Annotated in this window: 57 protein-coding genes (2 of these 57 cut by a window edge); 29 read left to right on the top strand and 28 right to left on the bottom strand. The window is 63.5% G+C overall.

Features of this window, described 5'->3' with window-relative positions; genetic code table 11:
- From NKH49_RS07560 to NKH49_RS07545, 4 genes are all read right to left on the bottom strand, one after another.
- On the bottom strand, nt 1-879 hold the 5' portion of the coding sequence (locus tag NKH49_RS07560) for a glycosyltransferase family 2 protein (RefSeq protein WP_502893753.1). 150 nt of this gene lie to the left of the window's left edge; 879 of the gene's 1,029 nt are visible here — the first part of the coding sequence; it begins with the start codon at nt 877-879; its stop codon lies off the left edge, out of view.
- A 6-nt stretch (nt 880-885) separates the two neighbouring features.
- Nucleotides 886-1,992 carry a glycosyltransferase family 2 protein gene (locus tag NKH49_RS07555; RefSeq protein WP_352925789.1) on the bottom strand — a complete coding sequence of 369 codons (1,107 nt, stop codon included), beginning with the start codon at nt 1,990-1,992 and terminating at the stop codon, nt 886-888.
- 2 nt (nt 1,993-1,994) lie between these two features.
- On the bottom strand, nt 1,995-3,191 hold the full coding sequence (locus NKH49_RS07550; RefSeq protein ID WP_352925788.1) for an acyltransferase family protein: 1,197 nt from the start codon (nt 3,189-3,191) through the stop codon (nt 1,995-1,997).
- Nucleotides 3,192-3,624: 433 nt separating this feature from the next.
- The gene (locus NKH49_RS07545) at nt 3,625-5,031 is read right to left on the bottom strand and encodes an MFS transporter (protein ID WP_352925786.1); all 1,407 of its coding nucleotides are present in this window, start codon (nt 5,029-5,031) and stop codon (nt 3,625-3,627) included.
- Nucleotides 5,032-5,235: 204 nt separating this feature from the next.
- Here NKH49_RS07545 and NKH49_RS07540 point away from each other — a divergent pair, with 204 nt between their 5' ends.
- The gene (locus NKH49_RS07540; protein ID WP_352925784.1) at nt 5,236-6,138 is read left to right on the top strand and encodes a sigma-70 family RNA polymerase sigma factor; all 903 of its coding nucleotides are present in this window, start codon (nt 5,236-5,238) and stop codon (nt 6,136-6,138) included.
- A 92-nt stretch (nt 6,139-6,230) separates the two neighbouring features.
- Here the strand turns inward: NKH49_RS07540 and NKH49_RS07535 are convergent, their stop codons facing one another.
- Nucleotides 6,231-7,433, bottom strand: coding sequence for an MFS transporter (locus NKH49_RS07535; protein WP_352451471.1), 1,203 nt, complete (start codon nt 7,431-7,433; stop codon nt 6,231-6,233).
- 216 nt (nt 7,434-7,649) lie between these two features.
- On the opposite strand from NKH49_RS07535, the gene NKH49_RS07530 reads away from it, so the two are divergent.
- Nucleotides 7,650-8,078: a VOC family protein gene (locus tag NKH49_RS07530; RefSeq protein ID WP_352473742.1), complete on the top strand. Its 429-nt coding sequence runs from the start codon at nt 7,650-7,652 to the stop codon at nt 8,076-8,078.
- Between the two features lie 92 nt (nt 8,079-8,170).
- Here NKH49_RS07530 and NKH49_RS07525 read toward each other — a convergent pair whose 3' ends face one another.
- The gene (locus tag NKH49_RS07525; protein WP_352925782.1) at nt 8,171-9,064 is read right to left on the bottom strand and encodes a LysR family transcriptional regulator; all 894 of its coding nucleotides are present in this window, start codon (nt 9,062-9,064) and stop codon (nt 8,171-8,173) included.
- A gap of 97 nt (nt 9,065-9,161) precedes the next feature.
- Between NKH49_RS07525 and NKH49_RS07520 the strand changes: the two genes are divergently transcribed.
- Nucleotides 9,162-9,911 carry an SDR family NAD(P)-dependent oxidoreductase gene (locus tag NKH49_RS07520; protein WP_352925780.1) on the top strand — a complete coding sequence of 250 codons (750 nt, stop codon included), beginning with the start codon at nt 9,162-9,164 and terminating at the stop codon, nt 9,909-9,911.
- A gap of 152 nt (nt 9,912-10,063) precedes the next feature.
- Entirely contained in the window at nt 10,064-10,447 is a 384-nt protein-coding gene (locus NKH49_RS07515; protein ID WP_023677276.1) for a YybH family protein, read from the top strand.
- A gap of 69 nt (nt 10,448-10,516) precedes the next feature.
- On the opposite strand, the gene NKH49_RS07510 is transcribed toward NKH49_RS07515, so the two are convergent.
- Nucleotides 10,517-10,978: an Lrp/AsnC family transcriptional regulator gene (locus tag NKH49_RS07510; protein WP_352925778.1), complete on the bottom strand. Its 462-nt coding sequence runs from the start codon at nt 10,976-10,978 to the stop codon at nt 10,517-10,519.
- Between the two features lie 155 nt (nt 10,979-11,133).
- Between NKH49_RS07510 and NKH49_RS07505 the strand changes: the two genes are divergently transcribed.
- Nucleotides 11,134-12,141, top strand: coding sequence for an ornithine cyclodeaminase family protein (locus NKH49_RS07505; RefSeq protein ID WP_352925776.1), 1,008 nt, complete (start codon nt 11,134-11,136; stop codon nt 12,139-12,141).
- A gap of 79 nt (nt 12,142-12,220) precedes the next feature.
- Here the strand turns inward: NKH49_RS07505 and NKH49_RS07500 are convergent, their stop codons facing one another.
- Nucleotides 12,221-13,153, bottom strand: coding sequence for a dimethylarginine dimethylaminohydrolase family protein (locus NKH49_RS07500; RefSeq protein ID WP_352925774.1), 933 nt, complete (start codon nt 13,151-13,153; stop codon nt 12,221-12,223).
- Between the two features lie 33 nt (nt 13,154-13,186).
- Nucleotides 13,187-14,779: a zinc-binding metallopeptidase family protein gene (locus tag NKH49_RS07495; protein ID WP_352925877.1), complete on the bottom strand. Its 1,593-nt coding sequence runs from the start codon at nt 14,777-14,779 to the stop codon at nt 13,187-13,189.
- A 75-nt stretch (nt 14,780-14,854) separates the two neighbouring features.
- Between NKH49_RS07495 and NKH49_RS07490 the strand changes: the two genes are divergently transcribed.
- From NKH49_RS07490 to NKH49_RS07465, 6 genes are all read left to right on the top strand, one after another.
- The gene (locus tag NKH49_RS07490; RefSeq protein WP_023677271.1) at nt 14,855-15,742 is read left to right on the top strand and encodes a LysR substrate-binding domain-containing protein; all 888 of its coding nucleotides are present in this window, start codon (nt 14,855-14,857) and stop codon (nt 15,740-15,742) included.
- 125 nt (nt 15,743-15,867) lie between these two features.
- On the top strand, nt 15,868-16,962 hold the full coding sequence (locus NKH49_RS07485; protein WP_352925772.1) for an ABC transporter ATP-binding protein: 1,095 nt from the start codon (nt 15,868-15,870) through the stop codon (nt 16,960-16,962).
- A gap of 67 nt (nt 16,963-17,029) precedes the next feature.
- Nucleotides 17,030-18,145 carry an ABC transporter substrate-binding protein gene (locus tag NKH49_RS07480; RefSeq protein ID WP_023677269.1) on the top strand — a complete coding sequence of 372 codons (1,116 nt, stop codon included), beginning with the start codon at nt 17,030-17,032 and terminating at the stop codon, nt 18,143-18,145.
- Between the two features lie 17 nt (nt 18,146-18,162).
- On the top strand, nt 18,163-18,996 hold the full coding sequence (locus NKH49_RS07475; protein ID WP_352925770.1) for an ABC transporter permease: 834 nt from the start codon (nt 18,163-18,165) through the stop codon (nt 18,994-18,996).
- 4 nt (nt 18,997-19,000) lie between these two features.
- On the top strand, nt 19,001-19,807 hold the full coding sequence (locus NKH49_RS07470; protein ID WP_352925768.1) for an ABC transporter permease: 807 nt from the start codon (nt 19,001-19,003) through the stop codon (nt 19,805-19,807).
- A gap of 89 nt (nt 19,808-19,896) precedes the next feature.
- Complete coding sequence (locus NKH49_RS07465; RefSeq protein ID WP_352451481.1) at nt 19,897-20,184, top strand: DUF982 domain-containing protein; 288 nt, start codon at nt 19,897-19,899, stop codon at nt 20,182-20,184.
- A 43-nt stretch (nt 20,185-20,227) separates the two neighbouring features.
- Here the strand turns inward: NKH49_RS07465 and NKH49_RS07460 are convergent, their stop codons facing one another.
- The 4 genes from NKH49_RS07460 to NKH49_RS07445 all read right to left on the bottom strand — a co-directional run bounded on the left by NKH49_RS07460 (nt 20,228) and on the right by NKH49_RS07445 (nt 23,514).
- Complete coding sequence (locus NKH49_RS07460) at nt 20,228-20,536, bottom strand: HigA family addiction module antitoxin (protein ID WP_352925766.1); 309 nt, start codon at nt 20,534-20,536, stop codon at nt 20,228-20,230.
- 115 nt (nt 20,537-20,651) lie between these two features.
- A complete protein-coding gene (locus NKH49_RS07455) occupies nt 20,652-21,710 on the bottom strand; it encodes a glycosyltransferase family 2 protein (protein ID WP_352925764.1) in 1,059 nt (352 codons plus the stop codon).
- 61 nt (nt 21,711-21,771) lie between these two features.
- Nucleotides 21,772-22,107, bottom strand: a complete 336-nt coding sequence (locus NKH49_RS07450) for a hypothetical protein (RefSeq protein ID WP_352925762.1) — start codon at nt 22,105-22,107, stop codon at nt 21,772-21,774.
- Between the two features lie 75 nt (nt 22,108-22,182).
- Complete coding sequence (locus NKH49_RS07445) at nt 22,183-23,514, bottom strand: dicarboxylate/amino acid:cation symporter (RefSeq protein WP_352685245.1); 1,332 nt, start codon at nt 23,512-23,514, stop codon at nt 22,183-22,185.
- A gap of 235 nt (nt 23,515-23,749) precedes the next feature.
- Between NKH49_RS07445 and NKH49_RS07440 the strand changes: the two genes are divergently transcribed.
- Complete coding sequence (locus tag NKH49_RS07440; RefSeq protein ID WP_352925760.1) at nt 23,750-25,609, top strand: sensor histidine kinase; 1,860 nt, start codon at nt 23,750-23,752, stop codon at nt 25,607-25,609.
- A 6-nt stretch (nt 25,610-25,615) separates the two neighbouring features.
- On the top strand, nt 25,616-26,971 hold the full coding sequence (locus NKH49_RS07435) for a sigma-54-dependent transcriptional regulator (protein ID WP_352925759.1): 1,356 nt from the start codon (nt 25,616-25,618) through the stop codon (nt 26,969-26,971).
- 30 nt (nt 26,972-27,001) lie between these two features.
- Here NKH49_RS07435 and NKH49_RS07430 read toward each other — a convergent pair whose 3' ends face one another.
- A complete protein-coding gene (locus NKH49_RS07430; RefSeq protein WP_352774355.1) occupies nt 27,002-27,745 on the bottom strand; it encodes a 2OG-Fe(II) oxygenase in 744 nt (247 codons plus the stop codon).
- Nucleotides 27,746-27,812: 67 nt separating this feature from the next.
- Between NKH49_RS07430 and NKH49_RS07425 the strand changes: the two genes are divergently transcribed.
- The 11 genes from NKH49_RS07425 (at nt 27,813) to NKH49_RS07375 (ending at nt 37,526) form a co-directional block, all read left to right on the top strand.
- Entirely contained in the window at nt 27,813-28,367 is a 555-nt protein-coding gene (locus NKH49_RS07425; RefSeq protein ID WP_352925757.1) for a tetratricopeptide repeat protein, read from the top strand.
- Nucleotides 28,291-30,177: a tetratricopeptide repeat protein gene (locus NKH49_RS07420; protein WP_352925755.1), complete on the top strand. Its 1,887-nt coding sequence runs from the start codon at nt 28,291-28,293 to the stop codon at nt 30,175-30,177. Before NKH49_RS07425 ends, NKH49_RS07420 begins: the two co-directional genes overlap by 77 nt.
- A 181-nt stretch (nt 30,178-30,358) precedes the next feature.
- Nucleotides 30,359-31,084, top strand: coding sequence for a 3-keto-5-aminohexanoate cleavage protein (locus NKH49_RS07415; RefSeq protein WP_352770458.1), 726 nt, complete (start codon nt 30,359-30,361; stop codon nt 31,082-31,084).
- A gap of 202 nt (nt 31,085-31,286) precedes the next feature.
- The gene (locus NKH49_RS07410; protein ID WP_352569108.1) at nt 31,287-32,330 is read left to right on the top strand and encodes an acyltransferase family protein; all 1,044 of its coding nucleotides are present in this window, start codon (nt 31,287-31,289) and stop codon (nt 32,328-32,330) included.
- Between the two features lie 107 nt (nt 32,331-32,437).
- Nucleotides 32,438-32,635 (top strand): hypothetical protein, encoded by a 198-nt coding sequence (locus NKH49_RS07405; RefSeq protein ID WP_352501293.1) that lies wholly within the window; start codon nt 32,438-32,440, stop codon nt 32,633-32,635.
- A gap of 12 nt (nt 32,636-32,647) precedes the next feature.
- Nucleotides 32,648-33,151, top strand: a complete 504-nt coding sequence (locus NKH49_RS07400) for an Lrp/AsnC family transcriptional regulator (RefSeq protein ID WP_023677254.1) — start codon at nt 32,648-32,650, stop codon at nt 33,149-33,151.
- Nucleotides 33,148-34,311, top strand: a complete 1,164-nt coding sequence (locus NKH49_RS07395) for a saccharopine dehydrogenase family protein (RefSeq protein ID WP_352925753.1) — start codon at nt 33,148-33,150, stop codon at nt 34,309-34,311. Before NKH49_RS07400 ends, NKH49_RS07395 begins: the two co-directional genes overlap by 4 nt.
- Nucleotides 34,312-34,421: 110 nt before the next feature.
- Entirely contained in the window at nt 34,422-35,210 is a 789-nt protein-coding gene (locus NKH49_RS07390) for an ABC transporter substrate-binding protein (RefSeq protein WP_352925751.1), read from the top strand.
- 204 nt (nt 35,211-35,414) lie between these two features.
- Nucleotides 35,415-36,086 carry an amino acid ABC transporter permease gene (locus NKH49_RS07385; RefSeq protein ID WP_352451492.1) on the top strand — a complete coding sequence of 224 codons (672 nt, stop codon included), beginning with the start codon at nt 35,415-35,417 and terminating at the stop codon, nt 36,084-36,086.
- Nucleotides 36,083-36,757, top strand: coding sequence for an amino acid ABC transporter permease (locus NKH49_RS07380; protein ID WP_023677250.1), 675 nt, complete (start codon nt 36,083-36,085; stop codon nt 36,755-36,757). The genes NKH49_RS07385 and NKH49_RS07380 overlap by 4 nt, the downstream gene beginning before the upstream one ends.
- A gap of 25 nt (nt 36,758-36,782) precedes the next feature.
- Nucleotides 36,783-37,526, top strand: a complete 744-nt coding sequence (locus tag NKH49_RS07375; RefSeq protein WP_352473770.1) for an amino acid ABC transporter ATP-binding protein — start codon at nt 36,783-36,785, stop codon at nt 37,524-37,526.
- An 86-nt stretch (nt 37,527-37,612) separates the two neighbouring features.
- Here the strand turns inward: NKH49_RS07375 and NKH49_RS07370 are convergent, their stop codons facing one another.
- The gene (locus tag NKH49_RS07370) at nt 37,613-37,756 is read right to left on the bottom strand and encodes a hypothetical protein (protein ID WP_352685236.1); all 144 of its coding nucleotides are present in this window, start codon (nt 37,754-37,756) and stop codon (nt 37,613-37,615) included.
- A gap of 178 nt (nt 37,757-37,934) precedes the next feature.
- On the opposite strand from NKH49_RS07370, the gene NKH49_RS07365 reads away from it, so the two are divergent.
- A complete protein-coding gene (locus NKH49_RS07365; protein ID WP_352473773.1) occupies nt 37,935-38,027 on the top strand; it encodes a LysR family transcriptional regulator in 93 nt (30 codons plus the stop codon).
- A 481-nt stretch (nt 38,028-38,508) separates the two neighbouring features.
- Here NKH49_RS07365 and NKH49_RS07360 read toward each other — a convergent pair whose 3' ends face one another.
- The 11 genes from NKH49_RS07360 to NKH49_RS07310 all read right to left on the bottom strand — a co-directional run bounded on the left by NKH49_RS07360 (nt 38,509) and on the right by NKH49_RS07310 (nt 49,726).
- Entirely contained in the window at nt 38,509-38,961 is a 453-nt protein-coding gene (locus tag NKH49_RS07360) for a nuclear transport factor 2 family protein (RefSeq protein WP_352925749.1), read from the bottom strand.
- Between the two features lie 39 nt (nt 38,962-39,000).
- Nucleotides 39,001-39,642 carry a hypothetical protein gene (locus tag NKH49_RS07355; RefSeq protein WP_352925747.1) on the bottom strand — a complete coding sequence of 214 codons (642 nt, stop codon included), beginning with the start codon at nt 39,640-39,642 and terminating at the stop codon, nt 39,001-39,003.
- A 129-nt stretch (nt 39,643-39,771) separates the two neighbouring features.
- A complete protein-coding gene (locus NKH49_RS07350; protein ID WP_352541235.1) occupies nt 39,772-39,981 on the bottom strand; it encodes a LuxR C-terminal-related transcriptional regulator in 210 nt (69 codons plus the stop codon).
- 230 nt (nt 39,982-40,211) lie between these two features.
- Nucleotides 40,212-40,739 (bottom strand): c-type cytochrome, encoded by a 528-nt coding sequence (locus NKH49_RS07345; protein ID WP_502893757.1) that lies wholly within the window; start codon nt 40,737-40,739, stop codon nt 40,212-40,214.
- A 725-nt stretch (nt 40,740-41,464) separates the two neighbouring features.
- Nucleotides 41,465-42,145 carry a hypothetical protein gene (locus tag NKH49_RS07340; protein ID WP_352501301.1) on the bottom strand — a complete coding sequence of 227 codons (681 nt, stop codon included), beginning with the start codon at nt 42,143-42,145 and terminating at the stop codon, nt 41,465-41,467.
- Nucleotides 42,146-42,353: 208 nt separating this feature from the next.
- Nucleotides 42,354-44,027, bottom strand: a complete 1,674-nt coding sequence (locus NKH49_RS07335; protein ID WP_352925745.1) for a LuxR C-terminal-related transcriptional regulator — start codon at nt 44,025-44,027, stop codon at nt 42,354-42,356.
- Nucleotides 44,028-44,220: 193 nt separating this feature from the next.
- Nucleotides 44,221-44,622, bottom strand: coding sequence for a GFA family protein (locus NKH49_RS07330; protein ID WP_352925743.1), 402 nt, complete (start codon nt 44,620-44,622; stop codon nt 44,221-44,223).
- 24 nt (nt 44,623-44,646) lie between these two features.
- On the bottom strand, nt 44,647-45,705 hold the full coding sequence (locus NKH49_RS07325) for a Gfo/Idh/MocA family protein (protein ID WP_352501304.1): 1,059 nt from the start codon (nt 45,703-45,705) through the stop codon (nt 44,647-44,649).
- 55 nt (nt 45,706-45,760) lie between these two features.
- Complete coding sequence (locus NKH49_RS07320; protein WP_352925741.1) at nt 45,761-46,546, bottom strand: ThuA domain-containing protein; 786 nt, start codon at nt 46,544-46,546, stop codon at nt 45,761-45,763.
- Between the two features lie 186 nt (nt 46,547-46,732).
- Entirely contained in the window at nt 46,733-48,262 is a 1,530-nt protein-coding gene (locus NKH49_RS07315) for a tlde1 domain-containing protein (protein ID WP_352925739.1), read from the bottom strand.
- Nucleotides 48,263-48,913: 651 nt separating this feature from the next.
- Entirely contained in the window at nt 48,914-49,726 is an 813-nt protein-coding gene (locus NKH49_RS07310) for a class I SAM-dependent methyltransferase (RefSeq protein WP_352925737.1), read from the bottom strand.
- A 191-nt stretch (nt 49,727-49,917) separates the two neighbouring features.
- Between NKH49_RS07310 and NKH49_RS07305 the strand changes: the two genes are divergently transcribed.
- Nucleotides 49,918-50,340, top strand: a complete 423-nt coding sequence (locus tag NKH49_RS07305; protein ID WP_352817350.1) for a hypothetical protein — start codon at nt 49,918-49,920, stop codon at nt 50,338-50,340.
- Between the two features lie 302 nt (nt 50,341-50,642).
- Here the strand turns inward: NKH49_RS07305 and NKH49_RS07300 are convergent, their stop codons facing one another.
- Both NKH49_RS07300 and NKH49_RS07295 read right to left on the bottom strand, forming a co-directional pair.
- Nucleotides 50,643-51,239, bottom strand: coding sequence for a cation efflux transmembrane domain-containing protein (locus tag NKH49_RS07300; protein ID WP_352452320.1), 597 nt, complete (start codon nt 51,237-51,239; stop codon nt 50,643-50,645).
- Nucleotides 51,240-51,270: 31 nt separating this feature from the next.
- Entirely contained in the window at nt 51,271-53,472 is a 2,202-nt protein-coding gene (locus tag NKH49_RS07295) for a heavy metal translocating P-type ATPase (RefSeq protein WP_352925735.1), read from the bottom strand.
- A 63-nt stretch (nt 53,473-53,535) separates the two neighbouring features.
- Here NKH49_RS07295 and NKH49_RS07290 point away from each other — a divergent pair, with 63 nt between their 5' ends.
- From NKH49_RS07290 to NKH49_RS07280, 3 genes are all read left to right on the top strand, one after another.
- Entirely contained in the window at nt 53,536-53,961 is a 426-nt protein-coding gene (locus NKH49_RS07290; RefSeq protein WP_352452322.1) for a MerR family transcriptional regulator, read from the top strand.
- A 99-nt stretch (nt 53,962-54,060) separates the two neighbouring features.
- Nucleotides 54,061-54,444 (top strand): hypothetical protein, encoded by a 384-nt coding sequence (locus NKH49_RS07285; RefSeq protein ID WP_352501311.1) that lies wholly within the window; start codon nt 54,061-54,063, stop codon nt 54,442-54,444.
- A gap of 125 nt (nt 54,445-54,569) precedes the next feature.
- Nucleotides 54,570-55,746, top strand: the 5' portion of a protein-coding gene (locus NKH49_RS07280) for a multicopper oxidase family protein (RefSeq protein ID WP_352925733.1). Its footprint extends 260 nt past the window's final position; 1,177 of the gene's 1,437 nt are visible here — the first part of the coding sequence; the start codon lies at nt 54,570-54,572; its stop codon lies off the right edge, out of view.

The following is a 55,746-nucleotide window of genomic DNA, read 5'->3' as shown; positions in this document are numbered from 1 at the left end:
CGGGCCTTTCCCCAGTTCGCGCAAGGCCGCCCTCATCGACCAGTAGAAATGCCGAAACAGCCACGGCGCGTGGCGGATATGCTTCAGGCAAAGCCCGCCATTGCCCATGCTGTAGTCGCGATGCAGCTTTTCGATGGCCTTGCGGTCGCGCCGGCCGTGATGGTGATAGATGGTCATGTCGGGCACGTATTCGACCGGAATCCCAAGCAGCACCGCCCGCACCAGATAGTCCGTATCCTCCGCCGATCGCAGCGGGCCGCCGGCGCCGAACCGTTCGTCGAACCGCCCGATACGGGCGGCGACATCGCGATGCATCGTCATGTTGCAGCCAAGCACGAAGCCGCCGGGATGGACATCCGGCGTAAGCCGCGCGCGCACCGGCGACCGCTTGATAGTGAACGGCAGGTCGCGGGGGTCGCCGATCTCGACGCGGCCGCCGCGGATGACCCGTTCGCCGGCCGCATAGTGCCGCTGCAGATCGCGCAAATAATCCTTGTGGACCGCGCAATCATCGTCGACGAAGACCAGCACGCGGCCCCGCGCCCGCTCCAGCCCGGCGTTGCGCGCGGCCGCCAATCCGGGTCGCGGCTCGCAAATGGCGGTGAACGGGATGTCCGACAGTTCGGCGATGCTGGCCAGCCGTTTGGCCGTGCTGTCGGTCGAGCCGTTGTCGACAACCACCAGCTCGGCGGCAAAGTCGGCATGGGCACGACACGCGGCCTGGATCGAGCTGATGCAGGGCTCGAGTACGGCGACACGGTCGCGTGTGCAGACAATGAAGCTGACCGCCGGCGCCGGTCCTTGCTGCGGCCGCGGCGACATGGCCGCCGGCACCGTCGAGCGGCCGCGCTGCTGGACCTGGTGCGATTTGACGAACATGCGTTGCTAGCTCAACTGGTTCGAAGGCAAAACCGCCGCGGCCGGCACGGACTGCAGATACCGCGACAGGGCATCCACCTGCCTGGTGACCGACATCGAGGCGAGACTGAAGCGCGGCGCGAAGGCACCGGTCCGAAACACGTACTGCTCGCGCCGCCGGATGAGGTTCCATTTCGCCGTCCGCGTCAGGAATTCGTGCATCAGCAGCGGCTGCCTTTCCCCCGATATCAGCTGGTAGAGGAAATAGAACAGGTTCAGCGTGCCGGCCTGGTAGCTCGGCCTCGTCTCGGCCGGCAGTGCCGAAATCCTTTCTTCCAGCGCAAGGATCCATTCGGCGGCACGGCGAACCGTGTCCATCGACAGGACCTCACCGATGTCGCGCAGGCCTTGCGTCTCTTGGGCGAGCCCTTCGCGCTCGAGGTTCTCGGCGACGATCTTCAAATGGGTCCTGCGCATTTCGCGCTTGTGCCTATTGGTCACGCTGTCGTCATGGATACGATAGGCGATCAGGCTTTCGGGGATCATGGCCGCCGGGTAGCGGTCGGTCAGCCGCCTGAACAGGTCGAAATCCTCGGCATGCTTGTAGCTTTCGTCATAAAATAGAACGCTCTCTTCGATGACCTTCCTGTTGTAGACGACCGTGGAATGCATGAAGATCGTGAAGAACATCGACAGTATTCGCAGGATATTGTCCTGGAATATCGGATCGGGCGAACCCCTGACGATGCGGTTGCCGAGCAAGGTATCGAAACCCGCGCCGCATAGAGCCAGGTCAGGCTGCTGGCTGAACAGCGCGACCTGCCGCGACAGGCGCTGGGGATAGGCGATGTCGTCGGCGTCCATCCTGGCGACCAGATCGCCGCGCGCCACGGCCAGGCCTTCGTTCAAAGTTGCGATCAGGCCACGGTTTTCGCGTGAGATGATCGAGATGCGATTGTCGGCCTGGCGGTATTTCTGCAGGATCTGCAGCGAGTTGTCGGTCGAGCCGTCATCGATGGCGATGACCTCCAGACGCTCGTAATCCTGGCGCAGGACGCTGCCCAGCGCAGCGGCGAGATAAGGTCCCGCATTGTAGATCGGCAGCAGAACGGAAACCAAGGGAGCAGCAGCCATGATCAGCTCCGATCGGTTCGGTGCAGCTTGCGCGGCAAGGGTGACGTGCCACCATCAAGCGGCCTGCCCGGATATGCTCCGGCCGCGAGCCATCCGGCATTGCCCACGTCCATGCCTGCCGAGATGGCGCCGCGGCCTTTTCCAGCAACATAGGGGAAGTGGCGCTTGAGGCTGTTGAGCGGCTTTTCGAAAAGCAGCCACGAAACCGAAGCCAGCATGAGCGTCGCAGTTCCCGCGACCAGGAACCGCCCCGGCCCTTGCTCCGAGACGTTGAGCGGAATCCAGGGCTGCGACTTGACAACCAGAGCCAGCACTATGGGATGGTAGAGATAGACGCCGTAGCTTATGCGGCCAAGGCCAAGCAGCGGCGGCAGTTCGAGAAGTTTTCCGACGCGACCGCCAATGCCCGTTGAACAGCTTGCAACGATGACCCCCAGAGGCGCGACAGGCAGGATCTGCAACAGCAGCCAGAGACCCCATTCCTGCACCGGATTTGCCGGCGCCGGCGCAAACCACTGCAGAACGAAAAACGCCGCGGCGAGCCCCGGCCAGCCAGCTCGAAGCCATTGCGGCAAGCCGGCTGTTCTTGACCGGTAGGCGGCGAGCAGCGCGCCTGACGCCAATGCATCCATCGACGCCGGCGGCAGCAGGTCGCGCGCCAAACCGGGCGTTCCCGCGATCGGCCAATAAAACCGGTAGGCCAGCGACAGCATGATCACGCCGATGCAGATCGCTTCGAGGCGCTGGCGCGGTGCCAGCAGGACGATCAGTGGCCAGGCGATATAGAACTGCTCCTCGATGCTCAGGCTCCAGAAATGGCAGAGCAGCCAGGGCGTCCATTCATTCTGCGCCGCGTACCAGAAATTCGACAGATAGAGGGCATGCCAGGCGAGCGATCCTCTGGACTGCTCCAGGTCCACCAGCCAGACGAAACCCAGCACGGCGAAATAGGGCGGGAATATTCGCAGCGCCCGCCTGATATAGAAGGATTTCAGCGCCGGTCCGGTTTCGAATTCGGCGGCCGCTCTGGCTTCCAGCAGTAGTCGCGTGATCAGAAAGCCGCTCAGCACGAAGAACAGGCGCACGCCGATATGGCCCCAGAACGAGGACCCTCCGGCCGCGAAGAAATGCGAGTACAGCACCATCGTCACGGCGATGGCCCTCAGCGCGTCCAATTGGGTGTCGCGCGCATTTCCCATTAGCGGCATACGCCGGCGGGACGGCGAAACTGCCAATCGGTCAATATAGCGGCGTCGTTCACGGCGCATTCCAATCGGAAGCGCCCCCCTTGCGCAGAATAGGACCACCATTGTGCAACGCAACACAAAAAGTTGACACATTTGAAACAGGAACGTGAGGCGCGACTAATAAAAGCCAAAAAACAGCAGGAAACAGCCTGAATTGTCCATTCTTGACGATTTTTTCGCACTGCCTTGGCCCGCCGATATCGGCGAGAGGGTGCTGCGATGCAGCATGTTCGCCGCCATCACGGGCGCAAGATCTGGGTCTGGACACAGATGCCCCGCCACAGGACCGGCCGGCAACCGACGCTCGGCGACCTTTTTGCTGCGCTGGCGCGGCTGCTGTTAGCGCGACAACAGTGGGAGCAAGCGCAAGCTTCCCGCCTTCGAGTTACGCCTCCTTGCTGGCATTCGCGAGCGCCACTGCGCGACGCTCCGGGAGCGCCAATCCGACGAGCGCGCCGGCGAGCGAGAGCAGAGCGGAGACGTCGATTGCCGAGGTGAAGCCATCGCTGAACGCGTCAGTGGACGAGAAGCTTCCAGTGCCGGCGAACACCGCACCGGCGATCGCGATCCCGGATACGCCACCGAGGAAGCGGAATGTGTTGAACGTGCCGGCAGCCTTGCCGACCTCCGGCCGGGCGACCGCATTGAGAACCGCGTTCTGCGCGGCAGGCATGGCCATCGACACGCCGGCACCGGTAATGATCAGCGGGGCGACTAGCTGAACGTAGGGCAGATCAGGTGCGGCGATCTGCGCCAGCCAGGCCATTCCAGCCGCTTGCAGGATCAGTCCGGCCACCACAAGCCAGCGCTCGCCGACGCGGTTGATCAAGCTGCCGGCGATCGGTGCGACCACGAAAAGCGTGGCGGTCCAAGGCAGCAATCCCATGCCGGCGCCGAGCGGCCCACGGCTCTGGGCAAACTGCAGAAACTGCGGCAACAGGAACACGAGGCCGTACATGGCCGCGCAGAGCAGGAAGTTCGCCCCTACGCCCGAGGAGAATGCGCGCGCCTGAAAGAACCGCAAAGGCAGCATGGGCTCACGGGTACGCAGCTGCCAAAGGACGAATGCGGTGGCGAAAAGCAGCCCGGCCGTCAGCGCCGTCAGCACTTCAGAGCCGCTCCAGCCCACGATGTTGCCGCGCATCAGACCCCAGACCAGACCAAATGCCGCCGCAGTTACCAGGACGACGCCGAGGACATCGATAGCCGTGCCCGGCCCGTAACTCTCCGGAATCCGACGCAGCACCAGCGGGATGAGGACGATGCCGACCGGGACATTGAGCCAGAAGATCCAGTGCCAGGAGAGGCCTTCGGAAATCGCACCGCCCGCCATCGGGCCGATGATCAGGGCCAGGCCGGTGATGCTGCTGAAGATACCCAGCGCCTTGCCTCGCTCCTCCGGGGGAAAAGCGACGCTCAGCAGCGCCATGGCCAGCGGCATGACCATTGCGGCACCTGCGCCCTGGACCGCACGGGCCGCAATCAGCAATCCGGCATTGCCAGCGAGCGCGCAGGCAACCGACGCTGCGACGAACAACGCCAATCCGGCAACGAGCGTACGCCGGCGGCCGAACCGGTCACCGAGCGCAGCCCCGGTCATGAGTAGGACGGCAAAACTCAAATTATAGGCGTTCATCGTCCATTGCAGCGTCTCCAGCGAGGCATCGAGCTCGACGCGCATTGTGCTCAATGCCGTCGCCACGACCATCGCATCGAGAACGACCATCAAGGAGCCTATCGACGTGAGGGCGAGAACCCAGACCTTCGTTGATCCCGCACTTTGCTTGCTCATGACTATGGCGCCTCCGGCTTGAACAAAGGGCCCGCCAGGTTGACGGGCCCGTGATCCAGAGACGCGTAGGGAACATCAAAGGATTCCAGCAGGAGAAAGTTTTTTCGACCGAATCCTTTTGCCATCGTCGAGCGTCTATAAGACGCTGCGCCCGATGGCGGGCGCCTCTGCCTGGGAGATACGCATGAGATCGACCCTTGTGCGATGACCGGATCCGCAATCGGCACGCCAGAAGGACGGGAGCCATTCGACCGGCTGCTCGGCGAATTGCGGCCGAAACTGCACCGTTATTGCGCCCGCATGACCGGTTCGGTGATCGATGCCGAGGATGTCGTCCAGGAAGCTACGGTCAAGGCGCTTGAGGCGTTCCCCGGGACCGGGCCGATAGCCAATGTCGAGGGCTGGCTGTTTCGCATCGCGCACAATGCCGCGCTCGACCACCTGCGCCGTCGTGCCAGGTTGGATGCCGCGCATGTCGTTGAGGATATCGATATGATCCCTGACCCCGGTATGTCGGCCGAGGGTCGACACACTGCGGCCGCAAGCCTGCAGACCTTCATGCGCCTGCCCGCGGCGCAGCGTAGCAGCGTCATCCTCATGGATGTGCTCGGCTATACGATCGAAGAGATCGGCAACATTATCGACAGCAGCGTTCCGGCGGTGAAAGCCGCACTGCATCGCGGCCGTCTGCGCCTGCGCGAGGTCGCCGGCGAGTCTGAGGATCGGCCTGCGCCGGTGTTGGCCGAGCCCGAGCGGGCGCGGCTGGCAGCCTATGTAGAGCGGTTCAACGCCCGCGACTTCGATGCGATCCGCGACATGCTGGCCGAGGACGTCCGGCTTGATCTCGTGAACCGGCTCCGGGCGAGCGGCCGCACGAAAGTGGGCCGGTACTTCCACAATTACGCGGGTATCCACGATTGGCGGCTGCTTCCTGGCCTGGTGGATCGGCACCCAGCCATTCTTGTGATCGATCCGGACGACTCGGCCGGAGGGCTAAAATACTTTATCCTGCTGGAATGGGCCGGCGACAGACTGGCGAGAATTCGCGATTTCCGCTATGCGCGCTACACGCTTGATGGCGCCGAGGTGGTGCCTCTGCTTGCATAGCAATACGCGTTTCATAATGCCGAACACTGCCAGCTATTTTGGATCGCGGCCGCTTGCCATCCAAGCGGCCGCCCTTTTCCACCGATCGTGCTTTAAGCCGGTTGCAACTCCCTGCGCGGCAGCGGCGGGAAGGCGATCGCAATCGCCATCGCGCCAAGCCCGACAAGGGCCGAGCCGATGAACAGCCAGGAATAGCTAGCATAGGCATCGAACACCATGCCGCCGGCGAGCGGGCCGAAAGCCATGCCGAGGCTGGACAGCATGGTTACTGCACCGAACACCGTGCCGAGGATGCGCTGGCCGAAATATTCGCGCGCCAGCACCGCATAGAGCGGCATGACGCCGCCATAGGTGGCGCCGAAGATGACGGCGAGCGTGTAGAATTGACCAAGCTCGCTGACCGCCAGATAGGCGGCGATAACCACGGCCTGTATGGCCAGCCCGGTGATCAGCACCGGTTTAACGCCCAACCGATCGGCAAGCACGCCGTAAAGCAGCCGGCCACCCAGCCCTGCCAGGCCCTCGATGCTGTAGATGCTGACCGCCGCCATCGGCGCTATGCCGCACAGCATCGCATAGCTCACCATGTGGAAGATCGGCCCGGAATGCGCCGCGCAGCAGGCAAAGAAGGTCAGTCCCAACACGATGAATTGCGGCGAGCGCAGCGCCTGCGGAACCGTCATGCCGGCACCCTCGGCGGCAACGCTTGGGGCAGCGCCGTCGGCAGCGGGCTTGGGCGGCTGGCGCACCAGAAGCGCGGCCGGCAGTAGCAGCACCCACGCGGTTATGCCGATGTCGAACATTGCGGTGCGCCAGTCGTAGGCCGAAATCAGCCAGCGGGCGAAGGGCGAGATGGTCATTGGCGCCACGCCCATGCCGGCCGAGACCAGCGAGACGGCGAGGCTGCGGTTCGTGTCGAACCAGGCGGAGGTCAGCGCAATCATCGGCGCGAAGAAGGCGCTTGCCGCGAGGCCGACGAGCACGCCGTAGGCCAACTGGAAAACGAGCAGCGAACCGGTGCGGCTGGCCAGGACCAGCGCCAGGCCGAGCAGCACGGCGCCGGTCATGACGACGATGCGGGCGCCAAAGCGGTCGTAAATGGCGCCCCAGGCGAAGCCGCCGAGGCCCATTACCAGGAAGTTCAGCGTCATCGCACTCGATATGCCGGCGCGCGACCATTGTGTGTCAAGCGCCATCGGTTCGAGAAAGATCGCCAGCGAGAACATCGCCCCGAGGGCGACACAGGTCATCAGCGCACCAGCCGCGACGATAACCCAACGATAGGGAAGGCTCATTTCACTTTTCTCCCATGCCGGAAGCGTTGATACGGCACGACCTTTTCGAGCTTCGCCGAGCCGCTTGCGTCCGAAGGACGTTGGATATGTCATGAATCCGACAATCCGGTTGCATTTTTTATCCAGTCGGCGCGATGGCGCCATTCCACGGCTTTCTGGATTGACCGCGCACCATTCGAAGCTAGATTTCCAACCGGCGATCAGGAGCTGTCAAGCATGGCAAATCAGGAACTTCATCGCGGCCGTCTCATCGACCACCTCCATCTGGTGGTCAGGGATCTCAAGGCCAGCCGTCGTTTCTACGAGGCGGTTCTCAACGTGCTCGGCATACCGATCGGTGGCGCCGGCAATGATTATTTCTGGGCCGACGAGCTGTTCATCTCCAGCCCCGACAGCCCGGCGGCCCTGGGAAAGCTGACCGGCCGCCACCACCTGGCCTTCCAGGCAAATGACCGCGCCATGGTCGATGCCTTCTACAGGGCCGGGCTTGAGGCCGGCGGCACCGACAATGGTGCGCCGGGCGAGCGATCCTACCATCCCGGCTATTACGCCGCCTTCCTGCTCGACCCCGACGGCAACAACATTGAGGCCGTCCACCACGGCGCGGCCAACCGCAGCGCCGATTCAGTGAAGATCACGTTCTAGCTTCGGGTAAGGGTGGTTCGCTTGCGCAAGCGGCCGGCACGGTTGGTTTCTGCCAAAAGCTGGGTGTTTGCGTCATAGACCATGCGTCTGCCCTATCGCGTCAGCGCAGCCATTTGGCCTGCAAGGAAATCGACGAACAGCCGCGCCCGGACCGGCAGCTGTCGCCCGTACGCATGGACAATGTGCACCGGCATGGTTGGCATCGCCACCTCGGGCAGGATGCGGACCAGGCGACCCGTGTCGAGATCGTTCTGCACGGCAAACCGCATCAGATGCGCGATGCCGGCACCGCCAAGTGCTGCATTGCGGATGGCGCCGCCGTCGTCGGTATCGAGCCGCCCATCCGGCACGATCATCGTACCGTCGGCAAATGTGACCGGATAAGGCCGGCCAGCCATCTGGTGGCGGACGAATTCATGGTCCCGTAAATCCTCGACCGATGCCGGACGGCCGCGCCGCTCGACATAGGCCGGTGAGGCCACCAGCATGATCGGCAGATTGGCGATCTTGCGCGCGACGAGCCCGGTGTCTGAGAGCGGCCCCATGCGCACCGCAACGTCATAGCCTTCGCGGATCAGATCGGCGTGACGGTCGGTGACGCTGAGCTCCAGTTTGACTGCGCCGTGCTGCGCAAGGAACGCTTGCGCCCATGCCGCGATCAGGCCACGCCCAAGCTCGACCGGCGCTGTAACGCGCAGCAGGCCGCGCGCCGTATCGGCCATCTGAACGATGTCTTCGGCATCGTCCAGCGCCCTGAGCAGCGGCGCCACGCGCTCGTAATAGGCGATGCCTTCGCTGGTGAGCCCGAGCCGGCGCGTCGAGCGCTGGATCAGCCTGACGCCGAGCCGACGCTCGAGCCGCGCCACGCTTTTCGACACTGCCGACGGGCTGGAGCCGACCAGCCGGCTGGCGGCATGGAAAGAGCCGGCATCGACGGTTCGGACGAAGGCGACGAGACCGGCGGTCTTTTCGAGGATGGTGGTCATTCCGGAATTCCAGGAACGAAAGAACGGATTGTGGGCACCATAATACGCGTTTCGATCATGATTAAATACCGCTCATCGTCAACAAAGGAGAGATTTGATGAGCAAGCTGAACGGCAAGGTCGCCATCGTCACCGGCGCCTCCAACGGTATCGGCGCCGCCATCGCCAAGAGTCTTGCCACGGCCGGCGCCGCAGTGGTCGTCAACTACGCCTCGTCACGGGAAGGCGCCGACCGCGTCGTCGCCGAGATCGAGGACCGTGGCGGCCGCGCCGTCGCCGTCCAGGGCGACGTGTCGCAAGCGGCTGATGTGCGCCGCCTGTTCGAGGCGGCGAAATTGGAGTTTGGCGGGCTCGACATACTGGTCAACAATGCCGGAGTCTTCGCATTCGAGCCGCTGGAAGCGGTGACCGAGGCCGAGTTTCACCGCGAGTTCGACATCAATGTATTGGGCATCATTCTGACCACGCAAGCAGCAGTGAAGCATTTTGGCGCGGGCGGCGGCAGCATCATCAACATAAGCTCGGTCGCCAGCCGCAATCCGCAGCCGAACTCGCTCGTCTACGCCGCGACCAAAGGTGCGGTGGACACGATCACGCTGTCGATGTCGCGGGAGCTCGGCGCACGCAACATCCGCGTCAACGCCATCGCGCCCGGCGGCATCGATACCGAGGGCCTCGCGCGCATCGGCATCGTCGGCAGCGAATTCGAGAAGCAGATTATAGCCATGACGCCGCTCGGTCGCTTCGGCCTGCCCGACGACGTCGCCCGCGTCGCGGTGTTCCTCGCCTCCGACGAAGCGTCCTGGCTGACCGGCGAGCGCATCACCGCCTCCGGTGGCTGGCGATAGGCATGGAGGGCGCGAACCTGCCGGCTCGCTGACCGTGCTACCCGCGACGCGACGCACTGCAATCGATGACGAGAGCGATCTAAGCCCTATGTAGCAGCGAGGAAGGAGCGCCGTGCGCCATCGATGACGGCGAGATGCCAGGGAGGTAACGGATGACGGGCGACGAAAAAGCAATCCGAAAGCTGGTCGAGACGTGGATGGATGCGAGCAAGCGTGGAGACATCGCGACCGTCCTCAGCTTGATGACGGACGACGCGATCTTCATGGTTCCCGGCCGGGAACCCTTCGACAAGGAGATCTTCGCGGCAGCCGCGCGGGAGACGGCCGGCGTTCATATCGACGGCACGAGCGATATCGTGGAACTACAGCTTCTCGGCAATTGGGCCTTCATCCGCAGCCGCATCAATATGACCGCGACCCCGCCGAATGGCGAGCCGGTCCATCGATCGGGATATGCGCTGACGCTCCTGCGCAAGGAGGCGGATGGTGAGTGGCGGCTCGCACGCGACGCAAACCTGCTGACCCAGCAAGGCTAGAGCCGGTCTCCGGCATCTCTGCACCTGGGCCAAGATGCGATGCAGGTCGCTCTGATTCCCTCCACCTGATCACACCGGCAAGAGGGCGTTCGGCTTGACATCGGCGATGGAGGCGAACGTGTGCGTTTCGCGCACGCCGGGCAGCGGCAGGATGACCCGCTGCAGGAAATCCTGGAACACCGCCATATCGGCGATCCGCGCCTTGACCAGATAATCGAAACCGCCAACCACCATATGGCACTCCAGAACCTCCGGAGCTTTCGCCACGGCTTCGGCGAAGCGGTCAAAGACATGAGGCGCCGTGTGGTCAAGCCGGACCTCGATGAACACCAGCGTTCCCCGGCCGACCTTGCGCGGATCGAGCATGGCCCTGACCGCGGTGATGAACCCGTCGCGGAACAGGCGCTTAAGCCGCTGGCTGGTTCCGGTCGGAGACAGCCCGACACGCCCGGCAAGATCAAGCGTCGTCCGGCGTCCGTCTTCCTGGAGCAGCCGGAGCAGGCTGCGGTCTATCTGGTCGAGGTCGCTCATTTCACAATCCACGCTATCTAAGGGATTTGCGTGTTGATTTCACGCAGAGACACCGAAATCAACGTATTTCACAACATAAAACCTCGCAATAGCCTTCGCTTCCCTCACCGCTGAAAGCAAACGTGGTGAGCCGATTTCGAACACAGGAGTGCAGGATGACCAAGCAAGCGTTCAGCCCAGCCGGCAGGAGTGCGGCAGAAATCAGCAAGGGAGCGACCGAGATCCTGGTGCTGAGCGAAACCGACGTGATGGAATGCATCGACCTCAGTCAGCTTCTCGATGTTCTGGAAGACGGCTTCAAGGCGCTGTCACAAGGCAAGGTCGTCAATCCACCCCGACCACAGCTCGACATCCCCGAGGCCGGCTACAGCCTCGCCATGCCGGCCTGGATGGAGGGCATGAACCTGACCGTCAAGATCGTCAACGTCTTCGAAGGCAACCTGGCCAAGAACCTGCCCAGCCACCTCGCCACCATCACCCTGTTCGATCCGCTGTCCGGCCTGCCGGTCTGTATCATGGACGGCACCTTCATAACCGCGGTGCGGACCTCAGGCTCCGCCGTGCTGTCGGTGCGCACGCTTGCCCGCAGGGACGCCAGGATAGCGACCGTGGTCGGCGCCGGCGTGCAGGCCAACCAGCACCTGCATCTGTTGCCCTTGGTGCGCGACTTTGCCGAAATCCGTGTCGCTTCGAAGAGCTTCGACGATGCGGCAGCGCTTGCCCGGCTGCATCCGTCGGTGGTGGCGGTCGCCGACCTCGAGACGGCAGTGCGCAGTTCCGACGTGGTGTGCCTGGCGACCCACTCCTACCAGCCGGTGATCGACGCAGGCTGGGTCCAGCCGGGCACGCATGTCTCCTCGGTCGGGGTGGCGCCGCCCGGCGGTGAAATGCCGATCGAGCTCATCCGCAGATCCAGTCTTTTTGTCGAAACCAAGGATGCATTCAAACCGACCCCAGTCGGATCTTGCGAGCTTGCCGGCTTCGACCCGGATTTCGGCACCGAGCTTGGCGCCATGCTGCTCGACCGCGCGCCGGGCCGCGTTTCGGATCAACAGATCACCACCTACAAGGCGATGGGCATTGCGATGGAAGACATGGTCGCTGCCGACCTCGTCTATCGTTGCGCCCGGCGTCTGCGCAAGGGAAAGCTCATCGTGCTGTAGGGGCGCGCCGCACGCCAGGCGGATCGACGGTGCTGACAATGGCGCTTTCGCGCAAGCGGCCGGGCTAAAGGCCGGCCCCTCAGGCCGGCTCGCGCTTCAGCGCCTGCGCCATGCAGTGAATGCCGCCGCCGGTCTTCGAGATCTCGCTCATGTCGATGGCCGCCACCTCGAAGCCGCGCGCCTTGAGCTGGCCGATCAGCGTCTGGCTCGAGGTCGGGGCGATTACCCTGTCCTTGCCCAGCGACATGAAGTTGCAGCCGAGCGCCATAGTATCCTGGAACGGCACGTCGATGATCTCGTGGCCCTTGCCCTTCAGCCAGTCGACGATGCCGGGCTCTGTACAGGCAAGGCAGACGGCGGTCAGCTTTTCGGCGATCGGCACCACCATCAAGTCGATATGGACGTAATACTCGTCGATGAAGGCGATGCGGGTCTCCCAGCCCTCCTTGTCGAACCAGGCCTGGACCTGGCGCGCGCCCTCCTCCTGCGTGCGGGCGCCACCGCAGCCGATCAGCACGACGCCGTCCTCGATGACGTTGAAGTCGCCGCCCTCGAACGTGCCGGCGGTGACCATGTCGTAGATCGGGATGCAGAGCTTCTCATAGGTGCGGATCGCCGCGTAGTTCTCGCCGCGCCGCCACCACTGGGCCATGGCGGTGATGATGGCGCCATACGGCGTCATGACGCTGGAATCGCGCGAGTAGACCTGCATCGGCAGTTCCGGCGTCGGCTCGTGCCAGTGGATGTTGACACCGAAATGCTCATAGGCGGCGACCAGATCCTTGTGCTGCGCTTGGGCGATCTGGACGTTGCATGGCGCCTCGCGCAGATGCTTGCGCGACAGCGAGCTGGTCGAGAGATGGCGCAGGAAATTCGGCGAGCCGAGCAGCACGTCGGTCAGCACGTCGGTCTCGTTGGCGAAGCCCCAGGCGGTCAGCGGCTTGGTTCCGCCGGCCGGGTTGCGGCGCTGCAGCGAAAACGGCTCGGTGACGATGCGGTCATGGACGGTCATGGGGTTTCTCCTCGTGAAGGGCGGCTTGGTTGATCATGCGGGTTGGTTGCCTGGTATCCACCAATCCCGTCCGCGCGGGGTGGTGATGTATTCCGGCCAGCGAAATCCGATGGGCGGATCGTAGTCGCAGAGCGGCGCGATCCAGTTCGAGCCGCCGATGCCGCCGCCGGTGCGGGCGACGAATTCATCCATCGCCGCGTTGCGCGCGGCATCGTCTTCCAACAGGCGAAGTGCTGCCAGCGCGACCGTCTTTGCGGCGCAGATGACCATTGGGTCGATGGTGGCAGAAATGCCGCCCAGCGCATTCATCGCCCAGGACGGAAACGCGTGGCCGTTCTCGGATCGCAGCGCCGGCCGGGCGACGTAGAACCGCGCCGTCGGCGTCTGCCACGACATGTCGGTGTAATCGTCGGAGGTCGAATTCAGCTGCGATGGCGGCAAGTCACGGCGCAGGATCGCCTCGGCATCCTGTGGTGCAATCAGCCGCTCCAGTTCGTCGATGAATGGTTCCTCGGTCGCTTCGCCGCCGGCATTGACCTGGATTTCGCGGGCGATCGCCTTGGCCGTCTTGTCCCAGCACGGCGGCCCGACCGCCGCCAGCGCGTCGAAGGCAATGCCGGCCATTGCGTGGTTGGCAAGCCCCGGCCGCGACTTCGACACCCAGTGCCGCTCATGGCGGCAGCCGCTCATCCTGGCTGCGGCTTCCGCATTGCGGTCGAGCACGGCGGTGACCTGCTCGGCCATCGCAAGCGTCGGCACGCGGATCATGTACTGGATCTCGGCCAGCCCGGCCGGCAGATTGTCGGCGGTCGCCTGGCCCGCCGTCAGGATCGCCTCGCTGATCGACCAGCCACCCTGGTGCGGCAGCATGGAATCGCGCAGCGCCTTGGAGGCCATGTACATCATCATGAGCGCGTCGTTGGCGCCGGGCGCCCTGACTGCCGAATGCGCCTGCGGGATGGGTGCTGCGCCGCCTGCCGCCCTCGCCCAATGTTCCGGCTCGTCGCAGATGAAACGGTAGATCATCGCATAGGCCGCACCGCAATGCGTGTCCCAGCGCGCCGTGTTGCACAGCGGCAGCATATAAAAAGGATGGAAGGAGACCATGCCCGCCAGCCCATCGTAATAGCCCTTCGCGGCATGGATCGGCTTCGATCCCCTCACCTTCTCCGCCGGCTCGCCGGTGAAGCGCAGCGTGCCTGATATGCCGTGACGCTGCATCGCCGCCTTGGTCGCCAGCAGCCCGCCGAGGCTGGCAATACCGAGGCCGGAATGCGGATCGGTGTGGCCGCCGGCCTGTTCGCCCAGCCCCGGGCGCGGTCGCTTCACCGTCGCCGCATCCTGGCAATTGCCAGGCACCGCGTCGTACTCGGCATACATGCCGATGGTCGGGCCGGTCCCGTTGGTCCAGTGGGCGCAGAAGGCGGTCGGCATGCCGCCCGATCCTTCCTCGACCGAAAATCCTTCGTGTTTCAGATGCTCGACATACCAGGCGGCCGACTGGTATTCGCGCCAGGCGGTCTCGCCGAAATCGAAGATCGTCCGCGTCCACGCCGATAGCGACGGCTGGATGTCGTCCAGACAGGCAAGTGCGGTCGCTTGCGCGGAGGTCACCGGTTTCTCCATGGCGGAAAGAAAGCAGTGAAGCGCCCCGCCAAAAAGTGATATGTTTTCCCGGCTCATGCAAATTCGGTTCACCTCTTGAGAATTCCCTCGACGCAGGCGCTGCGCGCCCTCGACAGTTTTGCCCGCCACGGCAGCGTCTGGCGCGCCGCTGACGAACTGCATCTGACCCGCAGTGCCGTCAGTCATCAGTTGCGCCTGCTCGAACGCGATCTCGGCTTCGATCTGCTCGAACGTATCGGCAAGGGCGTGGCGCTGACGCCACGCGGCCAACGCTATGCCAGCGACGTGCGCAAGGCGCTGACGGTGCTGGGCGACGCGGTGACACGCCATGCCGGCACCGGCATCGGCGGTTCGTTCAGCGTCAGTTGTACGCCGGGTTTCGCCTCGCTGTTCCTGTGCACCCATATCGGCGAGTTCCGGCAGATGTACCCCGATGTCGCGCTGCGCATCCTGACGCCGCGCCGTCTCGACGACGTGAGCAATGCCGAGGCCGATGCCTTCATCGCCTTCGGCGTCGGCAATTGGCCGAACCGCGCGGTCGAGCTGTTGTGCGGGATCTCCTTTACGCCGCTGTGCAGCCCGACGCTGCTCAACAAGATCGGCGGCTTCTCCAAGCCGGCCGACGTGCTGCGCGCCAATCTCCTGCATCTCGGCGATACCGAGGACTGGGCGCGCTGGCTGGCGCTGTCCAAGGTCGAGAACCCCGACCCGGAAGGCGGCATCTTCTTTTCCGACATGAACCTGGTTTTTTCGGCGGCGATCGCCGGCCAGGGCATCGCCATGGGCGACGAGCTGACCAGCGGCCGGGCACTGAGCGAAGGCCGGCTGGTCCGCCCCTTCGACATAGCGATCAACTCCCCGCGCTCGTATTTTCTGGTTTCCGAGCACGCCAAGGCGGCGCATCCGGTGCTGGAGGCGTTTGGGCGGTGGCTGAGGTCGAAGCTGTCGGAGAACCAGCGTTAATCTCCCCCCTTTGAGGGGGAGATTGGCGCATAGATGAATCAAATTTGCCGATCAGGCGAAAACTATTCGGTTGCGGTGAGCCGCCGCCCTGCCTACGATTTCGGCTACGCTAAGGAAAGGGCAGGATGCAGCAACCCGGCCGGGCCGCAGAGATCAAGGCAATCGGGATCGGCAAGAGCTTCGGCTCGTTCCGTGCGCTGGACGTTCTGACGCTCGATATCGGCCGTGGCGAGTTCCTCACCCTGCTCGGCCCCTCCGGTTCCGGCAAGACCACCTTCCTGATGATCCTTGCCGGCTTCATTCAGCCGACCGACGGTCGCCTTTACAGCGACGGCGTCGACATCACCGAGCGGCCGGCCGAGCAGCGTGCCGCCGGCATGGTGTTCCAGGGCTATGCGCTGTTCCCGCATATGAGCGTCGAGGCCAACATCGCTTTTCCGCTCAAGGTGCGAAAGAAACCGGCGGCCGAGATCAAACGCCGCGTCGGCGAAATGATCGAGCGCGTCGGGCTCAAGGGCCACGAAAAGAAACTGCCGTCGCAATTGTCAGGTGGCCAGCAGCAGCGGGTCGCACTGGCGCGGGCGCTGGTGTTCGAGCCGGGCGTACTTTTGCTCGATGAGCCGTTTTCGGCACTCGACAAGAGCCTGCGCGGCCAGATGCAGGCCGAGATGAAGCGGTTGCACCAGGAGACCGGCACCACCTTCGTCTTCGTCACCCATGACCAGAGCGAGGCGCTGGCGTTGTCATCTCGCGTCGCCATCTTCAACCATGGCAAATTGCTGCAGGTCGGCGCGCCGGACGAGGTCTACGACCGGCCGGACAACCGCTTCGTCGCCGAGTTCCTGGGCGAGATCAACATGCTGCCGCTGAAGGGCGTGCGCCCGGCCGACAATGGCTCGACAGGCCTCTGCGAAGACCGCGCGATCAGCATGCGCTGCAGGGCCGAGAAGGTCCGTGGCGATGCCATCCTGGCGATCCGGCCGGAATACATGTCGATCGCCCGCGAAGCCGCGGCAGGCGAGAACGGCATTGCCGCGACTGCCGTCGCCTCGACCTATCTCGGCGCTGCAACGCGGCTCGATCTGACGACGCGCCAAGGCGCCAAGGTGACGGTCTCGGTGCCGAACGAGGTCGCCGCCTCTGCCCTCAGCAAGGGCAATTCCGTCTGGCTGACCTGGCCCGCGGAGAAAGGCTTCCTCCTTCCGGGTGGAGAGCAATGACGATCGGCGTGGCGAATTCGCCAAGCTGACATTCAGGAAATACCAACGACAAAAAAGGGGAACTGACATGACAAACCAAACCAAGAAAAATTCCATCGAGGCGCTATCCGCCAGGGCAGTGCGCGGCGAGATCTCGCGCCGGCAGTTTACGCAGCTGGCCGCACTGGTGCTGGCCGGCACGCCGATGCTGCTGCGCTCGACCGGCGCCTTTGCCGCGGCTAAGGAACTGGTGCTCGTCAACTGGGGCGGCGACGCCATTACCGCCTATGACGCGGCTTACGGCCAGGCCTTCACCAAGGAAACCGGCATTGTCGTTAAGATGGACGGCTCCGGCCCGACCGAAGGCGCGATCGCGGCGCAGTTCAAGAGCGGCGCCCCGACCTGGGACCTGGTCGACGTCGATCCGTTCTCGGCCATCACGCTCGGCGCCCAAGGCATGCTCGAGCCGATCGATTATGCGGTCGTCGACAAGAAGAAGATGCGGCCGGGCTTCGGCTGGGAATACGCCGCCTCGACCTATTTCTTCTCCTATGTCATCGCCTATGATGCCGAGAAATACGGCAGCCAGGCACCAACCGGCATGGCCGACTTCTTCGACGTGGCAAAATTCCCCGGCAAGCGCTCGCTCTACAAATGGGGCGTGTCGAGCTGGGAAGCGGCACTGCTCGCCGACGGCATCGCACCGGCATCGCTCTACCCGCTCGACCTCAAGCGCGCGCATGACAAGATCGCCGCCTTCAAGGAAAACGTCGTCGCCTATTGGGGTGGCGGCGCCGAAAGCCAGAGCGTGCTGCTCAATGGCGAGGCCTCGATGGCGATCGTCTGGTCGACCCGGGCTTCGCTCATCGAGCAGGATTCCGGCGGCAAGATCAAGTTCATCTGGGACCAGGGCCTGATCTCGCCCGGCGCGCTCGCCGTGCTCAAGGGCAATCCCGGCGGCAAGGACGCGGCGATGAAGTTCATCGCCAGCACCCAGGACCCGGAGAAGGAACTCATCATGTTCGAAAAGCTCGGTCAGGGTCCGGCCAACCCGGCCACCGATGCGCTGATACCCGCCGACAAGAGGCGCATCAATCCGGTCGATCCCGAGAACATGAAGAAGCAGATCCCGCTCGACATGGATTGGTACGCCAAGAACTACGGGGCGGCACTCGACGAATACACGAAGATCATCTCCGCCTGACAAGCCGGGATAACCGGATGAGAGCATACCTCTCCGACAGGATGGGCGCGGCGCTGTTGATGGCGCCGCTGCTCCTCTTTCTTGTGCTGGCCTATGCCTGGCCATTCCTTGGCGTGGTTAAATGGAGCTTCACCCTGCCCACGCCGGGGCTGGGGCAGTACAATGCGCTGCTCACGGATCAGTTGGTGCAGTCGGTCTTCATCCGCACGCTGCGTATCGCGGCGATCGTGACGATCGTTTCGGTTGTCGCCGCCTACGCCATCACCGTTGTCTGGGTACGCGGCACGCCGGTGCAGCGCGTCGTGGCCGAGTTCTGCATCCTGGTGCCGTTCTGGATCTCGGTGCTGACGCGCGCCTTCGGCTGGGTGGCGCTTTTGTCCAATCGCGGCCTGATCAACACCTGGCTGCAGGCGGTCGGCTTCATCTCAGAGCCGCTGGCGCTGGTGCGCAACGAGTTCGGCGTTATCGTCGGCATGACGCATTTCCTCATTCCCTTCGCCGTGTTTCCGCTGGCCTCATCGATGCGCGGCCTCGACGACCGTGTGCTGCTGGCAGCGCGCGGCCTCGGCTCCAGCCGTATGCGCACCTTTTGGTCGGTATTCGTGCCGATGACCAGCTCCGGCATCATCGGCTCGGCGCTGATCGTCTTCGTCTTTTCGCTCGGCTTCTTCGTCACGCCGGCGATCCTCGGCGGCGGCCGTAGCGTGATGATCGCCGAGCTGATCTACCTTCGCATCTTCCAGAGCCCGGACTGGGGCCTGGGCGCCGCAATCAGTGTCGTGCTGGTGCTGTTTGTCGGCGCGCTGATGGCGCTGCTGTTCCGCTATATCAGACCCAAGCAACTGGTGTAGCGCGATGCCGACCTACCGCCCCGGTCCCGTCTCGCTGGTCCTCGCCGCCCTCGTCGCGCTGTTCCTGCTGCTGCCGCTGCTCGCCGTCATCCCGGTGTCGCTGACGCCGAGCCGCATGCTGGCGATGCCGTCGGGCGAATTGTCGCTGCGCCATTACCGGGCGCTGATCGAGGATCCGCGCTGGATCAGTTCGATCCTGCTCTCGATCAGGATCGGCATCGTCAGCAGCGCCTTTTCCACCGTGCTGGCGCTCTGCTTCAGCCTCGGCATCTGGATGTTCCAGCCGCGCTTCACGGCAGCATTGGTCGGTTTCGTGCTGCTGCCGATGGTGGTGCCGCCGGTGGTCTCGGCAATCACGCTCTACTTCCTGCTGACCTCGATCTCCGGGTTCTCGTCGTTCTTCGGCTATGACACCTGGCTGGGTGTCGTCATGGCGCATGCGGTGATGACGGTGCCCTTCGCCACGGTGCTGATCCTGGTGTCGCTCAGCCAGCTCGACCGCCGCATCGACCTCGCCGCCCGCGGCCTCGGCGCCACCGTGTGGGAGCGCGCCACCCGCATCATCATGCCCAACATCAAGTTCGGCATCGTCACCGCGGCGTTGTTGTCTTTCGTGCTGTCCTGGGAGGAGATCGGCGTCACCCTGTTTATCACCTCGGTCAACGCCATCACGCTGCCGCGCTTGATGTGGATGGGCCTGCGCGACAACATCGACCCGGCGATCGCCGCACTCTCGGTGATCCTGATCGTCATCACCGTGCTGGTGCTTGTGGCGCGCAGCGTCGTGGTCAGGCTGCGCGCAGCGCTGTAGACGCCGCCTCACGCCGAGGTGACTGGCGCGAATGAAACCTTGCGCTACGATTTTCGTTATAGATGGTTCAACAGGTCGAAGGCCCCGCCATGAACCAGGGATGGTTTGCCAAGCCGGTTGCGGTTGCGGTCGGCATCGTGGGAGATATCCGCAACATTTCCAACGCACGGCAGGCTGTCGCATTGCTGGAAGCCCACTGGCGTGACACCGGCAGCGCCAAACACGGGGTGGCACTGCGCACATGCCGCCGCGCCATGAGCGACGATCGCTGGACCGAAGCCGCCAGGAACGCGTTCATCGAGGCCGCGCGGGAAGCGCATGTCCTGGTCGAGCGAGCCGTCGAACCGCAGGACCGGTCCAGGCAGGCGGGACCGTGATCGATTTGTGAGAGCCTCGGTGGTTCGGCCGATCTATTGCATCTCAGGCAGCATGCAGCCTTGGAATGGCGCTGACGTCAACCTCGCGTTCCGCGTGCCACGCATCATAGGCGGCCTGCATCCTGAGCCAGATCGCGGCGCCGTCGCCGAACATCTTTCCAAGACGGGCAGCGACAGCCGGCGACACCGGCTTCTTTTCGCGGATGATGTCATAAAGCTGCTGGCGCGAGATTCCGAGCAGATTGGCGATCTCCACCTTGGTCTTTCCGGTTGCCGGGATAATGTCGTCAAGCAGCGCTCCAGGGTGGGATGGGCAGCGCTCCATCGGACGCATCGGCTCATAAGAGATCATGGGCTGGTTGTCCTTTCGCTTGGGGCGCCACGTACCCATAATGATATTGTTCGAAATCTACCCGGGTTGCCAGACCTCCCGAAAACCTGGCGGAGTTGTGGCACAGCGCCACCCACTATCCCATGGCGTGGCGGATGGTCTTGGACAGGCGGCTCAAAAATGCCGGCCTCGACGACGCATCAAGCTTCCACGACAGCACCGCGGTCGCCATTTTCCGCGGCAACACCCCGACCGACAGGAACCAGGCGGCAAGGATTGCACGCCGCCGCAGGGATGCGGTCATTTCGAGGCTGGCGACGGCGCCGGCCGCCCCGAGCGCCAGCCGGGAATCGTCGGCCACGGGATGTCGGCCGCTGTCCGCGCAGAGCGACGCCAGCCGCTCTTCCAGGTGGACCGGATCGTGGCGGACAGCATCCGACGGCACGATGGTCAGGCCGATCCCGGCGGCCTGGTCCGACAGCGCCTGCATGCGGCGGAAATCGTGAGTTACCCGCCAGCGTGCCCGCTCGGCGAGCTTTTCACCGAAGACTGAATGGTTGGCGCCATGGATCCGGTAGGCGCCGAGGCATTCGTCGATCGATTGGACATGCCCGTACATCGGCGCCAGCGTTGCCAGATAGCCGTCGGCGCCCTGCCGGAACTCCGGCTCCGGTATCGGCATGATCGATTCGAGCGTTGCGCGGTCAAAGGCCAGCCCGCTGGTCACTGTCGTCTGATAGCGGCCCTTGTGCAGGAGTTTCGGCATGACGTCGCCGCTGTCGAAAGGCAATTCGGGCGGCGGAAAGACATCCCTGATGCGTTGCCCCTCGTCGACGATATGCAGTCTGGACTGGACCTGAGCGGTTGCATCATCCCACGTTTCGACAATGGTGGAGACGGCGGTTGGATAAAGATAATCATCGGCGTCGAGGAACAGGACGATCTTGCCCGAGCTCGCCGCAAAGCCGGTGTTGAACGCCGCCGCGTGTCCGCCATTTTGCGCCCGCGGGCATGCGAGTATCTCATCGCGATAGGATTCCATGATTGTCGTGGAATTGTCCTGCGATGCATCGTCGACGACGATGACTTCGACATCCGCGTAGTCCTGCTCGAGGGCGCTGTCGATGCTGCGTTTGAGGAACCGCGCATAGTTGTAGTTCGGGATGATGATGGATACCGGAATGACAGGCTGCATCGCGTTTGACCTCGCATCTTGCTTTGGTTCGGCAAAGGCCCTCATGGGCCCGCCCCCCTCTTCAAGTGCCCCTCTTCAGGCGCGACGAGTTCCCCTCAAAAAGCTTGCGCTTTCCACCAGGAGACGGGTCACGTTTCGCTTGCGACTTCGCAGTGAGGCCGCCATTGCCTTCGAGAGCTGCCGCCATAGCCAGAACGCGGTCGGCAGCAAAAGCTCCGACGGTTCGGCAAGGATGATGTTGCAAACCGAGCCCGACGGAAATGTCTCGCCTCGCGATCAGGTCGGGAGCGAAGCGGACAGGTGCCCTGAAGGCATAGCGGATACTGGCCTGCAAATGCGGCTGGAACAAGCCCCGCGTCGAAAATAGCGCCACTTCAGGTTGCGTTTCAGGCGGCATACCGCGACCGCCGCCGCTGTTGCCCCGAAGCCAGCGAACCGCCTCCGGGGCCTTGTGGTCATATGGCCTAAACAGTCAGGCGGCCTGCAAACCCGGCAGCGACAGGTCGACTTCCTCCGGCAAGTCGCCGGCCATGGCGGCGGCAAACTTCGTCTGGTCGAGTTCTCCCTCCCAGCGTGCCACCACGACCGTCGCCACCGCATTGCCGATAAAGTTGGTCAGCGCTCGGCATTCCGACATGAAGCGGTCGACGCCGAGGATCAGCGCCATGCCGGCGACCGGCACGGTGGGGACGACCGAAAGCGTTGCAGCCAGGGTGATGAAGCCGGCGCCGGTGATGCCGGCGGCACCCTTGGAGCTCAGCATGGCGACAGCGAGCAGCAGGATCTGGTCGCCGTAGGTGAGTGGCGTGTCGGTCGCCTGCGCGATGAACAGCGCCGCCAGCGTCATGTAGATGTTGGTGCCGTCCAGATTGAAGGAATAGCCGGTCGGGATGACCAGGCCGACCACCGAGCGGTTGCAGCCGGCGCGCTCCATCTTGGCCATGAGGCCCGGCAATGCCGCTTCCGAGGACGAGGTGCCGAGCACCAGCAGCAGCTCTTCCTTGATGTAGCGGATCAGCGCCAGGATCGAGAAGCCGTTGTAGCGGGCGACAGTGCCGAGCACCACCAGCACGAACAGCAGCGCGGTCAGGTAGAACGTGCCGATCAGCATGGCGAGGTTGGCGATCGAGCCGATGCCGTATTTGCCGATCGTGAAGGCCATGGCGCCAAACGCGCCGATCGGTGCGGCCTTCATCAGGATGGCGACGAGGCGGAAGATCGGCGTGGTCAGCGCCTGCAGGAAATCGACGACCGGACGGCCGCGATCGCCGACCAGCGCCAGGGCGACACCGAACAGCACCGAGAAGAACAGCACCTGCAGGATGTCGCCCTGCGCGAAGGCGCCGGTGATGGTGTCGGGGATGATGTTCATCAGGAAGCCGACGATGGTAGTGTCGTGCGCCTTCTCGGCATACGCCGCCACCTTGGCGGTATCGAGCGTGGCCGGATTGATATGCATGCCGGCGCCGGGCTGGACGACATTGGAGACGACCAGGCCGACGACCAGCGCCAGCGTCGAGAACACCAGGAAATAGATCATCGCCTTGCCGGCGACGCGGCCGACCTTCTGCAGGTCGGAAACGCCGGCGATACCGGTCGCCACCGTCAGGAAGATCACCGGCGCGATCACCATCTTCACCAGCTTGATGAAGGCATCGCCGAACGGCTTCATCGCCTCGCCGGTTTCCGGATAGAAATGGCCGAGCAGCACACCGGCGGCGATCGCCGCCAGCACCTGCACATAAAGATGCCGGTATAAGGGAAGTTTGCCGCGCGGCTCGGCGGCAGCGATTGCTGTCTGCATGACGTCCTCCATGGCGCCCCGATCGAAAGCTCGACTCCCCGGGGCAGTTGTTTTGACCAGCAGCCTGCGACTGCTGAATTCGTGTTTGCAACAGCCGTGCCAGATACGCAGAAGAGTTATTCATCATTGATTTTGTTGAGCATTCGCAAATGTCCGCACTGCCGGACGCATGGATAGGTGCGAATCTCCGCATAGGTCGAATTGTGTTTTGTGCGAGTTCATGCACAAATGGGCGATGCTGCAACGCCCCGCCGGTGCCTTGTCTTCGACGCCCGAGCAACTCGCCAGGCGGGCGCGCCGAGCCTGGCTGCTGTTTGCGGCCATCGCGCTTTTGATCGTCACGGCAGCGCTCTACGGCGCCGGCCTTTACGGCCGCACCGCCGAGATCGGGACCCTGGCGGCGCAGGGGCGTACCGACGCCAATCTGAAGGTCGCGCTGCTGCGCGCGGTGCTCGAAAGCCCGCGCGCCCTGCCGCTGCTTTTGTCCGCAGACCAGCAAGTGCGTGACGCGCTGTCGCAGAAAAATGCCGCGGCAATCGATGTGCTGAACCGCAAGCTCGAGGGGCTGGTCTCCGGCACCAAGGCGTCGGTACTCTATGTCGTCGGCACCGATGGACTGGCGGTCGCCTCCAGCAACTGGCGCGAGCCGATCAGCTTCGTCGGCAATGACTACCGTTTCCGCGACTATTTCTCCGGCGCGATGCAGGCCGGAACCGCCGAGTATTTTGCGCTCGGCAATGTCAGCAAGCGCCCCGGCCTCTACATTTCGCGGCGCGTCGGCGACACAGACGCACCGCTCGGCGTCGTCGTCGTCAAGATGGAGTTCGACCAGCTCGAAGCCGACTGGCGTGAGGCGAACCGCCCGGCTTATGTCAGCGACGAGAATGGCGTCGTGCTGATCACCAGCGTGCCGTCCTGGCGTTTCATGACAACCGCACCGCTGACCGCACCTAAGCAAGCCGCGATCCGTGACAGCCAACAGTTCGGCGACACGCCGCTTGTGCCGTTGCCGATCATGCACGCGCAGGCGCTCCCCCCGGATGTGTCAATCGTCCACGCAGTAACGCCCGGCGGCAGCGACGCGGAGTATCTCAGCCTTTTCACGACGATTCCTTCGACCCCCTGGCGGCTCGACTATCTGATCCCGGCTGAAGCGCCGATCGCCGCCGCCGTCCGCGAAATGCGGCTTCTGGCGCTCGGCGTCGTCGTCCCGCTGCTCGGCCTTGCCGCGTATCTGTTGTGGCGCCGGCAGTCGGCGCAGATGCGGATTGCCGCCGAACAGGCGGCCCGCACCGAACTCGAACGCCGCGTCGTCGAACGGACCGAGGATTTGAGCCGCGCCCGCGACCGGTTGCAGGCCGAGATAACAGGCCACCGCAGCACGGAAGCCAAGCTCCAAATCGTGCAGCAGGATCTGGTCCAGGCCAACCGCCTCGCCATCCTCGGCCAGGTCGCTGCCGGCGTCGCCCATGAGATCAACCAGCCGGTCGCCACCATACGCGCCTATGCCGACAATGCCCGCACCTTCCTCGACCGCAAGCAGACCGGGCCGGCCGAGGAAAACCTCGGCGCTATCGCAGCCCTTACCGAACGCATCGGCTCAATCACCGAGGAGTTGAAGGCATTTGCCCGCAAGGGCCGCACCGCCGCCGAGCCTGTCGAATTACGTGGTGTTATCGAAGGCGCCGTCATGCTGTTGAGAAGCCGCTTTGCCGGCCGGCTCGACGCATTGGCCATCGACCTGCCGCCGCCGAGCCTCAAGGTCATGGGCAATCGAGTGCGGCTCGAACAGGTGCTGATCAACCTCTTCCAGAACGCGCTCGAAGCACTCGACGGCCGCGACGACGCTCGTGTGCAGGTGTCGGTCGAGGAGACCGCGGACGGCGTGACGGTCGGCGTGTCCGATAACGGACCGGGCATTCCACCCGCGATCCTCAAATCGCTGTTCACGCCGTTCAACACCTCGAAGGAAAAAGGCCTTGGCCTTGGCCTCGTCATCTCGAAGGACATCGTCGCCGATTATGGCGGCCGCATCGAAGTTTCGAGCGACGACAGCGGCACCCGCTTCACCATTCATCTCCAGACAGCAGCGTAAGCCATCATGACGAACGACAATGCCGCGCCGGTGATCCTGATCGACGACGACCGCGATCTCCTCAAGGCCACCGTGCAGACGCTGGAGCTTGCCGGCTTCTCGGTTTCCGCCTTTGCGGTGGCGGCTGAGGCGCTGGCCGGGCTCGACGCCGGCTTTACCGGTGTCGTGGTGTCGGATATCCGCATGCCTCAGATCGACGGCTTGCAGCTTTTCAATCGCATCCTGCGGCTGGATGCCGACATTCCCGTCATCCTCGTCACCGGCCACGGCGACATCGCCATGGCCGTCAAGGCGATCAAGGACGGCGCCTACGACTTCATCACAAAGCCCTTCGCCGCCGACCGGCTGGTACAGAGCGTGCGCCGCGCAGCGGAAAAGCGCCGCCTGGTGATGGAGAACCGGGCCTTGCGCGAGGCGGCCGGAGAGGCGCAGGACGGCCTGCCGCTGATCGGCCAGACGCCGGCGATGGACAGGCTGCGCCACACACTACGCCAGATCGCCGACACCGACGTCGATGTGCTGGTGACCGGCGAGACCGGCTCCGGCAAGGAGGTGGTGGCAAGCGTTCTGCATCGCTGGAGCCGCCGCGCCAAGGGCAATTTCGTCGCGCTGAATTGCGGCACGCTGCCGGAGACCGTCATCGAGAGCGAGTTGTTCGGCCATGAGGCCGGCGCCTTCACCGGCGCGCAGAAGAAACGGATCGGCCGCATCGAGCACGCCAGCGGCGGCACGCTGTTCCTCGACGAGATCGAAAGCATGCCGGTCTCGACGCAGGTGCAGATGCTGCGCGTGCTGGAGATGCGCGAGGTCACCCCGCTCGGCACCAACGAGGTGCGGCCGGTGGATCTGCGCGTCGTCGCCGCCGCCAAGGTCGACCTCGGCGATCCGCGCCAGCGCGGCGCCTTCCGCGAGGACCTCTATTACCGGCTCAACGTGGTGACGATCTCCATCCCGCCGCTGCGCGAGCGCCGCGACGACGTCGCCCTGCTGTTCTTCTACTTCGCCGAGCGCGCCGCCGCCCGCTTCCACCGCCAGGTGCCGGCAGTGCCGGCGACGGTGCATCGCCATCTCAGCGACCATGACTGGCCGGGCAATGTGCGCGAACTGGCGCATTTCGCCGAGCGGTTCGTGCTTGGGTTGGAGGAAGGCGCCGAAGCACAACCCCCTGCCCCGACCCAATCGAACACCGCCATGAAGCTGCCGGAGCGGCTGGAGCGCTACGAGGCCGACATCATCCGCGAGACGCTTGGCCGCAACGACGGCGACGTCAGGCGCACGATCGAAGCGCTGGGGATTCCGCGCAAGACCTTCTACGACAAGCTCCAGCGCCACGGTATCGTGCGCAGCGATTTTTCCAGGTAACCGCCGCCGGGCCTCGACCGGGCGACTCGGTTACTTGGCGTCGTGGAAGATGATACCGACAGTGTGGCGCATGCCGGAGCGAAGCCGGCTGACGCCGTGCCTGAGATTGACCCGGTAATTGCCCTTGCTGCCCTGGACCGGTCGATTGTGGACCGCGAAGGCGACCGCGTCGCCCCGGCGCAGCGGCACCACCTCGGCGCGGCTCTGCATGCGCGGACGCTGCTCGGTCAGCACGAACTCGCCGCCGGTGAAATCCTTGCCTGGTTCCGACAACAGGATCGCCACCTGCAGCGGGAAGGCCAGATCGCCGTAGAGATCCTGGTGCAGGCAGTTGAAGTCGCCGGGAACATATTGCAGCAGGAGCGGCGTCGGCCGCGTCTGGCCCTGCTCGTGGCATTGCTCGAGGAACGCGGCGTGTTCGTCGGGATAGCGCTGCGCGATACCCATGCGCTCGTTCCAGTCATTGGCGACCGCGGCCAGGCGCGGATAGAGCGCGGTGCGCAAGCCGCCGATCAAGTCGGGCAAGGGATAGCGGAAATAGCGGTACTCGCCCTTGCCGAAGCCATGCCGCGCCATATGGACATGGCTGCGGAAATGGCTCTCGTCCGAATAAAGTCCGGCGATATGCCGGCACTCCTGCGGCGTCAGCAGCTTTTCCATCACCGCGCAACCATAGCCGCTCAGCTCATCGGCCAGCGTCCGCCAGTCATATCCGGCAACGCGCACCTCCGCCGATTTCACCGCCGCTTTCGCGCCTATCGAATGGATGGTCATGGTTTCGCCTCCTGTGGCTTCTCTGTCATTGAGATGGGTGAAACGGCGCGCGCGGACCACCCGTTTCTTGCCGGGTGAACTCGTTAGCGATTGTCTCGGGGATTTCGTTGAATACAATGCAGCTGGGCTTGCCGCGATGGGGGGCGATTTGATCGGACGGGTTCGACAAGGGGACGGGGCAGTCCGGCAATTCCTCGTTTGCCTCGTCGTCATGCTGGTCTCGGCGCTCCCGGCCTTGTCCGCCAGCAGCGACTGCGTCAGCGACGACGAGGTCGAGGCAAGCACGCGGATCGCCGCCTGTACGCGCATGATCGAGGATGCGACAGAGCCCCTCGAAAACCGCGGTATTGCCTATTTCAAGCGCGGCAATGCCCTGACGGAACGAGGCGACTATGACCGCGCGATCGCCGACTACAGCGCGTTCATCGGCATCGCACCGACCGTCGCCAGCGGCTACTACAACCGGGGCATCAGCTGGGTCTTCAAGGGCGACTACGACAAGGGCATCGCCGATCTGGACAAGGCGATCAGCCTGGACCCTAAATATGGCGGACGCCTACTACAATCGCGGCGTCGCCTGGACCTTCAAGGGCGAGAACGACCGGGCTTTGGCCGACTATGACAGGGCAATCAGTCTCAGTCCTGGAGACGGCAAAAGCTACCACAATCGCGGGCTGATCTGGTCAAGCAAGGGCGACGACGACCGCGCGATAGCCGATTTCGACCAGGCCATCAGGCTCAACCCAAACGACGCCAGTTCCCTGAACGGCCGCGCCGATGCCTGGACCAACAAGGGCGATGCGGAGCGCGCGCTGGCCGACTATGACAAGGTGATCAGCCTCGATCCGAAAAACGCACATGCCTACTACCGGCGCGGCAACGCCCGGCTGACGGGCGGCGATTTTGACGATGCCATCACCGACTGCAATAAGGTCGTCGCGATCGATCCGAAGGATGCTAGCGTCTACTACAACAGAGGCCTCGCCTGGTCGAACAAGGGCGACCATGACCAGGCGCTGGCGGACTTCGACACGTCCATCAGCCTCGATCCGACATTTGCACCAGCCTATTACAGCCGAGGCGTCACTTGGGCCAACCGGGGGGACCATGACCGCGCCATAGCCGATTATGGCAAGGCGATTGGCATCGATCCAAAACTCGCCGTCGCATACTACGCGCGAGGCGCGGCCCGATCCGACGCAGGTGACGCCGATGGCGGCATCGCCGACTATGGTCAGGCCATCGCGCTCGATCCGAAATATGTCGACGCCTACAACAACCGGGGGATAGCATGGGCGGCGAAAGGCGATTTCGACGGCGCCATCGCCGACTACGACCAGGCGATCAGACTCGATCCGAAACACGCCATCTCTTATTCAAACCGGGGTCTGGCCCGAGCAAACAAGGGCGACATCGATCGTGCCATCGCCGATTACAGCCAGGCGATCACCTTCGATCCGAACCTTGGCAATGCCTATTTCAACAGAGGCATCGCCTCGCTTGCAAGGGGCGATGCGGACAGTGCCATTGCCGATTACACCCAGGCGATCAGGCTCGATCCGACAAATCCGAAAATCTACGTCAAACGTAGCGAGGCCTGGTACAAGAAGGGGGAGGACGATCACGCCATTGAGGACTCCAACCGGGCCATCGGTCTCGATCCGAAACTGACGAGCGCCTACTACAATCGGGGCACCGCCTGGCTTCGAAAGGGCAGGGACGATCGTGCTATCGCCGACTACAGCCAGACCATCACTCTCGACCCGACAAAGGCGATCGCCTACAACGACCGAGGTTTCGCCTGGAGCAGGAAAGGCGAATACGATCTCGCCATCGCCGACTGCGACCGCGCGATCAGCCTCGATCCGAGACTTGTCAAGAGCTACCAAAACCGAGGCGTCGCCTGGACGGCAAAGGACCAATACAGCCGCGCTATCGCCGACTATGGCGAAGCAATCAACCTCGATCCGAAAGACGCCTCCACCTATGCTGGCCGGGGCGTCCTGTATCTCTATTCCGGCGCGACGGCGATGGCGCAGACGGATTTCGAGCAGGCGGCCTCTCTCACCCCCGACAATGCCTACTTTGCCATCTGGCTTGATATCGCGGCGCGGCGCAACGGCGCGGCGAGCCACTTGAAGGAGGCGAAAAGCAAGCTCGACATGACGAAGTGGCCGGCACCGCTGGTCAGCATGCTGCTGGGTGAAAAGACGTCCGCCGAAGCACTTTCGGATGCCGGTGCTGTGGGCCTGGCTCAGAGAACCGGACAAGTCTGCGAAACGAATTTCTACACGGCCGAGCTTAGCCGGCTCCAAGGGCATAGCGAGGAAGCCTTACGGCTTTACCGGCTCGCCGCTAGCGATTGTCCCAGGGATTTCGTCGAATACCGAGCCGCCATGAGTGCGCTGCACGATCTGGGCGTGCCGCCATAACTCTGCAAACGACCGTCTCTTTTGCCGAGAAGATCGTTGGCGAACAAGGCGATAGAGACACACCCTGCCCGACTGATCCAGGCCGGCCGGCGTCCATATGTCAGGAGCCTTCGCCAGCGCGATTCCGGTTTTCACTGGCCCGCGCTAGACTGGCAGCAACCGCAACCGGACTGCCCATAGCATGATTGTCCAGACCTGCATCAATGGCGCGCGCAGCGCCGATTTCCACCCCAACCTGCCGCTCGACGCGGAGGCCATGGCGCGCGATGGCGCCGCCTGCGTCGCCACCGGCGCGGCTGAGCTGCATGTCCATGTGCGCGGGCTGGACGGTCGCGAAAGTCTGGCTCCGGCGGCGATGGATCGGACGGTGCTGGCGCTCCGCCGCGCCTGCCCTGGAACGCTGATCGGCGTGTCGACCGGCGCCTGGATCGAGAATGAAGACGAGCGGACGCTGGCCGCGATCGCCGCTTGGAGCGAGCTGCCCGACTATGCCTCGGTCAATCTCAGCGAAGACGCCGCGCCCGCTATCATGGAGCGTCTGCGCCAGCGCGGCATTGGCATCGAGGCGGGGCTTGCCTCCGTCGCCGACGCCGAACGCCTGGTGAGCCTCGACCATGGCAAACGCGTGCTGCGGATCCTGATCGAAATCTCCGAGCAGGAGCCGGACGCTGCGCTGGAGATCAGCGACGATATCGCCGCCGTGCTCGACGGCGCCGGAATGCGCCGGGCAATCCTGCTGCACGGCGCCGACGCCACGGTCTGGCCTTTCGTGCACCGGGCGGCGGAACGCCGTTGGTCGACGCGCGTCGGACTGGAAGACGGCAAGGAGCTCCCTGATGGAACAGTAGCATCTAGTAACGCTGCGCTGACAGCGGCAGCCGTCGCTATCTTCGAGTCCAGCCGTTAGCGCGGGAACGGCCAATCTCCTCTTCACTGGGGAGCTGCCAAGTTCGGCAACGAGGCTGGCCAAAGTCGGCCGAGCATAAATGTGGCGCACGCTATATCAATAAAACTTATCTAAAACTTTACGTGTTAATTAAACCAACAATTAATCGGCACATCAACGATCACGTATGTTAATGCTCTCCTGCACCGGGGACCATTTTTTGATGAACATCATTCCACAGAATGATCACGCTGCGCCGCGTCGGATTCAACAGTATACATCGATACAGGTACTGCGGGGGCTGGCAGCTCTCATGGTTGTTATCTATCATCTTCCGGCCGCGCTGGGCATGCTCGATCTGCGTATTCCCGTTCTAAACAGCGGCGTCGACCTGTTTTTCGTCATTAGTGGTTTTGTAATGGTTCTCTCGACAGAGAACAGACGCGCCGACCACCGTGCTTTTTTGATGCAGCGCTTCACGCGCGTCGTTCCCTTCTATTGGGTTATGACCTTCCTCATGGTCGCCGCACTTTGGTTGTTTGCCGGTCGTGCAGTGTTTCTTGAGCAGATCACCAATAGCCTGCTTTTCATAGCCTATCTCGATACGGTCACAGGCTATGTCCAACCGGTGCTTGGCGTGGGTTGGACGCTCAATCTGGAAATCCTGTTTTACATTCTGTTCGCAGCGACTATGCGTTTCGGCACGCTGACGCAAATGGCCATGGTCGGCGTTGTCTTTGCAATCGCCGTAGCGGCGCGCATCGTCTTCAAACCCGCCGCCGACACTGTGCTGTTTTTCTATACCACGCCAATCCTGTTTGAGTTCCTTGCCGGCATGGCGCTCGGCCACCTGGTCGGCAGACTGGCGCGTTTGCCTACCGTCCTGGGTGTCTCGGCGCTCGTGTTCGCCATCGTGTCCATGCTGGTGATGGTACTTGGCTTCAACTTGCCGCGAACCCTTGCTCAGGGAATCCCGGCCTTGATCCTTGTCGCCGGTTGCATCAGCCTGGAAAGCTATTTCCGGCTTTTTGCTCCTCGCCTGCTGGCAAGGTTGGGCGATGCCTCCTATTCTCTCTATCTGACGCATCCTATCGTGCTGCTTGCGACCGCTCCTGTCGTTGCAAGCGTCAGCGTATCACCATGGCTTGCTGGCATGGTTATTGTCACCGCCTGCATTGCCGTCTCCCTGGCCAGCTACAGTTTTGTTGAAAAGCCGATTTTGGCCATTTCGCGGATGAGCCTTTCCGCCCGTCACGTGAAGGCATGAGTTGCGGCTGCGCTCCGCGGAACCACGCTGTCCCGCCAATCTTAGACCGGCGGCGCTGAGCCTTCAAAAGATCCGGAAACAAAAACCCGCCTCGGGAGGACGGGTCGTTGGAGCCAAATTGGCACCATATCCAAATTAATAGCATAGCTGCCGGCACAAAGCAAGAACAAAATGTGGCGACATCGACGAAACTGCCGATAGGCGCAGCGGCACGGCGGATGACATGGCTCTTGCCGTTGTTAAAAATCTCTCATAAGGTATTTTTCATATCTGAAAAAAATCCAATCGTTTCTTTCTTTTTATGAAAGCCTGAGCGTTTGCGGGAACATCTCGATCAGACCGACCGGCGACTGGTCAAGCTGCTGTCGCAGGACGCGCAGCTTGGCGTCAACCGCCTTGCTGAGAAGATGGCGATCTCGGTGCCGACGGTGCGCATGCGGCTGCGCAACCTGCTCGACCGCAACCTGCTCAAGATCGTTGGGCTGCTCAACCTGACCGAGCGCCCCGAACTGATCTCGGCCATCGTCGGCATCAACGCGCAAGGGCGCGGCCGGGCCCGGGAACTGGCGCAGCGCATCTCCGAATTGCCTTTCGTGAACTCGGCCGCCGTCGTCACCGGGCGCTTCGACATCATCGTCGACGTAACCGTGGCCGGCGATGTCGCCGATCTCTACCGCGTCACCAGCGAGCTGATCCCCGGCGCCGGCGAGCCGGGTGAGGTGGTGCGCAGCGAGACCTTCGTCGTCATGGCGTCCTGCAACAAATGGGTCAGCCTGCCGGAAGGTTGCTGGTCGGACGAGACGCGGAAGGAAATGGCATGAAGATCGCGGTTCTCGGCGGGCTCGGCCTGCAAGGCCGGGCGGCGATCGCCGACCTCGTTGCCAGCGACGGCGTCGAGCAAGTGGTCTGCGTCGACACTGCAACCGGCGGCGCTGCGCGGCTCGGCGGCCTGACCGACCTTGCCCGCGTGCGTTTTGTAGTGCCGGAGGGCGCGATCGGTCCGGTGCTGGCCGATGTGATGAAGGACGTCGATGCGGTCATCGACCTGTTGCCGCAGCCGCTGATGCGCGACGCGGTGCAGGCGGCGATCGCGACGCGCACGCCGCTGGTCACCACCAATTACGGCAAGGCCATCGCCGATCTCGCTCCCGAGGCCGAAAAGGCCGGCGTGTCGATCGTGACCGAATGCGGGCTCGACCCCGGCATCGACCTGGTGCTCTACGCGCGCGCCGCCAGCCAGTTCGACACCATCACCGCGATCGATTCCTACTGCGGCGGCATTCCCGAGCCGAAGGCGGTGGTCGAGCCGCTGCGCTACAAGGTGAGCTGGAATTTCGACATGGTTCTGGTCAGCCAGAACCGCGACAGCGTGCTGGTCGAGGACGGCAAACGGGTCGATGTGCCGGCCGCCCGCCAGCACGACAATCGTTTCATCCACGAGATCGAGGTGGCGGGACTGGGCAGGCTCGAAGCCTTCCCCAATGGCGACGCGCCGCATTATGCCGGCATGCTCGCCGCCGCCAAGGGGCTGCAGCGCTCCGGCCGCTATTCGCTTCGCTGGCCCGGCTGGTCGGCGTTCTGGGCGCCGCTGAAGCAGCTCGGCTTTCTCTCTGAGGACAAGGTGCCCGGCACCGGCGTCAGCCCACGCGAATTCCTCGGCCGGCTGCTTGCCCCGCAACTGCAATATGGCGCGGACGAAAAGGACCTTTGCGTCATGCGCAACGTCTTTGTCGGCAGCGAAGGCGGCCGCCGCAAGACGGTGACCTCGGAGCTGGTCATCGAACGCGACCTCGCCTCCGGCCTGTTCGGCATGAGCCTCGGCGTCGGCTATCCCGCCAGCATCGTGGCGCAGATGCTGGCACGGCGCGAGATCGCCACGCCCGGCCTGCTCAACCCGCTGCTGCATGTGCCGGATGGCCGCTTCCTCGATGAGCTCGCCAGGCGCGGCATCAAGGTTGCCGAAACGGTGAGCTGGGACTGAAGGATTTTCGAACGGTGGTCGCCGCCGGCAACGGCGCTGCCGCTCAAAAAGCACCTCGATAGGGTGAAACAACAAGTGGAACAACAAACGAAACAAGGAGGAATGCCCAAATGAAGATTGCCAAGCTTTTCATCGCCGGCCTTGCGCTCGCTGGCCTTACCGCTGCCGCCGGTGCGGGAACGCTCGACGAGATCACCAAGCGCGGAGAGTTGCGCGTCGCCGTGCAGACGCAAGGACCGCCCTTCTCGCTGGTGGGTGCTGCCGGGGAACGCACCGGCAGTTCGGTCGAACTCGCCGAACTGATGGCCAAGGAAATGGGCGTCAAGATCACCTTCCTCGACTTCGACTGGGACGGCCTGATCCCGGCGCTGCTGTCGGGCAAGGCCGATCTTCTGGTCGCCGATATGACGCCGACATTGGCGCGTGGCATGAAGGTCGCCTTCACCAAGCCTTACATGTACACGGGCAGCACCGTCTTCACCAAGGCTGGTACCGCCTTCAAGTCCACCGAGGACTGCAAGGCCAAGGGCACCAAGATTGCGGTGCTGCTCGGCGCCACCGGCGAGAAGGAAGCCAAGGCCGCCTTCCCCGATGCCGACATCAAGAGCTACAAGGGCGGCGGCCCGCTGCTGCTCGACGCCGTCAACAACGGCCAGGCCGATTGCGGCGTCAACGACGTCTCGGCGGTCAAGGGCCAGTCGACCGCTTACCCCGCCGACAGCTTCATCATCATGCCGGACATGCTGTCGAAAGAGCCGCTGGCCTTCGCCACACGCTATGACGAGCAGGACCTGCTGGTCTGGATGAACCTGTTCCTCGACCAGGTCAGCCTCGACGGCCGCCTGCAGAAGAACCTCGATTACTGGGTCAATTCCGACGCCTGGAAGAAGGATCACTAAGTAGAGTGGATGGTGAATGGTGAATGGTGAATAGTAAGTAGTAAGTAGTAAGTAGGGAGTAGGGGAGTAGGGAGTAGAGAAGAGCTACTCGCTACTCGCTACTCGCTACTCGCTGCTCCCATTCCAAATTCCCTATTCACTATTCCCTACTCACTACTCACTATTCACCATTCACCATTCACCATTCACCATTCACCGTCCAAAATGCTCGAAAACTTCAGCTTCCGCACCATCGTCGAATATCTGCCCCTGTTCGGGCAGGGCCTCGTCACGACCGTGTGGCTGTCTGTCCTCTCCTTTGCCGGCGCGCTCGCCGTCGGCATCGTGCTCGCCGCCATGAACCTGCAGCGCGGCCGGCTGTTCCGCGTCCCGGCCAAGGCCTATATCGACGCGGTGCGCGCCACGCCGCTGCTGGCGCAGCTTTATTTCCTCTATTTCGGCCTGCCGCGGCTCGGCTTCGTCCTGCCCGAGTTCGTCGTCGGCATCTTGGCCCTGTCGCTGAACAGCGGCGCCTATGTCGCCGAGATCATCCGCGCCGGCATCCTGTCGATCCCGCGCGGCCAGGTGGAGGCCGGCGTCGCCTCGGGCATGACCTATGTCCAGCGCATGCGCCTCGTCATCCTGCCGCAGGCGTTCAAGGTGACGATCCCGCCGCTGCTCGGCCAGGCGATCGTGCTGGTCAAGGATTCCGCCCTGTTGTCGCTGATCTCGGTTGCCGAGCTGACGCGCGCCGGACAATTGCTCGCCTCCGACCGCTTCATGCCGGCGGAAGGTTTCATCACCATCGCCGCCTTCTACCTCCTGCTCTATTACGGGCTGAAGGGGCTGGCGGCGCTCTCCGGGCGCTGGCTCGGCCTGGCGGGGGCACGGACATGATCTGGCAGCAGCTGCAAAGCATCGCCGGCAGCTATCCCCTCGCCTTGCGCGGCCTCGGCATGACCGTGGTGCTGTCGCTGATCAGCCTGGTGCTGGGCACGCTGCTCGGCTTCGGCCTCGGCATCCTGCGCACCGGCGGCAACCGGCTGATCAGCGGCGCGATCGGCGCCTGGGTCGACCTGATCCGCGGCACGCCGTTCCTGGTGCAGATCTTCCTGATCTTCTTCATCCTGCCGGAACTCGGCATCGAGCTCGACGCCTTCACCGCCGGCATCATCGCGCTGACCAACCTGGCCGCCTGCTTCATCTGCGAGATCGTCGTCGCCGGCATCCGCTCGGTGCCGACCGGCCAGGTCGAGGCAGCGCTTGCGTCCGGCCTGTCGCGCTGGCAGCGCATGCGCCAGGTAGTGCTGCCGCAGGCGATGCGCATCGTGCTGCCGCCGCTGGTCGGGCAATATGTGCTGCTGATCAAGGATTCCTCGGTCGTCTCGGCCATCGGCCTCACCGACCTCACCCGCGTCGGCTGGCTGGTGGTGCAGCGTGTACCCAATGGGCTGCTGGTCTTCTTCCTGGTCGGGCTCGGTTACTTCATCGTCTGTTACCCCCTGATCATGCTGGCCCGCCGGCTGGAGCAACGCATGGGCGCGGCGCATGGCGAGGTGCAGTTGTGACATCGAACCTCAAGGGTCCGGCAATATGACCAAAACCGGCATGATCGAATTTCGCGGCGTCAACAAATGGTTCGGCACGCTCAACGTGCTGAAGGACATCAAGCTCAGCGTCGAGCCGCGCGAAGTGGTCGTCGTCTGCGGCCCGAGCGGCTCGGGCAAGAGCACCCTGATCCGCTGCATCAATGGGCTGGAGACGATCCGCGACGGCGACCTGACGGTCGACGGCCAGCGCCTCGGCGACCCCGCCACCAACATGACGCGGCTGCGCACCGAGATCGGCTTCGTCTTCCAGTCGTTCAACCTCTACCCGCACAAGACGGCGCTCGAGAACGTCACCCTGGCGCCGATCCATGTCCGCAAGATCCCGCGCGCTGAAGCCGAGAAGGCCGGGCGCGAATTGCTCGCCAAGGTCGGCCTCGCCGACAAGGTGAACGCCTATCCGGCGCAGCTGTCTGGTGGCCAGCAGCAGCGCGTGGCGATCGCGCGCTGCCTCGGCATGCGCCCCAAGATCATGCTGTTCGACGAGCCGACCTCGGCGCTCGACCCCGAGATGATCTCGGAAGTGCTCGACGTCATGGTCGCGGTGGCCGAGGAAGGCATGACCATGATGGTGGTGACGCACGAGATGGGCTTTGCCCGCAAGGTCGCCCAGCGCGTCGTGTTCATGGACGCCGGCGCCATCGTCGAGAGCGGCACGCCGGATGAGTTCTTCTCCAACCCGAAGACCGACCGCAGCCGCGCTTTTCTGAGCAAGATCCTGCGGCATTGACAGCAGCGACAATACGCACCGAACCTGCCGTCGCCTTTGCGCCGAGGTTGCGCTCGAGCCTACAATGAATCATCCGCAGCGGCGCACTATGGCGACACACCGAGCGCGCGCAGTGCATTGCCTGCTGCGACATATTCGATGAAGTCGTGGGGGCAGTCGCGTTCCGCAAGCCGGTACCGCCGCAAGGCTTCATCGTCACGGCCGTCGAGCCGGTAAAAACTCCGCGACATAGAGATTGGCCTCGCATAGATTTTCGCGTTTCTTGGCCGGGACCGGGACGGGATCGTCGGCTGCGGCCAACGCTGCTTCGGGCGTCTGTTCGCCAAGAAACATGCGAAACCAGCGGCGCCGGCCAACTTCACGGCCGCGGCCAAGACACTTCGGGTCTCGCCGTCGGCGATCAGCAAGATGATCAGGCAACTGGAAGCGCGGCTTAGCGCGACCCTTCTGACGCGGACCACGAGGGCGACGAGCCTGACTGAAGCCGGCGAGAGGTTTTGAGCCAGGCAGGACCGGCGCTGGAGCTCATCCTTGCCGCAATGAGGGATGCTGGAAGCTTTGCCGAAAAGCCTGCCGGCCGGTTGCGGTTGAATGTCCCGCAGATGATCTATCCGAACTTCCTCAAAGTACCAGAAACTTAGGCAATGATACTTTCCAAATCCCTGCCCCGGAGCGCCGATCTGGTTCCTTTCGTGGCTCCTGCGGACGTGGCCGCGCTGTTCGCGACCAAATCTTGCGCCGGGTTAACGTCCGCTCTGGGCCTAAGATCTGCCGAAGCGTTCAGCCGACCAAGCGGCAGCAATGGGTGGCGAGCCGACGCTCCACGCGAACACATGGAATGGCCGGCTTGCTGGGCTAGCCGGACGTTGAATGTGGATCAATTCGGGCTGAAAAGAAGCACAGTTCTGGCTCCATGACGCCGGCAGAGCCGATGGTGCCGCCAGCGCAATTCCTTTCTCTGCCCGTTTCGGACCGACGCTTCTCAGAACGCGAAATCCGCGGACTGAACGACATCGGCTGGGAGCCAGGTTTCATGAACTTGCAAGATCTCGGGCCCCCGGCTGTAGCCGCGATCGCGGATCACCATCGTCGTGACCCGGCCATTGTTCGGTTGATCAGAGTCCTTCGCGTCGCGTTGCCATTCGTGGTAGTTCACGACCGCCAGGTCGGCGCTTTGATGGCTGATCCGGATGTCGCGTATTTTGATACGGAAGGCCGGATTCGATCCGTAGATGCTCCTCATGTAACCTGCGAAATCATTTTTCCCGAACGCCCTGCCGCCCGGCATGATGGCGACCAGATCGTCGCTGATCCGGTCGAGCGCGTTCTTCTTGAACGTCGCATCGTCGCCAGGGCATCGGCCCGCCACCCAGTCGGTGAAGAATTCGTGGATGTCGTGGATCGTCGCCTCGATTTCCTTCGTTTGAAGGGACATTTTTTCCTCCTGTCTCAAGATGATTCTGGATCAGGCGCTTTACGCCGTGGCTTGCCCCGACCGGACGCTGCTTGAGGACAGCCCGTACCACGCGAGCCACAGGCACATGAGAAGCGAGGAAATCAGCCAGATCGGACCCCCGATGCCGATCCCGAGCTGCTCACCGAGTGTCCACCCGGTTGCTGAAAGGATACCGAACGCCGAGCCGACGATCGCGGCCCATCGGGGCAGTATCCCAACGTTGTCGCGGGCATCGTGATACGCGACAAGCGCTGTCGCCAGGGCGAGCGCCCAGAATCCGTTACCCATGCCGCCGGAAAACGCCCACCAGGTCATGAAGGCGTTGGTGTCACCCCGGTCGGCCGCGACCGCGACCACCGATGCCTCGGCGACTGCGGTGGAGAACGGAGTCAGGGCGCCGAGAGCCATCACCATCCAGGCGGAACTCAGCATCGGCGAACGCCGAACCCGGGGGTTGAGCGCCAGGTTCAGGAACGAAGCGCCGGCGATCAGGAACAGCGCCGCTGCCGCCGTCCAATGGACCGTAGCCCATCGCCCATGGCCCTCGGCGATATTCTGCATCTGAACAGACAAATCCGCGTCCGGTGGCCCGTGAAAGACGAGCGCAGCCGCCAGCAGCAGCGTTCCGGTGGCGAGCCAGACACCGCCCGGCCCGCTCATGCTGTTATTATTCGTTGGCATCGGGAAAACCTCCTGTGGCCTTTACCACGCCATGAGGTTTAGACCCGCGCCACGGTTGCCCGCTTCGGCGTAAGTACCCACGCAGCGAGAAATTTGGCTTGGGTAGGATTACCCAGATACGACCATGCCGATCAGGCCGTGCTCGACCGCATAGGCCGTGGCTGCCGCGCGCGTGCGCACGTTCAGCCGCGTCAGGATATCGCTAACGTGACGGTCTACCGTCCGCTGGCTCAGACCGAGCTCGCGGGCAATTTGAGGAGGTGGCGGCAGGTTACCGATGTGACAGAAGTTCGTTTCGGGCTCAATCGAGCCGTTCATCGCGTCCGCCGCCGAGGACCGGGGGAAGGGTGGATGCTGCCATTCGTCTCGTCGATGGGAACGAGTAGGTAGCGCCAATATCGCGACATTCATGGCGCTTCTCAAAAGCGGCCCTTCGCGCAACGGCTCGAATCGACCCCATTTCTGCCGTTCGGATATCGGCCTCATCATCTCCAAGGCGGACATTCACCCATTATTCGACTAAAAATCTCGTTCCGATCAAAGCCGCCCTACTTCGTTGCAGCGGCTGCGGCTTCCCCCGGCGGCATAATCCGCATCATGAACGTCGACACCGCTTCCCCGGGTTTGAACGGGCCGGGAACCTGGTGGCTGACCGGCTTCACACTTTGGAGGAATGCCGCGATCGCCATGGCGTCATCCGCGGTGAGATGCGCGAAATCGCGCCAAGGCATGATCGGCGCCAGGATGCGGCCGTCCGGCCGTTCGCCGGTCTGAATCGCGGTGACGATCTGCTCCGGGGTCCAGCTTCCGATACCGGTCTCCCTGTCAGGCGTGATATTACGGGCGACAAAGACACCAAGACCAGGAATCTCGAAGCCCACGTCCGAACCGCCGAGGAAGCGCGACATGTCGGGTTTCCCGAAGAAATAACCGGATGTGTGACAGTCGCTGCAGCCGGCAATCGTAACCAGATATTCGCCGCGCGCGATCTGTGTGTCATCGGCCATGGCCGCGTAAGATGGCAGGGCAACAATCGACGCTGTCAAGAATGCAAGATGAACCGGTGTCCGAAACATTGCTTCCTCCCTGTGATCTGTTCGTGTTTGTCCGTCGACCTCCCGCGCCGTCAACCGGTCGCAATTCCCCGATCTTAACCACGTCGAGGACGCTGAATTCTAGCATGGCCAGCACGTAGTAACCATCAGCGATCAATTGGATGGTCGGCACTTGTCGCGCCCCGTTGAGCGCAGCTGTGACGGAGCTTGCTCAGCCGACGCACACGCCTTCTTTTGGCGCGATCGAGCCACGCACGTTGATGGATCGACTTCGTCGCCTGAAATGCCTTGATGGTCGGACCGGGTCGAACTCGGTCGTTCAGAGTGATTGGGTTTGATCCTGAAACGTCAGCCGGAGGCGACCGGCGTCTTCAGCCGCCACACCGCATCATGCGCCGCCTCGGCCGGCCGCGCGCGCCTGTCAACCTGAGCAGTCCCACCTGTCAGCCGCATCGGTGCACCCACCGCGAACCACGCGGAACCGTCAAATCCCCCATAGCGCCGGAACCACGCCCCTCCATCCCGCGGGTTCTTTCCCTGGAGGCTTTCGGACGCCGGCCCTCGCGCCAAGCCAACACCTGTTGGCCGGCATCCGTAACCCTAAACAATAGCCGACATTTACCGCACGCCTTCAGCTTTGACATCGGCGCTATCTTCAATTGCTGCCGGGGTGGCGGTGTAACCTTCAACGTGAGTCATCATGGCCTCCCTGATGTTGATAGGACGCCGCTGGCCTCTTGGGGTGCTCACGCGCTGAAGCTCGCGCTGCGAGCTTTCGACACGCTGTTCTCGGCTCGCGCGAGCCCCAACCCGAACCACAACGTCCACAGGGCCATTACAAAAGACGACGCAACCCAGACGAGGCTGCCCAGCCCGATGCCGAACCACATGCCCAGCGGCCATCCGACGAAGGCACCAAGCCCGGCCACGACTCCGACCAGTGACGCCCAGGTCGGCGTTACCTGTTGCCGGCTCAGCGTCTCATTGCCGGCGATCACGGCAACCGCCAGGCAGAGGAACATGAAGCCGTTGGCCTTGCCCTCGGCGAAGGCCCACCAGACCGCGAATCGCGCCATGTCGTTGGCGGCGACGGCATCGGCGACGGTGGTGGCCTCGGCCACGGCGGTTGTCATCGTCCAGAGCGCGCCGACGGCCACCACCGCCCAGGCGGATAGGGTCCACCAGCGTTCGGTCAGTCGAGAGCCGGCGGTCAGCACGATCAGGCTCGCGACGACGAACAGCGAAAGTGCTGCCGCGGCGGCCCAATGCACGACCACCCACAGGGTGACGCCACTGGCGATGGCCTGCATTTGCTGGGCGAGGTCGGGATTAATCGGCCCGTGACCGATCAGGACGAAACCCAAGAGTACAGAAGCGATCGCAAGCCAGGCGCCCGCGACCCGCATTCCGGTATCGGCATGCGACATCGCTACTTCCCTTCATTGTGGCCGGATGTTCGCAGCGCGATCACTGCGTCCGTCTCGCGATCTGTGGGCGAGCTGCGCCGTGGCGCCGCGCATCCATGGCCGATCGATTTCGAGTGCAAGCTAGCGTGGAAGGGAGGGCGGCGCTTCGGGCGAACCACCCAATGGGCGCCGATGACGGCATGGGTGATTCGACCCATGCCAGACCTGCTCAAACCAGGCGGTGCTCGTAGGCCCAGGCGGTGGCGGCAGCGCGCGTGGGGACGTCAAGCTTGTTGAAAATATTGCTGACGTGCCTGTCCACTGTCTTCCCGCTCAAATCCAGTTCGTTGGCGATTTGCTTGTTGGTTTTGCCGGCAGCGACCAGGCGGAGAACTTGCAGTTCACGGGCAGAGAGGCCGCGGGCTCCGTCTGATCGCATGCCAAGCAGGATATCGACACGAGAAAGGTCCGGCATCGCACCGAGCTGCCGGAACACTGTCCGGGCTGCCTGCAACTCCAGTTCCGCACCATCGTTGTCACCGAGGGCGCGGCAAGCCTGGCCTATCATGACGCCTACGCGCGCTGCTTCGTATGGCGCTTCGACTTGCTGCCACCCCTCGAGTGCCTGGCGCAGCCAAGTCAATGCAGCCTGCGCTTCGCCTTCTGCCAGTTCCACCGCTCCCCGCGCGTGAGCGGCAAGGGCGCGCAGCGGTTCGGTTCCGTAGCTTTCTCCAACGTCCGCCAGTTCGTGGCAGGCACGCCGTGCTTCCTCGATGTCATCAGCCGCCAGCATGATCTCGACGTGAGCCGGCAGCAGTCGTATGCGCCGCACCTGATCGGTCGTCGCACCCATGACGCGCCGGATTGCGGCCGCAGCCGCATCGATGTGCCTTTCGGCCAACCGCAACAGGGCAAGGCCCGGCTGCGGTTCGAAGCCATGTTGGCTTGCACTCCGATATGCCTGCTCGGCCACGTCAAAGTCTCCGCGAAGGCGGTATACTTCCGCCAGCTGGTACCATGCTCCAGCCGTATCTCTCCGATTGTTCGACTGCGTCAAACGCTCCACGGCCTGCTGCGCTTCGTCGATCGCGTCCTGCCATGCGCCGCTGAGCCGCTTGATCTCGGCGCGATGCATCAGGCAGGTGCCGCTGAAACTGATCAGCTGGGGCTGTTCGGCGCACCATCGCCCCAGGGCGGAGGTCCATTCGCGTGCGCGGCCCAGAGCATGGACTTGCTGACACGCTTCGATCACGCTGCAGTAGATCAAGCCGGTAAGCAGCGGCGACAATTCGCCAGCCGTGACCGAAACCATCGCCTCGTCGAGGAGCGCGAAACCTTCCGCGGTTCGCCACTGGCGCAACAGAACACGGCCCTGCAAATGCCGTGCACAGGCCACCAGATCCACGTCCGCAAAGCGCTCGCCAATCTCGACTGCGCCGCTCGCCGCAGCGTAGGCCGCTTCAAGGTTGCCCGAAGCAAGATGCTGTTCGACGTGGGGCAGCATCAGGTAACCCTGTTCGGCACAATCATGTGGCTCGCGTTCGAGCAGCCGATGCGCCCGTCCAAACCAGCCGGCCGCCTGAGCCATCTCCCCACGAAAGACAAGGCGCAGGCCAAGCCAGAAGGCGCAGCGGGCGGCCCGATGGCACTCGCCCGCGTCCAGATATGCATGATGGGTTCGCTCCAGGGCCCGCAGGTACTCCTCGTCGCGCCCGGTCAAATAGGCCGACATCGCCAGCCGTTCGAGATCGTCCACTGCGAGCGGAGCCGCTTCGCCGGCACGCCAGAAGAACCGATAGGCGTCGTCCCACGCCCTTTCCTCGTAAGCCTCACGACCGAGCACGAGCTGGTCCGCCTCCTGCAAGGAGCCGCTGTTGAATTGCTGTCGATCTGACCTGCCCATCCGCATTGGTTCCTAGCCATCAATGGCTGCTTTGGAGCCAAGGTGCAGTATAGCATGCTCGAACGCGAATGACCGGAATGCACTTAAAGCGCTCTGAACAGGGAACGTCCCGGACGACTGAAACGGGTCGAACTCGGTCGTTCAGAGTGATCGGGTTTTGACCTAAAACGTCAGCCGGAGGCGACCAGCGGCTTCAGCCGAACGTCCCCAAAGGTTCGGTTCGGATCTCGACCCACTGGCAGCGCCGGCTCTCGTGGTAGAAGGACCGGAAGGGCGATGGGAACGCAGGGTCCGCGAAAGCGCCCACCGGGATGACGGTCAGACCGGGCTGCGTGTCGATCCGGTAGTGGACGGTGGTGCCGCAATCCGGGCAGAAGCTGTAGATGACGCGGCCACCCTCCTCGCCGGTGCGCGAGAATTCCGCTGCCCGCCCCTCGATCGATACGTCATTCTCGGCAAACCGCGTATTGAAGCTGAAGGCACTGCCGGTGCGCCGCTTGCAGGCCAGGCAATGGCAGACGGAGACGCGCACCGGCTCGCCCGAACAAATGGCCGATAGCTGACCGCAGGAACATTCGGCGCGACGCGTGACCATGGCTGCTAGACTCCTGAAATGACCTCACTGCGCATCCGCGTGGGTGCTCAATTCGGCCCGCTTCTCATCCGAGACGACGGCGAGATCGAGGACCTTCTGCAATTCGGCAGCATGCCGGAACGACGGTTCGGCCTGGACGCCGCTGCGCACCGCATCGACGAAGCGCTGGTAGTTGGTCTGCACCGTTCCGGCGTCCAGAACTTGCCATTTGGCGTTCTCGACATCCTCGCCGATGCAGGCTTTCAGCTCCGAGCCGGTCAGATTGTGCACGACTTCGATGCCACCCTTGTCGCCGTAGATGCGCAGTCGGAGCTCGTTGAGATGGCCGGTTGCCCAGCGGCTGGCATGGACGACGCCGAAAGCGCCATTGCTGAAATCGAGCGCCATGGTGAAACTGTCATTGGCGTCGAGCTCGTACTCCCCGATCCGGTTGCCAGGCGCCTTGTCGAAGGACCGCAGGCGGCAGAACACATGGTCGATGTCGAGCGCCGCGCCATAGCTGGCGAAATCGAGGATGTGGATGCCGACGTCGCCCAGCACGCCATTGGAGCCGTGGCCGCGCGACAGCCGCCACAGCCATTTCGGATCGGTGCGCCAGTCGCCCCAGAACTTGGATATCAGCCAGCTCTGCAGATAGGACGCCTCGACATGCCTGACCGTGCCGATCTCGCCGGCCAGCACCATGGCGCGCGCTCTCTGCAGCGGCGCGACATTGCGATAGGTCAGGTTGACCATGTTGATGATGCCGGCCCGCTCGGCCGCATCGGCCATTTCACTGGCCCTCTGGTAATTTTCGGCGAGCGGCTTTTCGCACAGCACCGGCTTGCCCGTCGCGATCAGCGTCATGGTGGTCGGATGGTGGATGCGATCGGGCGTCACGTTCGCCACCGCGTCGAACTTGCCCCATGCCAGCGCCTCGTCCAGCGACGCGAAGCGGTTGGGGATACCGTAGATGTCCGAAAACTTGTCGACGCGCGTACGGTCGAGATCGACGGCGCCGATCAGTTCGACGCCCTCGATCTTGCCGAACTGCCTGGCATGCTCCTCCGCCATCCAGCCGGTGCCGAGTATCAACAGACGCATGATTCGTATCCTTAGGACAGGGCTTTATCTTCTTGTTCGATCATGGATTTGTCGTCTAGCGGAAGCCGGTTTCGCCAGCGGAATGAAGCTTTCCGCCGCGCTCGACGATCGGCTCGAGCGCCTTTTCCACCGGCACGTTCGGCGCATCGAGGATGGCTGGATTGGAGCCTTGGGGGTTGTGCGCCCATCTCACCGCATTGCGCAGCACCTTGTGGACGTTGGCGTCGTGATAGGTCGGATAGGTCTCGTGGCCGGGCCTGAAATAGAAGATGTTACCGGCGCCGCGGCGATAGGTCAGCCCCGACCGGAACACTTCGCCGCCCTGGAACCAGGAGATGAACACGGTCTCGAGCGGCTCCGGCACGGCGAACTGCTCGCCATACATCTCCTCGTTCTCGAGCTCGAAATACTCGCCGATCCCGGCAGCGATCGGGTGGTTGGGGCTGGTCACCCAGAGCCGTTCGCGCTCGCCCGCCTCGCGCCATTTCAGCGTGCAGGGAGTGCCCATCAGCTTCTTGAATACCTTCGAGAAATGGCCGGAATGGAGAACGATCAGCCCCATGCCTTCCCAGACGCGGCGCGCCACGCGCTCGACCACTTCGTCGGCGACGGCGCCATGGTCCTTGTGTCCCCACCACAGCAAGACGTCGGTCTCGGCCAGACGGTCGGCCGGCAGCCCATGCTCCGGCTGCTCCAGCGTTGCCCAGGACACTGATATTTCCGGGTCGAGCTTCAGTGCATTGGCGATCGTCGCATGCATGCCCTCAGGATAGATGCCCGCGACCACTTCGTTGGTCCGCTCATGAATATTCTCGCCCCAGACGACAGCGCGTATTGTCATGATGTCCTCGTGATTGTTTGAAGCCGGAGCCGCCCCACCGGCCACTCATACTGTCCCTGGACGGGATTGAAAACCTTCGAGATTGGCCAAACCTCCCCAGCTTCGTCATCCCAGGGCGGAGCAGGCGCGAAGCGGCGTCGCGAAGACCCTGGGATGACGAAGCCATGAAGGGCTGCCGCGAGCGACCTAAGCCCCTCGCCCCTCTTGGGCGACGCGTGTCAGCGGCTTCGACAGGCGCGGCACCACGACGAGGCGCTTGATCTTGCCCTTCTTGTAGGCGGCGAGGAAGCGGGCATAGTCCTTGAAGACGACGCAGCCATTCGATTCGGCGCGGCCGCCGCGCAGCATGTAGGTGTGGGCGAGCAGGCCGTCACGGCCATATTTGTTGCTGCCGCTGGCCGGCGTCAGACGGATCGCCTCGACACCGTGGAAGCGCGATTCGCGCATCGTCAGATTGTAGGTATCCGGCGGCGTCGGGCCGACATTCTTCTTGTGGACGTAGCGTGGCTGGTCGACCATCGCGCCCAGTCCCGAATGTGCCTCCAGCCGCGAGCCGTCGGGCATATAGACGGTCTTGGCCGAGATGTCGTAGACGGCGACGCCGGTACCCATGTTGGGCGTGGTGAACAGGTTCCTGAAGGCTCCGCCGAGTCCGCCGGAAGGCATGTCGGGCTTGGCATAGGCCAGCATGTCGCCGCCCTGCGTCTTCGAACGTTTGCCCGGCTTGCCCGACACACCCGGCACTGCCGCTTGTGACGAATTGCGAGGCGACAGGCTGCCGGGTTGCGTCTCGACCGGCGGAGCGTCGGCCGTCTGCACCTTGCTCGCCTTGGCGGTCCTGGAGGCCTGCGCCTTGGGCGGCTCCGTTTTCGATGGCTGATCCTTTTGCGCCTGATCTTTTCGCGCCTGGTCTTTTGGCGCCTGATCTCTTGACGCTTGAGCCCGCGGCGCCTCGGCCGGCTTATCGATGTCCGCCCGCGGACGCAGCGTCGGCAGCGGAATGCTGTCGGGCATGTCGTCTTGCGGCGGCAGCGAGGCCAGTTGGACCTCAGGTTCTTGCGGCTCTTGCGAAGCCGCGGGCTCGCTTGCCGCGACGGCTGCCGGGAGCACGTCGATCATCTGCTCCGGCAATGTATTCGCCAGCGCCAGCGCAAGGCGCGACGAGCGTTCGATCTCCGCCACCGCGGGCCCGAAGCGCACCGACGCCGGGCCGTTCGGGTCGGGTATGCGTACCGGCTCGGCGAACCGGGCGTCGGCCGGCAGGCTTGCGAGCATGACGGGTGAGCCGGCACGGGCAAAGGCGGCGGCAAGCTTTTGCGGCGACAGCGCGGCCTTGGCGACCACGTCGTCGAAGCTCGATTGCCGCGACGCATCAGCGACAATCGGCACGGTATTGCGCTTGAGACGCGCCGATTTTCCCTGGTGGACGAAGTTCGACGCCGACCGCAGGCAGTTGGCATCGCACCCGTACTGCAGCAGCTTGGCCGACAGCGCCGCGTTGGCCGCGGCCCACGTCGGGGCCTGCGCCTTTGCAAGGCTGCGGCGAGGATCGGCAAGCGCGATGGTGCGCGGCGCGAGCAGGCTTTGCGGGAGACCGTTGGAAGCGGCGCTGAGCGAGGTTCCCACTGAATAAAGGCCGGCCAAAGTCGCCACCGACCATAAAGCAATGGCTGCGCCGACGGCCGGAACCGCGACCCAGCGCAGGCCGGGCCTCATCGAAGTCAATCCAGTTGCAGGACTGTCACCCCGGGTTTTCGCACTTACAAACGCCATTCAACCACTCTCAATCGGCCGATGCCGGCTAGCGGATTCGCAGCCGTGACATTCACAGTTCGCCTGGTGCCCCCAGCACGCTTTGCGTCTGTTGCCGATTGATTCAAAAGATGGACAAAGTTGGTTAACCAATCCCTCTACCGACCGCCGATTGGGCGACGGTCACACCGAAAAACGCCCTCCAAAACCTGCATAGTTGGCAAAACTGCCCTCCAATGATGACTTTGCTGCCCGTTTTTGTCGGCCGAGTCAAGAAAGCGAAATGACTAGACCTTGCTGGGCGGAGTCGGCCATGGCTGCGAAAGTGAAGCCGGGCCGACCAGAATCGCGCGGCCGGCCGCCGCCGCCATCAAGCCCCGGCGATCGTCAACCTGCCACTTGTCGACCTGCCACTTGGGCGAATGAACGGTCATCGTCTGGGAATTCGGAATAGCGGCAAGACGTGTGCTGCATGGCAGCTGAACGTCGCAGGTGCTGGACGGGATATCCAATACCTCGAGCAATTTCAGGAAAGTTTGAAACGGTTTTCCGTCCGGAATTGCGTCAAAACAAAAAGATAGAGCGGTTCAGCGTTTCCGTGAAACTATGAACCGTTCAGACCACAGCCACCACTATGTGAGCCTGGATTTTGGCAGCAACCTCGCCGCTGCCATGCCTGTCTGCAATGGCGGCTGCGGCATAGTCGGTTGCAGCGTCCAGCTTTCCCGCCTCTCTGGCCTCGATTTCGTTGCGAAGGAGAGTGCCCTGGCAATAAGCAACGGCCGGAACGCGCGGCGAGGAGGCACGGCTTTGTTCGGCCCTCGTCTCGATCACCACACCGGAAAAACCTGCGTCCTCCAGCTCGCTACGGATCAGTGCCGTATCGTGGTAGCCATGCGGCGTGCGTGCCAGAAAGCGCGGCGGATCGTTCGGAAAAATCCTCGCCAGGGCATTCGTCACATCGTCCGCAAATACATTCTCTTCGATGCGATCCCATACGCTGAATAGAAAATGTCCTCCGGGCTTCAGGACTCGCCGGGCTTCGCGATAGGCGGATGAGCGGTTGGGAAAGAACATCGCACCGAACTGACAACAAACGAGATCGAAGGCCGCATTTTCGAACGGTAGCGCCAGAGCATCAGCCTGACGCCAATTGATGCGATCGTCGGGAGCTTGCCGCGAAGCGGCGTAGTCGAGCATCGGCTGGTTGAGGTCGGTTACGACATAGCTTGCACCGGGCGACAGTTTTGGCGCCAATGCGCGGGTGACAACCCCGGTGCCCGCGGCGGTTTCCAAAACGGCGCTTGGCGACAATGACGCTGCTCGTCGCGCAAGATCTGCGGCGAACGGCTCGAAAATCAACGGCACCATATAGCGGTCGTAGTTTTCCGGAATTGAGCCAGCGAATACCTTGTCCGTTTCCAACATTGCTATCCCCCGTCGCCCGTTTGATGGCTCGCCAGCATAGCATGGAATTGTTTGCTGTTCGGTCGCATTCGACCGGGAGGCGGTTCGCTTCCGTAAGCTCCGAAACGCCGTGCTGCAATTATCTGCATGTGTGCTAATGTATTGTGGTCATGCGCATTGGTGCGTGGCCAAACATTAAATGGGAGGACGCGATGAAAACCATGAATCGCAGGTCCGCGATTGCTCTCGGCGTGACGGCGGCAGCGGTAACGCCTTTGTTCACGCTGGCGGCGGCGGCAAAGGTGAAGAAATACGGCCCGAAGGAAGGCAAGGAGATTGCACCCGGCGTCAGATTGGTCGAGGTCGGCACCGGCAATTCCGATATCCCCGCCTACAAGAGCATCTCAATTGTCGATATAGTCTTTCAGCCCGGAGCAGCCGCCCCTCAAATGGTGATGGACAACGACATGGTCTGCACCATTGCCGCCGGTGAATTCACGATCAAGAAGGCCGACAAGGAATTCAAGCTCAAGGAAGGTGACGTATATACCTGCTCCAAGGGCAAGACCGACGCGGCGGCCAACACCAGCAAGGTGGTCGGCATCCACCGCATCGCCGTCTTGATACCTGCCTAGCGCATACCGACGAAATCGGCCCGCGTCCGCTTCGGAGGCGCGGGCCTTTTGATGACGTGCGTGGCCTTGTGCGGTTCATCGTTTCACCGCTTCAACCCGGTCGACTTCGTCCAAGTGTGGTGAGGCTCATGCTGTTCATGGTTTTTCCTCCCGATTTTTACTTATGGGCGGTTCTCCCTCCGACCGCTTTGAAAGGGTGCGATTATATTAGAGATCGCGCAAGTTTCTGGCTGACTGCTGGCCGGTATAGGGGCCTGCATTGGCGGATTGGCAATGCGGCAGCGCGCTGAGCGTTTTGGAGTTCACGAAACGGCCCGGTGCTCTTCCCGAGCTGCCTCCCAGACCTCGCGCGCCGCATCTGCATTCAGTGCTGCGATTCCCAGGCCGACGATCAAATCCGGCCACGCCGAGCGCCACAGGAAGGCCGTCACCAATCCGGCCAGTATGATCGCAATATTGGCGACCGCATCGTTGCGGGCCGAGAGGAATGCCGCCCTGGTAAGACTGCCGCTGTGATGGCGGTAGCGCGCCAGCATGTAGGCGCATGACAGATTGACCGCCAGAGCGCCCAATCCCGCCAGCGTCAGCGCCGTTGGCTGCGGCGGCACCGGCATGTTGAACTTTTCCCACGCGGTCCACAGCGTCGCCAGGCCCGGCACCAGCAGGATAAGCGCCAGCGCCATGCCGACCCGCGAGCGGGCACGCAGCGACCATCCCATGGCGAGCAGTATGAGGAGATTGACCGAGGCATCTTCCAGAAAATCGACGCTGTCGGCGAACAGCGACACCGAGCCGATCGCCAGCGCGACAGCGAATTCAATGCCGAAATAACCCAGGTTCAGCAGTGCGACGACAAGCACCACCCGGCGAAGGCCGTCCGACGCAATGGCTTGCTGCATGGTCTGTCCTAACACGATGCCGTTGTCGCTCTTACCAGCTGCTCTTCCAACGCAACAGCCGCATGGCATTGGCCGTCACCAACACCGTCGCCCCGGTGTCCGCGAGAATGGCGGGCCAGAGGCCGGTGATGCCGGCGATCGTCGTCACCAGGAACACTGCCTTCAGGCCCAACGCAATGGTGACGTTCTGCTTGATGTTGGCCATGGTTGCTTGGGACAGCCTGATCATGGCCGCAACGTCGCCGACGCGTCCATGCAGCACCGCTGCGTCAGCCGTTTCAAGAGCCGCATCGGTGCCGCCGCCCATGGCAATGCCGACATCGGCGGCGGCAAGTGCCGGCGCATCGTTGATGCCGTCGCCGACCTTGGCTACCCTAAGCCCCTGCCCCTTCAACTCGTCGAGGATGCGCTGCTTGTCCTCCGGGAGCAGTTCGGCGCGCACCTCGATGCCGAGCTGTTTGCCGATGGCAGCCGCCGTGCGCTTATTGTCGCCGGTTAGCATGACTGTCCTGATGCCTGCATTGGTCAGCGCCTTTAGCCCGGCGAAAGCATCCGGCCGGGGTTCGTCGCGCATGGCAATGAAGCCGGCCAGCGCGTTGTCTACAAGCAGCACCGCCACTGACTTGCCTTCATCGTTCAATGCCACGATGCGTGCCGCCTGGTCTGCTGGCAGCAGGTTTATCTCGCCCGCCGCGACTGGCGAGCCCAGAAACAGGTTCTTGCCGCCGACACGACCGATAACCCCTTTACCGCCGATCGCTTTGGCTTCGGCGGCAGGCGGCACGGGAATGCTGCCGGCTTTGGCCCTTTGGAGGATGGCCAAAGCGAGGGGATGGCTCGAGCCGATCTCAAGCGCTGTGGCGAGCGAAAGGATGTCGCGTTCACTGGCGCCCACCGCAACGACATCGGTGACCTGCGGCTTGCCGAGCGTCAGCGTGCCGGTCTTGTCGAGCGCCACGGCGTTGATGGTCGCGAGCCCTTCCAGCACCGCCCCACCTTTCATCAGCAGGCCGCGCCGGGCTCCGGCCGAAAGCGACGCCGCGATCGCCGCCGGAACTGAAATGACCAGCGCGCACGGGCAGCCGATGAGCAGCAGCGCCAGCCCCTTGTATATCCATTCGTTCCAATCGCCGCCCAAGAGCAGCGGCGGTGTGGCCGCCACAAGCGCCGCGACGGCGACAACGCCGGGCATGTACCAGCGCGAAAAGCGATCGATGAAGCGCTCGGTCGGCGCCTTGTTTTCCTGCGCCTCCTCGACCAGCTTGATCACGCGTGCAATCGTGTTGTCTGCGGCGGTCGCCGTCACCTTGACGCGCAGCACGCCGTCGCCGTTGATAGTGCCGGCAAAGACCGTGTCGCCGACGTCCTTGCGCACCGGCACGCTTTCACCGGAGACGGGTGATTCCTCGATGGCGCTCCCGCCTTCGGTGATCTCGCCGTCAGCCGGAATCCGGTCGCCCGGCCGCACGAGGATGATGGCGCCCACAGCCAGGCTTTCGGCCGGCACCTCGCGGGTCTGGCCGTCTTTCTCGACGAACGCGGTTTTGGGAACGAGGGTCGTGAGCGCTTGAATACTGGACCGTGCGTTGCCGGCCGCAACCCCTTCGAGCAACTCGCCGATCAGGAACAAGAAGACCACCGTCGCCGCTTCCTCGCCGGCACCGATGATGACGGCCCCGGCCGCCGCCACAGTCATCAGCATTTCGATTGTGAACGGAATGCCTGCGGCTGCGGCCATGGCCGCTCGGCGCGCGATCGGAGCCAGGCCGAGCAGCATTGCGGCGATGAAGGCCCACGGGCCGGTCGCGTGCCAGGCGTAATCAATCGCGAAAGCCACGGCCAAGGCGACTCCGCTGGCGATGGCCAGGCGGCCCTTGGCGCTATCCCACCATAGCACCGACGCCGGCGCATCACCGTTCGCATGTAACCCCGCTACGTTCTCGTCGTGATTGTGCCTTCCGTCGGCATGGTCATCGGCGGATTGATCGGATGCCGGCGTCCCGGACTTGGAGGTCAGCGGAGCGACGGCGTAGCCGAGGGCGGTGACCTTCCTCTCGATCGCGCCGAGATTGCTTTCGGGAGTATGAGTGACCGTCAGAGTGCCCGCCGAAACGGATACGTTGATGTCCTGAACACCAGGCATCCGCCGCACGGCCGTATCGATTTTGCTGGCGCAACCGGCGCAATCCATTCCTTCCACGCGGTAGCGGGTCTGTTGTTTGGTCGCAGCCATGGTGAACCTCTTGTATCTTCGACCGCGACGCTACATCCTCTAGCGACTAGAGGAGCAAGCGAAATGTCAACAGGTGTGACCATCGGTGAAGCGGCCCGACACAGCGGCGTGAAGGTTCCAACCATCCGCTACTATGAGCAGATAGAGTTGCTTCCTGCCGCTGCCCGCAGCGAAGCCAATCGCCGGCAGTATGAAGCGGCAGACTTGCGCCGGCTCGCCTTCATCAGGCACGCGCGCGAGTTGGGGTTCGGGATCGAAGCCATCAGGGCGCTGCTGACGCTGCAGGATAATCCCAGCCAGCCTTGTGCGACCGCCGACGCCATTGCCCAGGCGCGTCTGGCCGACGTGGTTCAGCGGATACGCAGCCTTACAGCATTGAAAGCCGAGCTGGAGCATATGGTCGAAGGCTGCCGGCACGGAAAAGTCTGCGAATGCCGTGTCATCGAGGTGCTGGCGGATCACGATAAATGCGAGCATGCCCGGCACTGATTGGCTCCCCTTGGTCGCTATGTCACAGCATTGGCACTTGCAAAAACCGTACTTTGCGGTCAGCCTGAGCAGATGTTGGCTCGGCTGTCGCCAAAACACATGCTTGTCACGCTGCTCGCGGTCTTCCTGACCGTGGGGCTCAGCCTGTCCGGTGCACAGGCCAGCATCATGTCGGCAACGATGACGGCCGGCATGGCTGCCGGCGATGGCATGACCATGCCTGCGGGGCCCGGCATGGACAAGATGGCCGATGCCGCCATGAAGGGTGACTGCAAGGGGTGCCTCAAGGGTGCCGGCGGTGACGGCAAGGGGATATACTGCCCGCCGACCTGCATTGCCCCGGCGCTTGCGTTGCTGCCGCAGAAGCTCGACATGGTGACAATCCCGCTGCCGTCGCAAATATCGCCGCTGCCGGCGCCGTTCCTGCACGGGCGAAGTTCCCTGCCCGACCCATACCCTCCCAGAGCCAGCGCTCTCGTCTGACGCCGTTTCAGCCGTCCCACGGCTGATGTCCGGCGTCCGGTCGCCCGCTCGCGTTGATGCGCGACGGGCGCGGACAAGCAATCAGTCGACGCTCGCCGTCGATCGAGATCGCAAGGAACGTAAGGGTGAATAGCAATTCCAGTCTTTTCCTGTCGCGCCGCGGGTTCCTGCTTGCGGCGGCGGGCGTCGCCGTCTCGACGTCGATGCGCCCGGCGCGGGCAGCCGCAGTTGATGAGCGCCGTATCAAGGTCGCGCCGGCCCATGCCCGGTTAATCGACGCAGGTGGTCCGCAAACCACGGTATGGGCCTATGACGGCACAATTCCCGGCCCGACCCTGCGCCTGCGGCAAGGCCAGCCGGTCCGCATCACTGTCGAGAACGGTCTCGACGAGGATACGACCGTCCACTGGCATGGCATTCGCCTGGCAAACGCCATGGACGGCGTGCCGGGCCTGACCCAGAAGCCGATCGGGCCGGGGCAAAGTTTCATCTATGAATTCACCCCGCCCGATGCCGGCACCTTCTGGTATCACCCGCACGCCAACAGCCTGGTGCAGATCGGCCGCGGCCTTGCCGGCCCCCTCATCGTCGAGGAGGCCGAGCCGGTCGCCGTCGACCGCGACTTTGTCTGGCTGCTGCAGGACTGGCGGCTTGTTGCCGACGGGCAGATCGCCGGCGGCTTCGGCAGTGCCATGGATGCCTCGATGTCGGGCCGCGTCGGCAATGTCGTCACCGTCAACGGCACGGGGCCAGGCGATCGGAGCGTGAAGGCCGGCGAGCGCGTCAGGCTGCGGCTCGCCAATGCCTCGCTTGCCCGCATGATGGCGCTGCGCTTCGAAGGCCACCGTCCGGTCGTCGTCGCCATCGACGGCCAGCCCTGCGATCCGCATGAACCGGAGGGCGGTCGCCTGGTGCTGGCGCCCGCCATGCGCATCGACATCGTGCTCGACATGCAGGGCCACCCCGGCAGCCGCCACGCGGTGATCGACGATTTCTACGACGGCCTTGCCTACACCCTGACCACGCTGGCCTATGACGCAGCGCCGCCGCTGAGAACCCATCCGCTCGACGCGCCAGCCGGCCTGCCGCGCAACCCTCTGCCCCAGCCCGACCTCGCTGGCGCCGAGCGCCAGGAGATCGTGCTGCAGGGCGGCATGATGGGCGGCGGCAAGCTCAAGGGCGTCGGCGGCATGATGGGCATGGGGATGATGGGCATGAACGGCGGTGCGGCCTGGGCGATCAACGGCATGTCGATGACCGGCGACGGCCATGCCGGCATGGCGCCGCAGTTCACGCTGAAAC

It is taken from the genome of Mesorhizobium sp. M1088 (assembly GCF_040318575.1).
Classification (GTDB): domain Bacteria; phylum Pseudomonadota; class Alphaproteobacteria; order Rhizobiales; family Rhizobiaceae; genus Mesorhizobium.
This window is presented reverse-complemented; position numbering and strand designations above follow the sequence as displayed.

Coding starts and splice junctions, on each gene's coding strand:
- NKH49_RS07330 (WP_352925743.1), bottom strand. CDS start 44,622: ATGGTCACGCGTCGCGCCGAATGTTCCTGCGGTCAGCTATCGGCCATT.
- NKH49_RS07435 (WP_352925759.1), top strand. CDS start 25,616: ATGACGAACGACAATGCCGCGCCGGTGATCCTGATCGACGACGACCGC.
- NKH49_RS07495 (WP_352925877.1), bottom strand. CDS start 14,779: ATGGAGAAACCGGTGACCTCCGCGCAAGCGACCGCACTTGCCTGTCTG.
- NKH49_RS07395 (WP_352925753.1), top strand. CDS start 33,148: ATGAAGATCGCGGTTCTCGGCGGGCTCGGCCTGCAAGGCCGGGCGGCG.
- NKH49_RS07475 (WP_352925770.1), top strand. CDS start 18,163: ATGAGAGCATACCTCTCCGACAGGATGGGCGCGGCGCTGTTGATGGCG.
- NKH49_RS07380 (WP_023677250.1), top strand. CDS start 36,083: ATGATCTGGCAGCAGCTGCAAAGCATCGCCGGCAGCTATCCCCTCGCC.
- NKH49_RS07545 (WP_352925786.1), bottom strand. CDS start 5,031: ATGAGCAAGCAAAGTGCGGGATCAACGAAGGTCTGGGTTCTCGCCCTC.
- NKH49_RS07310 (WP_352925737.1), bottom strand. CDS start 49,726: ATGTTGGAAACGGACAAGGTATTCGCTGGCTCAATTCCGGAAAACTAC.
- NKH49_RS07345 (WP_502893757.1), bottom strand. CDS start 40,739: ATGTTTCGGACACCGGTTCATCTTGCATTCTTGACAGCGTCGATTGTT.
- NKH49_RS07295 (WP_352925735.1), bottom strand. CDS start 53,472: ATGGCTGCGACCAAACAACAGACCCGCTACCGCGTGGAAGGAATGGAT.
- NKH49_RS07535 (WP_352451471.1), bottom strand. CDS start 7,433: ATGAGCCTTCCCTATCGTTGGGTTATCGTCGCGGCTGGTGCGCTGATG.
- NKH49_RS07455 (WP_352925764.1), bottom strand. CDS start 21,710: ATGCAGCCTGTCATTCCGGTATCCATCATCATCCCGAACTACAACTAT.
- NKH49_RS07315 (WP_352925739.1), bottom strand. CDS start 48,262: ATGAGGCCCGGCCTGCGCTGGGTCGCGGTTCCGGCCGTCGGCGCAGCC.
- NKH49_RS07335 (WP_352925745.1), bottom strand. CDS start 44,027: ATGGGCAGGTCAGATCGACAGCAATTCAACAGCGGCTCCTTGCAGGAG.
- NKH49_RS07555 (WP_352925789.1), bottom strand. CDS start 1,992: ATGGCTGCTGCTCCCTTGGTTTCCGTTCTGCTGCCGATCTACAATGCG.
- NKH49_RS07520 (WP_352925780.1), top strand. CDS start 9,162: ATGAGCAAGCTGAACGGCAAGGTCGCCATCGTCACCGGCGCCTCCAAC.
- NKH49_RS07390 (WP_352925751.1), top strand. CDS start 34,422: ATGAAGATTGCCAAGCTTTTCATCGCCGGCCTTGCGCTCGCTGGCCTT.
- NKH49_RS07450 (WP_352925762.1), bottom strand. CDS start 22,107: ATGCCGCCTGAAACGCAACCTGAAGTGGCGCTATTTTCGACGCGGGGC.
- NKH49_RS07465 (WP_352451481.1), top strand. CDS start 19,897: ATGAACCAGGGATGGTTTGCCAAGCCGGTTGCGGTTGCGGTCGGCATC.
- NKH49_RS07360 (WP_352925749.1), bottom strand. CDS start 38,961: ATGTCCCTTCAAACGAAGGAAATCGAGGCGACGATCCACGACATCCAC.
- NKH49_RS07375 (WP_352473770.1), top strand. CDS start 36,783: ATGACCAAAACCGGCATGATCGAATTTCGCGGCGTCAACAAATGGTTC.
- NKH49_RS07530 (WP_352473742.1), top strand. CDS start 7,650: ATGGCAAATCAGGAACTTCATCGCGGCCGTCTCATCGACCACCTCCAT.
- NKH49_RS07540 (WP_352925784.1), top strand. CDS start 5,236: ATGACCGGATCCGCAATCGGCACGCCAGAAGGACGGGAGCCATTCGAC.
- NKH49_RS07305 (WP_352817350.1), top strand. CDS start 49,918: ATGAAAACCATGAATCGCAGGTCCGCGATTGCTCTCGGCGTGACGGCG.
- NKH49_RS07350 (WP_352541235.1), bottom strand. CDS start 39,981: ATGAACGGCTCGATTGAGCCCGAAACGAACTTCTGTCACATCGGTAAC.
- NKH49_RS07340 (WP_352501301.1), bottom strand. CDS start 42,145: ATGTCGCATGCCGATACCGGAATGCGGGTCGCGGGCGCCTGGCTTGCG.
- NKH49_RS07355 (WP_352925747.1), bottom strand. CDS start 39,642: ATGAGCGGGCCGGGCGGTGTCTGGCTCGCCACCGGAACGCTGCTGCTG.
- NKH49_RS07480 (WP_023677269.1), top strand. CDS start 17,030: ATGACAAACCAAACCAAGAAAAATTCCATCGAGGCGCTATCCGCCAGG.
- NKH49_RS07525 (WP_352925782.1), bottom strand. CDS start 9,064: ATGACCACCATCCTCGAAAAGACCGCCGGTCTCGTCGCCTTCGTCCGA.
- NKH49_RS07460 (WP_352925766.1), bottom strand. CDS start 20,536: ATGATCTCTTATGAGCCGATGCGTCCGATGGAGCGCTGCCCATCCCAC.
- NKH49_RS07320 (WP_352925741.1), bottom strand. CDS start 46,546: ATGACAATACGCGCTGTCGTCTGGGGCGAGAATATTCATGAGCGGACC.
- NKH49_RS07470 (WP_352925768.1), top strand. CDS start 19,001: ATGCCGACCTACCGCCCCGGTCCCGTCTCGCTGGTCCTCGCCGCCCTC.
- NKH49_RS07505 (WP_352925776.1), top strand. CDS start 11,134: ATGACCAAGCAAGCGTTCAGCCCAGCCGGCAGGAGTGCGGCAGAAATC.
- NKH49_RS07440 (WP_352925760.1), top strand. CDS start 23,750: ATGCTGCAACGCCCCGCCGGTGCCTTGTCTTCGACGCCCGAGCAACTC.
- NKH49_RS07300 (WP_352452320.1), bottom strand. CDS start 51,239: ATGCAGCAAGCCATTGCGTCGGACGGCCTTCGCCGGGTGGTGCTTGTC.
- NKH49_RS07510 (WP_352925778.1), bottom strand. CDS start 10,978: ATGAGCGACCTCGACCAGATAGACCGCAGCCTGCTCCGGCTGCTCCAG.
- NKH49_RS07550 (WP_352925788.1), bottom strand. CDS start 3,191: ATGGGAAATGCGCGCGACACCCAATTGGACGCGCTGAGGGCCATCGCC.
- NKH49_RS07325 (WP_352501304.1), bottom strand. CDS start 45,705: ATGCGTCTGTTGATACTCGGCACCGGCTGGATGGCGGAGGAGCATGCC.
- NKH49_RS07420 (WP_352925755.1), top strand. CDS start 28,291: ATGGCGGACGCCTACTACAATCGCGGCGTCGCCTGGACCTTCAAGGGC.
- NKH49_RS07485 (WP_352925772.1), top strand. CDS start 15,868: ATGCAGCAACCCGGCCGGGCCGCAGAGATCAAGGCAATCGGGATCGGC.
- NKH49_RS07370 (WP_352685236.1), bottom strand. CDS start 37,756: ATGTCGCGGAGTTTTTACCGGCTCGACGGCCGTGACGATGAAGCCTTG.
- NKH49_RS07430 (WP_352774355.1), bottom strand. CDS start 27,745: ATGACCATCCATTCGATAGGCGCGAAAGCGGCGGTGAAATCGGCGGAG.
- NKH49_RS07415 (WP_352770458.1), top strand. CDS start 30,359: ATGATTGTCCAGACCTGCATCAATGGCGCGCGCAGCGCCGATTTCCAC.
- NKH49_RS07385 (WP_352451492.1), top strand. CDS start 35,415: ATGCTCGAAAACTTCAGCTTCCGCACCATCGTCGAATATCTGCCCCTG.
- NKH49_RS07290 (WP_352452322.1), top strand. CDS start 53,536: ATGTCAACAGGTGTGACCATCGGTGAAGCGGCCCGACACAGCGGCGTG.
- NKH49_RS07285 (WP_352501311.1), top strand. CDS start 54,061: ATGCTTGTCACGCTGCTCGCGGTCTTCCTGACCGTGGGGCTCAGCCTG.
- NKH49_RS07500 (WP_352925774.1), bottom strand. CDS start 13,153: ATGACCGTCCATGACCGCATCGTCACCGAGCCGTTTTCGCTGCAGCGC.
- NKH49_RS07410 (WP_352569108.1), top strand. CDS start 31,287: ATGAACATCATTCCACAGAATGATCACGCTGCGCCGCGTCGGATTCAA.
- NKH49_RS07365 (WP_352473773.1), top strand. CDS start 37,935: ATGATCAGGCAACTGGAAGCGCGGCTTAGCGCGACCCTTCTGACGCGG.
- NKH49_RS07515 (WP_023677276.1), top strand. CDS start 10,064: ATGACGGGCGACGAAAAAGCAATCCGAAAGCTGGTCGAGACGTGGATG.
- NKH49_RS07445 (WP_352685245.1), bottom strand. CDS start 23,514: ATGCAGACAGCAATCGCTGCCGCCGAGCCGCGCGGCAAACTTCCCTTA.